48 protein-coding genes (1 of these 48 running past the window's edge) are annotated in these 57,671 nt (G+C 42.5%); 26 read left to right on the top strand and 22 right to left on the bottom strand.

Annotation, left to right across the window (positions count from 1 at the left end; genetic code table 11):
• The 3 genes from ACTQ9S_RS03285 to ACTQ9S_RS03275 all read left to right on the top strand — a co-directional run.
• A protein-coding gene (locus ACTQ9S_RS03285; protein WP_350656017.1) for a YbjN domain-containing protein crosses the window boundary here: on the top strand, positions 1–164 show its 3' portion. 787 nt of this gene lie to the left of the window's left edge; the window shows 164 of its 951 coding nt (coding positions 788–951); the start codon falls outside the window, past its left edge; it ends in the stop codon at positions 162–164.
• Positions 165–351: 187 nt separating this feature from the next.
• Complete coding sequence (locus tag ACTQ9S_RS03280) at positions 352–1,284, top strand: histone deacetylase family protein (protein ID WP_350656016.1); 933 nt, start codon at positions 352–354, stop codon at positions 1,282–1,284.
• A gap of 61 nt (positions 1,285–1,345) precedes the next feature.
• Positions 1,346–1,552, top strand: a complete 207-nt coding sequence (locus ACTQ9S_RS03275; RefSeq protein ID WP_350656015.1) for a DUF2905 domain-containing protein — start codon at positions 1,346–1,348, stop codon at positions 1,550–1,552.
• Positions 1,553–1,707: 155 nt separating this feature from the next.
• Here the strand turns inward: ACTQ9S_RS03275 and ACTQ9S_RS03270 are convergent, their stop codons facing one another.
• Positions 1,708–2,490: a TSUP family transporter gene (locus ACTQ9S_RS03270; RefSeq protein ID WP_440454028.1), complete on the bottom strand. Its 783-nt coding sequence runs from the start codon at positions 2,488–2,490 to the stop codon at positions 1,708–1,710.
• Between the two features lie 51 nt (positions 2,491–2,541).
• On the bottom strand, positions 2,542–3,978 hold the full coding sequence (gene coaBC / locus ACTQ9S_RS03265; protein ID WP_440453745.1) for a bifunctional phosphopantothenoylcysteine decarboxylase/phosphopantothenate--cysteine ligase CoaBC: 1,437 nt from the start codon (positions 3,976–3,978) through the stop codon (positions 2,542–2,544).
• A 139-nt stretch (positions 3,979–4,117) separates the two neighbouring features.
• Here coaBC and radC point away from each other — a divergent pair, with 139 nt between their 5' ends.
• The 4 genes from radC (at position 4,118) to ACTQ9S_RS03245 (ending at position 12,070) form a co-directional block, all read left to right on the top strand.
• On the top strand, positions 4,118–4,798 hold the full coding sequence (gene radC, locus ACTQ9S_RS03260) for a RadC family protein (protein ID WP_440453743.1): 681 nt from the start codon (positions 4,118–4,120) through the stop codon (positions 4,796–4,798).
• Between the two features lie 373 nt (positions 4,799–5,171).
• Positions 5,172–8,066, top strand: coding sequence for an acyl-CoA dehydrogenase (locus ACTQ9S_RS03255; RefSeq protein ID WP_440453741.1), 2,895 nt, complete (start codon positions 5,172–5,174; stop codon positions 8,064–8,066).
• A gap of 327 nt (positions 8,067–8,393) precedes the next feature.
• The gene (locus ACTQ9S_RS03250; RefSeq protein WP_440453739.1) at positions 8,394–10,223 is read left to right on the top strand and encodes an amidohydrolase; all 1,830 of its coding nucleotides are present in this window, start codon (positions 8,394–8,396) and stop codon (positions 10,221–10,223) included.
• Between the two features lie 470 nt (positions 10,224–10,693).
• Positions 10,694–12,070 (top strand): dicarboxylate/amino acid:cation symporter, encoded by a 1,377-nt coding sequence (locus tag ACTQ9S_RS03245; protein ID WP_440453737.1) that lies wholly within the window; start codon positions 10,694–10,696, stop codon positions 12,068–12,070.
• A gap of 96 nt (positions 12,071–12,166) precedes the next feature.
• On the opposite strand, the gene ACTQ9S_RS03240 is transcribed toward ACTQ9S_RS03245, so the two are convergent.
• Positions 12,167–12,922, bottom strand: a complete 756-nt coding sequence (locus ACTQ9S_RS03240) for a TSUP family transporter (protein ID WP_068329425.1) — start codon at positions 12,920–12,922, stop codon at positions 12,167–12,169.
• 637 nt (positions 12,923–13,559) lie between these two features.
• Here ACTQ9S_RS03240 and nhaA point away from each other — a divergent pair.
• Positions 13,560–14,759, top strand: coding sequence for a Na+/H+ antiporter NhaA (nhaA, locus tag ACTQ9S_RS03235; protein WP_068037834.1), 1,200 nt, complete (start codon positions 13,560–13,562; stop codon positions 14,757–14,759).
• A gap of 144 nt (positions 14,760–14,903) precedes the next feature.
• Complete coding sequence (locus ACTQ9S_RS03230) at positions 14,904–16,280, top strand: oxygenase MpaB family protein (protein ID WP_440453735.1); 1,377 nt, start codon at positions 14,904–14,906, stop codon at positions 16,278–16,280.
• Positions 16,281–16,456: 176 nt separating this feature from the next.
• Here the strand turns inward: ACTQ9S_RS03230 and ACTQ9S_RS03225 are convergent, their stop codons facing one another.
• The gene (locus ACTQ9S_RS03225; protein WP_068329431.1) at positions 16,457–17,194 is read right to left on the bottom strand and encodes an NUDIX hydrolase; all 738 of its coding nucleotides are present in this window, start codon (positions 17,192–17,194) and stop codon (positions 16,457–16,459) included.
• 155 nt (positions 17,195–17,349) lie between these two features.
• Between ACTQ9S_RS03225 and ACTQ9S_RS03220 the strand changes: the two genes are divergently transcribed.
• Positions 17,350–17,865, top strand: coding sequence for an HPP family protein (locus tag ACTQ9S_RS03220; protein ID WP_228138862.1), 516 nt, complete (start codon positions 17,350–17,352; stop codon positions 17,863–17,865).
• A 341-nt stretch (positions 17,866–18,206) separates the two neighbouring features.
• On the top strand, positions 18,207–18,770 hold the full coding sequence (locus ACTQ9S_RS03215; RefSeq protein WP_440453733.1) for an NUDIX hydrolase: 564 nt from the start codon (positions 18,207–18,209) through the stop codon (positions 18,768–18,770).
• Between the two features lie 74 nt (positions 18,771–18,844).
• Here the strand turns inward: ACTQ9S_RS03215 and ACTQ9S_RS03210 are convergent, their stop codons facing one another.
• Positions 18,845–21,922 (bottom strand): insulinase family protein, encoded by a 3,078-nt coding sequence (locus tag ACTQ9S_RS03210; RefSeq protein ID WP_440453732.1) that lies wholly within the window; start codon positions 21,920–21,922, stop codon positions 18,845–18,847.
• A gap of 447 nt (positions 21,923–22,369) precedes the next feature.
• On the opposite strand from ACTQ9S_RS03210, the gene ACTQ9S_RS03205 reads away from it, so the two are divergent.
• On the top strand, positions 22,370–22,831 hold the full coding sequence (locus ACTQ9S_RS03205; RefSeq protein WP_068037855.1) for a universal stress protein: 462 nt from the start codon (positions 22,370–22,372) through the stop codon (positions 22,829–22,831).
• A 196-nt stretch (positions 22,832–23,027) separates the two neighbouring features.
• Complete coding sequence (locus tag ACTQ9S_RS03200) at positions 23,028–23,495, top strand: universal stress protein (RefSeq protein ID WP_068037856.1); 468 nt, start codon at positions 23,028–23,030, stop codon at positions 23,493–23,495.
• A 123-nt stretch (positions 23,496–23,618) separates the two neighbouring features.
• On the opposite strand, the gene ACTQ9S_RS03195 is transcribed toward ACTQ9S_RS03200, so the two are convergent.
• The gene (locus tag ACTQ9S_RS03195; RefSeq protein ID WP_440453730.1) at positions 23,619–24,560 is read right to left on the bottom strand and encodes a LysR substrate-binding domain-containing protein; all 942 of its coding nucleotides are present in this window, start codon (positions 24,558–24,560) and stop codon (positions 23,619–23,621) included.
• A gap of 191 nt (positions 24,561–24,751) precedes the next feature.
• Between ACTQ9S_RS03195 and ACTQ9S_RS03190 the strand changes: the two genes are divergently transcribed.
• Positions 24,752–25,837, top strand: coding sequence for a YeiH family protein (locus ACTQ9S_RS03190; protein WP_440453728.1), 1,086 nt, complete (start codon positions 24,752–24,754; stop codon positions 25,835–25,837).
• Between the two features lie 414 nt (positions 25,838–26,251).
• Here the strand turns inward: ACTQ9S_RS03190 and ACTQ9S_RS03185 are convergent, their stop codons facing one another.
• The 4 genes from ACTQ9S_RS03185 to ACTQ9S_RS03170 form a co-directional block, all read right to left on the bottom strand.
• On the bottom strand, positions 26,252–26,461 hold the full coding sequence (locus tag ACTQ9S_RS03185) for a cold-shock protein (protein ID WP_010201661.1): 210 nt from the start codon (positions 26,459–26,461) through the stop codon (positions 26,252–26,254).
• 241 nt (positions 26,462–26,702) lie between these two features.
• Complete coding sequence (locus ACTQ9S_RS03180; RefSeq protein ID WP_068037862.1) at positions 26,703–27,128, bottom strand: YbaN family protein; 426 nt, start codon at positions 27,126–27,128, stop codon at positions 26,703–26,705.
• Positions 27,129–27,463: 335 nt separating this feature from the next.
• Positions 27,464–27,949, bottom strand: a complete 486-nt coding sequence (locus tag ACTQ9S_RS03175) for a hypothetical protein (protein WP_440453727.1) — start codon at positions 27,947–27,949, stop codon at positions 27,464–27,466.
• Between the two features lie 329 nt (positions 27,950–28,278).
• On the bottom strand, positions 28,279–28,632 hold the full coding sequence (locus ACTQ9S_RS03170) for a TerD family protein (protein WP_440453725.1): 354 nt from the start codon (positions 28,630–28,632) through the stop codon (positions 28,279–28,281).
• Between the two features lie 391 nt (positions 28,633–29,023).
• On the opposite strand from ACTQ9S_RS03170, the gene ACTQ9S_RS03165 reads away from it, so the two are divergent.
• Positions 29,024–29,380 (top strand): IS630 transposase-related protein, encoded by a 357-nt coding sequence (locus tag ACTQ9S_RS03165; RefSeq protein ID WP_440453723.1) that lies wholly within the window; start codon positions 29,024–29,026, stop codon positions 29,378–29,380.
• Positions 29,349–29,873: an IS630 family transposase gene (locus ACTQ9S_RS03160; protein ID WP_149031835.1), complete on the top strand. Its 525-nt coding sequence runs from the start codon at positions 29,349–29,351 to the stop codon at positions 29,871–29,873. Before ACTQ9S_RS03165 ends, ACTQ9S_RS03160 begins: the two co-directional genes overlap by 32 nt.
• 190 nt (positions 29,874–30,063) lie before the next feature.
• Here the strand turns inward: ACTQ9S_RS03160 and ACTQ9S_RS03155 are convergent, their stop codons facing one another.
• Positions 30,064–33,009, bottom strand: coding sequence for a valine--tRNA ligase (locus tag ACTQ9S_RS03155; RefSeq protein WP_440453722.1), 2,946 nt, complete (start codon positions 33,007–33,009; stop codon positions 30,064–30,066).
• A 410-nt stretch (positions 33,010–33,419) separates the two neighbouring features.
• Here ACTQ9S_RS03155 and ACTQ9S_RS03150 point away from each other — a divergent pair, with 410 nt between their 5' ends.
• Positions 33,420–34,448 (top strand): formate/nitrite transporter family protein, encoded by a 1,029-nt coding sequence (locus ACTQ9S_RS03150; protein ID WP_440453721.1) that lies wholly within the window; start codon positions 33,420–33,422, stop codon positions 34,446–34,448.
• Here ACTQ9S_RS03150 and ACTQ9S_RS03145 read toward each other — a convergent pair.
• The 5 genes from ACTQ9S_RS03145 to ACTQ9S_RS03125 all read right to left on the bottom strand — a co-directional run bounded on the left by ACTQ9S_RS03145 (position 34,445) and on the right by ACTQ9S_RS03125 (position 38,307).
• Positions 34,445–34,924 carry a YbjQ family protein gene (locus ACTQ9S_RS03145; protein WP_350655998.1) on the bottom strand — a complete coding sequence of 160 codons (480 nt, stop codon included), beginning with the start codon at positions 34,922–34,924 and terminating at the stop codon, positions 34,445–34,447. The two genes, ACTQ9S_RS03150 and ACTQ9S_RS03145, sit on opposite strands and share 4 nt — an antisense overlap.
• 64 nt (positions 34,925–34,988) lie before the next feature.
• Positions 34,989–35,432, bottom strand: a complete 444-nt coding sequence (locus ACTQ9S_RS03140; RefSeq protein WP_343286423.1) for a YbjQ family protein — start codon at positions 35,430–35,432, stop codon at positions 34,989–34,991.
• A gap of 112 nt (positions 35,433–35,544) precedes the next feature.
• Entirely contained in the window at positions 35,545–36,102 is a 558-nt protein-coding gene (locus ACTQ9S_RS03135; protein ID WP_068037883.1) for a UPF0149 family protein, read from the bottom strand.
• Between the two features lie 231 nt (positions 36,103–36,333).
• A complete protein-coding gene (locus ACTQ9S_RS03130; RefSeq protein WP_068037886.1) occupies positions 36,334–36,579 on the bottom strand; it encodes a hypothetical protein in 246 nt (81 codons plus the stop codon).
• A 189-nt stretch (positions 36,580–36,768) separates the two neighbouring features.
• Positions 36,769–38,307, bottom strand: a complete 1,539-nt coding sequence (locus tag ACTQ9S_RS03125) for a hypothetical protein (RefSeq protein ID WP_440453719.1) — start codon at positions 38,305–38,307, stop codon at positions 36,769–36,771.
• Positions 38,308–38,654: 347 nt separating this feature from the next.
• Here ACTQ9S_RS03125 and serB point away from each other — a divergent pair, with 347 nt between their 5' ends.
• The 6 genes from serB (at position 38,655) to hemJ (ending at position 44,507) form a co-directional block, all read left to right on the top strand.
• Positions 38,655–39,875, top strand: coding sequence for a phosphoserine phosphatase SerB (gene serB / locus ACTQ9S_RS03120; RefSeq protein WP_440453717.1), 1,221 nt, complete (start codon positions 38,655–38,657; stop codon positions 39,873–39,875).
• A gap of 202 nt (positions 39,876–40,077) precedes the next feature.
• On the top strand, positions 40,078–41,091 hold the full coding sequence (locus ACTQ9S_RS03115) for a DUF368 domain-containing protein (RefSeq protein ID WP_068037894.1): 1,014 nt from the start codon (positions 40,078–40,080) through the stop codon (positions 41,089–41,091).
• Positions 41,092–41,326: 235 nt separating this feature from the next.
• Positions 41,327–41,716: an AciT family ciprofloxacin tolerance protein gene (gene aciT, locus ACTQ9S_RS03110; protein WP_440453715.1), complete on the top strand. Its 390-nt coding sequence runs from the start codon at positions 41,327–41,329 to the stop codon at positions 41,714–41,716.
• A 368-nt stretch (positions 41,717–42,084) separates the two neighbouring features.
• Positions 42,085–42,591 carry an SCP2 sterol-binding domain-containing protein gene (locus ACTQ9S_RS03105; protein ID WP_440453713.1) on the top strand — a complete coding sequence of 169 codons (507 nt, stop codon included), beginning with the start codon at positions 42,085–42,087 and terminating at the stop codon, positions 42,589–42,591.
• A gap of 204 nt (positions 42,592–42,795) precedes the next feature.
• Complete coding sequence (gene bioB, locus ACTQ9S_RS03100) at positions 42,796–43,968, top strand: biotin synthase BioB (RefSeq protein WP_440453711.1); 1,173 nt, start codon at positions 42,796–42,798, stop codon at positions 43,966–43,968.
• Positions 43,969–44,072: 104 nt separating this feature from the next.
• The gene (hemJ, locus tag ACTQ9S_RS03095) at positions 44,073–44,507 is read left to right on the top strand and encodes a protoporphyrinogen oxidase HemJ (RefSeq protein ID WP_068037901.1); all 435 of its coding nucleotides are present in this window, start codon (positions 44,073–44,075) and stop codon (positions 44,505–44,507) included.
• A 198-nt stretch (positions 44,508–44,705) separates the two neighbouring features.
• Here the strand turns inward: hemJ and ACTQ9S_RS03090 are convergent, their stop codons facing one another.
• The 5 genes from ACTQ9S_RS03090 to ACTQ9S_RS03070 form a co-directional block, all read right to left on the bottom strand.
• A complete protein-coding gene (locus ACTQ9S_RS03090; RefSeq protein WP_440453710.1) occupies positions 44,706–45,611 on the bottom strand; it encodes a hypothetical protein in 906 nt (301 codons plus the stop codon).
• A 275-nt stretch (positions 45,612–45,886) separates the two neighbouring features.
• Positions 45,887–46,378 (bottom strand): hypothetical protein, encoded by a 492-nt coding sequence (locus ACTQ9S_RS03085; RefSeq protein WP_068037903.1) that lies wholly within the window; start codon positions 46,376–46,378, stop codon positions 45,887–45,889.
• Positions 46,379–46,474: 96 nt separating this feature from the next.
• Positions 46,475–47,191: a ribonuclease PH gene (gene rph / locus ACTQ9S_RS03080; RefSeq protein ID WP_068037906.1), complete on the bottom strand. Its 717-nt coding sequence runs from the start codon at positions 47,189–47,191 to the stop codon at positions 46,475–46,477.
• A gap of 349 nt (positions 47,192–47,540) precedes the next feature.
• Positions 47,541–49,265, bottom strand: coding sequence for an AMP-binding protein (locus ACTQ9S_RS03075; RefSeq protein ID WP_440454026.1), 1,725 nt, complete (start codon positions 49,263–49,265; stop codon positions 47,541–47,543).
• 924 nt (positions 49,266–50,189) lie between these two features.
• Positions 50,190–51,920: an AMP-binding protein gene (locus tag ACTQ9S_RS03070; protein ID WP_068329465.1), complete on the bottom strand. Its 1,731-nt coding sequence runs from the start codon at positions 51,918–51,920 to the stop codon at positions 50,190–50,192.
• A gap of 589 nt (positions 51,921–52,509) precedes the next feature.
• Between ACTQ9S_RS03070 and parC the strand changes: the two genes are divergently transcribed.
• Positions 52,510–54,816 (top strand): DNA topoisomerase IV subunit A, encoded by a 2,307-nt coding sequence (gene parC, locus ACTQ9S_RS03065; protein WP_440453708.1) that lies wholly within the window; start codon positions 52,510–52,512, stop codon positions 54,814–54,816.
• An 11-nt stretch (positions 54,817–54,827) separates the two neighbouring features.
• Positions 54,828–55,694: a hypothetical protein gene (locus ACTQ9S_RS03060; RefSeq protein WP_440453707.1), complete on the top strand. Its 867-nt coding sequence runs from the start codon at positions 54,828–54,830 to the stop codon at positions 55,692–55,694.
• 53 nt (positions 55,695–55,747) lie between these two features.
• On the opposite strand, the gene ACTQ9S_RS03055 is transcribed toward ACTQ9S_RS03060, so the two are convergent.
• Positions 55,748–56,377 carry a hemerythrin domain-containing protein gene (locus tag ACTQ9S_RS03055; RefSeq protein ID WP_440453705.1) on the bottom strand — a complete coding sequence of 210 codons (630 nt, stop codon included), beginning with the start codon at positions 56,375–56,377 and terminating at the stop codon, positions 55,748–55,750.
• 394 nt (positions 56,378–56,771) lie between these two features.
• On the opposite strand from ACTQ9S_RS03055, the gene ACTQ9S_RS03050 reads away from it, so the two are divergent.
• Positions 56,772–57,602 carry a Cof-type HAD-IIB family hydrolase gene (locus tag ACTQ9S_RS03050; protein WP_440453703.1) on the top strand — a complete coding sequence of 277 codons (831 nt, stop codon included), beginning with the start codon at positions 56,772–56,774 and terminating at the stop codon, positions 57,600–57,602.
• The last annotated feature ends 69 nt before the right edge of the window (positions 57,603–57,671 follow it).

The raw sequence follows: 57,671 nt of genomic DNA, 5'->3' as shown, positions 1-57,671 counted from the left end.
ATTTGTTGCAAAGCGTAATTGCCATGACTACAGTTGCTTACGAGATATTTGATGATTTAATCAACACTCAAGACCCTGCTGAAGATATGCAAACGTTACTTATAGAGCTACGTCAGCAATCCGACTCAAGAACCTTCTTTCTTCCGACTCAGTTTGTTCAATAAAGAGGCTTAATTTAAAAAGTCTTTTAGTTTAGACAGTTTCTTAATTCACAAAAATCTCTTAATTTAAAAAAACTTAGTAAAATACAAGTCAGTAGCTCTCATATCTTCTAATCCTTTATTACTCTTAATAACAAGTTCTTTCAAAAATTCATTATCACCCTTTCAAACAACGACACAATTAAAAATTATGCTAAAAATTGCTTACTCTGAAGTTTTTCGTTATTCCGTACCTGACAAGCATCGTTTTCCCATGCAAAAATATACGATGATTCCTGAGCGCTTGCTTAGCGAAGGGACCATCACTACCGATAATTTTTTTGCACCCAAGCGTCTGACAGAAGACGAAATATTAACTACCCATACTGAGGACTATTGGCATAAGCTTAAAACCCAAACCTTGCCGCGCAAAGAAGCGCGCCCTATTGGTTTTGAAATGACCGAAGCGTTAGTGGATCGTGGTCGCCATATTGCCCACGCCACTTATGAATGTGCGTTATATGCCCAGCAGCACGGTGTGGCAATGAATGTCGCGGGTGGGACGCATCATGCATTTGCCGATCATGGCGAGGGATTTTGCGTGTTTAATGATGTGTGTATCGCCAGTAATTTATTACTCAATCGTGGACAGGCGCAAAAGATTTTAATCGTTGATTTGGATGTTCATCAAGGCAATGGCAACGCCAGCATTATGGCGGATGAGCCACGCGTTTTTGTGTTTAGTATGCACGGCGCCAAGAACTATCCGTTTCGTAAAGAAATATCCGACTTAGATATTGAGCTGGATAACGATACGGGTGATGCAGAATATTTACAGATTTTGAGGGATACGCTGCCGCGCTTAATTAGCGACGTCGCACCCGATATGATTTTTTATCAGTCTGCGGTCGATGTGCTCGCGACCGATAAACTGGGTAAACTTGGCTTAACGCAAGGGGGTTGCAAGGCACGTGATGAGTATGTGTTGCAGCAAGCAAAAGCCGCTAACATTCCAGTCGCTATCGTGATGGGCGGTGGTTATTCAGAAGATATTGAAGATGTGGTTGAAGCGCACTGTAATACCTTTCGGGTTGCCCAGCAGCTGTATTTTGGTGAGATGGTTGGCTCATGTGCAGCGCATTAATAGTCGACACGAAACCATTTAGTTAAGACGATATAAAATCAGAGCATTTGCGAGGCTTTATATGGCAAAAATATTGATAGGTATAGGCATTGTGTTGGTTATCATCGGCGTTATTTGGCTGCTGTTTCCAAGCGCGTTTTCGTGGATAGGTAATCTGCCAGGCGATATCAAACACACTTCAGGCAATACACGGGTTTATTTTCCAGTGATCACTATGATAGTCATCAGTGTCATCGCTACTATCGTATTAAATTTATTCAATCGCTAACCTGAAAAGCACTCCGTATAGTCAACTCACTTTAAAACCGAGTCAGTGCTACTGGGATGAATTTTGCGCAGCCTCTTTATCAGCAGCACGCAAGGAAAATTTATACCAGTAGCACGTAATTATTGATGGTTCGATTCTATTTGGTACTGACTATACTACAAAAATGCCGTAATTCCCTGCCAGCCTACGCGTATACCAAGTAGCGTGAGAATCAATAAAATAAGCTGACGAAAGCGTGCTTGCGGTAAGTAACGACGCAGGCGGATACCGACTAAAAGGGAGGCAATAGACAGAACACTCAGCAGAGTAATCAGCTGCCACTCACTACCGCTCAGTGCCATAATAGGCTCACGCAATACGATAATTTGGGCAATTTTACCCAAGAAATAACACATGTTGCCGACTTTAGCGATGGTGTTTTTATCGTTACTTGCAGACAATAAGTACATTATTAGTATGGTCGACATCGCATTGGTCGCGCCGCCAATGACTCCTGCACTAAAACCAACGATAATCAGCACAGGCTTAGTATCAGGCAGACGTATTTGCTTACCGAGTAGTGCACTTATAACGTAAAAGCCGATGACAGCCGCTAATACTAATAAAATGTAAGCACTATCTACCCACAGCAGTAGCTTTGCACCCAAAATACTACCGAGTAAGCTGGTTAACGCGAGCAGCCAATAGCGTCTACCATAATAGATAAAGTTTTGCCAAATACTACGCCCGCCACCTGCCAGCCATGTCATCGCATTTAGCAATAATGACGGGAATATCACCAAGACAATGGCGTGTGGCAACGGATACATGCTGGCAAGCGCAGTAGTAGTCACCAACGTTACACCCAGCCCACTAATACCATGCAGCAGTGATGCTAGTGCAAAAATCACAATCAGCAATAACGTCTGGGTGCTATCGCTATCAGCCATGTCCGTCATAGTAGCTCTAACAGACATATCATTTGCGGCTTAATGCTAATAACTAAATAATTAACCATTAAGACGTTGCATCAGGGTCTCGCCGATAATAGTAGCAAGCTGATCGGCAATTTTATCCTTGCTCGCTTTCTCTAATGTCACCGTATCATTTGCATAGCGCTGAGAGAAAAACACTTGCATCGCATTGTCATCGCTAGCGAAACCAATGTCTGAGCGTGAGACGTCATTACAAGCAATCAAGTCCAAATCTTTGGATGCCAGCTTACCGCGGGCATAGTGCTCTACATCTTGGGTCTCTGCCGCAAAACCGACGACAAACATATCCGGATAGGCATGTGAAATAGTCGCTAAGATGTCAGGGTTTTTGACCAGATTTAGCGTCATGGCATCTTGGGTTTTTTTGATTTTTTGCGGGGCAGCTTCTTCAGTACGATAATCGGCAACAGCAGCAGTGGCGATAAAGATGTCAGCATGGCGCAAGTTATCTAAGGGCAATGTATCTAAGCGCACTGTATCCAAATTACTGTTTAACGTTATACTTCCTAACGACATACTTTGCTGCTCTATCTGATCGTCCGGCTCATGGCAGTCACAGTCGCCATGTTCGTGTTCATGGCTATGCGTATGGTAGTGCTCATGACCATCGTTTTGTTCATTTTCAGCCAAAGCCAGTAAAGCAGGATGCGTACCAGCCACACATTGCTGAGCAGTCGTTAGCATCTCTGCGGCAGACAATACATCAATACGAGTGACCCCAAGCGGCGTTGGTAGCGCGACCTTACCACCAGCGATTAACGTAACTTGTGCGCCCGCCTCTACACAGGCCTGTGCCAATGCAAAACCCATTTTTCCTGAAGAATGATTCGATAAATAGCGCACCGGATCGATCGCTTCAACAGTAGGTCCTGCGGTAATAACGACTGTTTTACCAAATAGATGCTGTGGAATAGTTTGCTGCGCGTTAAATAAGCGCACTTCTGCTAATAACTGCTCAGGCTCAGGCAAGCGCCCTGCCCCTACATCACCACACGCTTGCTCACCGCTTGCAGGGTTAATAATATGATAATTCATATCGGCTAGCGTCTGCACATTTAGACTCACCGCTGGATGCGCCCACATTTGCTGGTTCATCGCTGGTGCAATCAATACTGGTGCGGTAGTTGCAAGACATACTGTGGTTAGTAAGTCATCAGCCATTCCCATTGCCAATCGAGCTAAGGTATTGGCCGAAGCTGGGGCAATGACTATCAAGTCTGCCCACTTGGCAAGCTCAATATGACCCATGCCAGCCTCAGCACGCTCATCAAGCAATGAGATATGTACCTCATTACCAGTCAAGGCTTGTAGAGTAAGCGGTGTGATAAACGCTTGCGCGCCTGTCGTCATAATGACGCGCACCTCGAACCCCGCTTTAATCAGTAAGCGGGCAAAAACAGCGGATTTATAAGCGGCAATACCGCCAGTAATAGCGAGCACAACATTTGACATAGGCGTGGCATCAATAAAAAGTTAGAAGATAAAATTGCGTTTATAGTAACAATTATGCGATAAATTGGGGAAAGTTTTCTCTCCCAATCTTATTTACTCTCTCATTTATTTAGTATTAACCCATTTTTAAGGAAAAATAGTGGCTATAAAAGACTGGCATGAAGACGATAGACCGCGTGAAAAGCTGCTGAAATTTGGCGCAGCGCATCTTACCGACGCAGAGATTTTAGCAATATTTTTACGTACTGGTACTCAATCACAGTCAGCTATCGAGCTTGCTCGTCATTTGATTGAGCAGTTCGGTAGCCTAGCAGAACTTTTAGCGGCGCCGCAAGAGTCTGTCCTTGCCTGTCATGGTATCGGCCCTGCCAAATATACACAGATATTAGCTTCGCTTGAGATGGGCACACGCTATTTAGATAGTCAACTTAAGACTGGTCAAGCGCTTGGGCGTTCACAGGCGGTCAAAGACTATATTAGTACGCAATTGCGCGGCGAGCATCGTGAGGTCTTTGCCGTACTCTGTCTGGATAATGCTCTAAATCTATTAAACTTTGAGATACTTTTTACTGGAGGTATCTCTTCTTGTTCAGTATGCATCAAGCACGTCCTTCGCCACGCTTTGAGCCATGCTGCCAGTCAGCTAATCGTCGCACACAATCACCCTCATACTGATGCCCAGCCTTCAACGGCTGATAACCTATTGACCTATGAGCTTAAAAAGGCCTGTGATTTACTTGATATCACTTTTATTGATCACATTATCGTTGGCCGTAACGACACTTTGTCTTATGCTGAAAACTGCCTAGCACCATTTTAGTTTATACTGTCTAACAAATGCTTTGTTTTATATGAAATGACTCAGTGAGATTGATACATATTATCGACATAGCGTAGCATTTTCGCTCTTGATAGTTTTTAAGAACTATTTCATATTGGTAGATAACTTTATTTACAATCTGTACCTTTATCGTTTATATCAGTAGTTACTTTATATTTAATGCAGTCAATACTTATCAAATGTATTAATTACTTACTATTTTAAACCAGATAAGCGATAACACTTAAAGACAGTATAAAAAATAATATTTAAAATAGTTTGTCTAACATTGGCTTTGATCATTAAATTATTACCAACTTAGCGTTTTTTATATTTCCCAATTCCCTATTCATATTTTGCCAAGGAGACAGTCATGGCGATTGGCTTATTTATTTTAGCAGTAATCATTCAGTTAGCCGTCGTCTTGGCCATATTTTTACTGTCCTTATCGCGTGTCAGCGGTAGTATCGTTGCTATCATCACCGTAATAGTTACCGCTTTTATCAGTCCATGGTCACTGATTTTAGGTATTCCGATAGTTCTGCTGTGTTTAGTACTGTTGGTCGCCCCGATGCGCCAAGCACTTATTACCAAGCCAGTCTATAAAGCACTAGGCGGTGCAATGCCAAGTATGAGTGATACTGAGCGTGAAGCACTGGACGCTGGTACTAGCTGGTGGGAAAAAGAGCTGTTTATGGGTGCGCCAAATTGGGATACCTTTGCCAACTACCCTTACCCAGAGCTGTCTGAACGCGAACAAAGTTTCATTGATAATGAAGTTGAGACCCTATGTGCAATGCTCGATGAATGGGAAATTACTCAAGATTATAAAGATCTAACGCCCCAAGCTTGGCAATTTATCAAGGCTAACGGCTTTTTGGGTTTAATTATCCCTGAAGAGTATGGTGGTTTAGATTTCAGCTCTTATGCTCAAAGTCGTGTTATGAGTAAGATTGCTTCGCGCTCGTCAACGGCTGCGGTTAGCTGCATGGTCCCAAACTCGCTCGGCCCTGGTGAGCTTTTGATGCACTATGGTACAGACGAGCAGAAGCAACGCTGGTTACCAGGACTTGCTAAAGGTGAAGAAGTTCCTTGTTTTGGTTTGACGGGTCCTGAGGCGGGCTCTGATGCAGGCGCTATCCCCGATACAGGGATAGTCTGCTACGGTATTCACGATGGCGAGTACACGCTCGGTCTGCGCATGAACTTCTCTAAACGCTGGATTACGCTTGCTCCTATCGCAACTGTCGTAGGACTGGCGTTTAAAATGCATGATCCAGAAGGCTTGCTTGGTGATCCTATCAAGACTGATTATGGTATTACTTGCGCTTTAATACCTGCTGATCACGAGGGCGTGATTATAGGCCCACGCCACTATCCTAGTGGCTCACCATTTATGAATGGTACGGTTGATGGCACTGATGTTTTTATTCCGCTAGATTATATTATCGGCGGGGTCGAGAACGCCGGTCGCGGTTGGCGGATGCTGATGGAATGTCTTGGAGTTGGACGTGGTATCTCTTTACCAGCGCTTTCAACTTCAGCGAGCGAGATGAGTTATTTATCAGTTAGTGCCTTTTCCAAAGTCCGTGAGCAATTTAAAATCTCTGTCGGTAAATTTGAAGGTGTACAAGATGCAACCAGTCGCATCGCTAGCCAAACTTATATGCTAGAGGCATTTCGTCACTTAGTTACTTGCGGATTAAATCAAGGTGGTACGCCATCAGTCATGACTGCAATGGCAAAATATTATGCGACTGAAACTATGCGTGGAGTGGTCAATGATGCTATGGATGTCGTTGGAGGCCGCGCTATCCAAATGGGCCCACGTAACTTTTTGGCGGCTCCCTATCAAGCTATTCCAGTCTCTATTACGGTTGAAGGCGCAAATATCTTGACGCGCTCACTGATGATCTTTGGTCAAGGGGCGATGCGCTGTCATCCATACCTATTTGACGAGTTGCAACTATTACAAAGTGAGGATAAAGAAGGCGCGTTAAAGCAATTTGATAACTTATTCTTTAAGCATTTAGGTTATACCTTTAATCGCGGTGCGAAAGCCTTTGTCGCAGGTTACGTTGGCGGCAGCAGCAATGCGCCAAGCTTTGCAGATAGCTTTACCCGTCCCTACTACAAGCATATTAACCGTTTAAGTGCTAGCTTTGCGCTCACTGCAGATATGGCATTAGGGTTGCTTGCTGGTGACTTAAAACGTAAAGAGATGCTCTCTGGACGCTTAGCTGACATTCATGGTCATTTATTTATTGCGACTGCTATTTTGCAATTTTATGAGCATGGCAGTAAGTCAGAAGCAGAACGTTTACATGCAGAGGTCGCCCTACAAGATAGCCTGTGTGCTATTCAAGAAGCTTTCGTCTCGTTCTTTGCAAACTTTCCTCATCGGATGGCAGCCAATGTCGTTAGCTTTGTGACGTTCCCTAGTGGACGTATCTTTACGCCAGCAAGTGATGAGCTCAAGACCAGATTGGGTGATACCTTTATGGATGATCATGAAGCCAACCCATTCCGCGACTATCTCAAAACAATGGTGTACTACAACACAGATCCTGATGATGTTACGGGCCGTATGGAACATGCTTATCAGACGCTGCTTGAAGTTGAACCATTATGGCAGAAGTTCAAAAAAGCAGAGCATGACGATAGTTTTGAAGGTTTAACCTTTGAAGATCATGTGGTGTATGCGAGTCAAAACGGTGATATTAGTGAAAGCGAGGCTGAGCAGCTCATTAAATACAATGCATTGCGCTTTGATTCTCTCCTCACCGATGTATTCGACGAGCATCTATTGCACGCACAAGAGCGTTTTAATCCACACAGTTTAGAAAATGCGGTACACCAGCTTACTGATTATGCGCAACTGAAAAACGATGCCCAAGCCAGAAACGGTATATCAGCTGATAATACTCCAACCGAAGATACTGAGCCTACTGGCGATGACAATCCAGACCACGGTTATGAGGCAGATGGCGATGTAAAAATGGTCGATGAGCAAGATACAGCTAAAGAAATCAGTGCCCAAACTGACTTTGATGAGTCGCATCCTGAAGAAGAATCTCTTGATCACCGTAGCCGTGATGCGGAGTCAACGCTTAGCGAACGTATGGGCTACAATCATAGCAAAGGTATTGATAAACAATCAGATTCAGTGGAAAGCAAACCAGTTGACAGTGATAAGGTAGAAACTGACTCTACAGAGGGTTCTAAGTGGCAAGATGGATTACGTCGCGAAGAAGATGACAAAGCATAACGATTATGCTTAAAGCCCTTTTATAAACTTTAACACGTTATCCCTAATCGACTCATAGCCTATTAATACTATCGCAAACAAGACTATCGAAAGCAAGATTACCTTATAATGGTAGTCTTGCTTTTTTTATGGCTCTTTATAAGGTAGTTAGTTGAATTATAGAATCATTATTGAAAACGATCCATTTGAAAGCAAACTGTCATACGAAACCAAATCCAAGCCTTTGTTTTTTTATTGTAAAATTCATTAATGAAAGTTAATAGATGACTGATAACGTTAAGATAATATGATAAATTAAAATTCTTAGTCAATGGTAAAGGAATTCTAATGATGAAAAATATGATTTTGCTTGCTGGTGCAGCGAGCGTCTTAACCGCATGCGCGGTACAAAACCCACCAGCAAGCGTGAGCGCGCCTAAAGCGTTGGTGGCTGACATGATCGTTACCAATGCCAAAGTAGCGGTGATGGATGATGAGAGAAGTACTGCCGAGGCGATTGCGGTAAAAGATGGCAAAGTATTACGTACAGGTAGCGATGAAGATATCCTACGTTTACGTAGTAAGGACACGCAAGTTATTGATGCGAATGGTAGAACGTTGATTCCGGGTCTTAATGACTCACATCTGCATGTGACGCGTGGTGGTCGTTTTTATAACACTGAGCTACGTTGGGACGGTGTTAAATCATTGAAAGAAGCTTTGCGAATGTTAAAAGAGCAAGCGGATAGAACGCCTGAGGGTCAGTGGGTACGTGTGATTGGTGGCTGGTCACCGCATCAGTTTGAAGAAAAACGCATGCCAACTATTGAAGAGATTAACGAAGCGACGGGTGATACCCCTACCTTTGTCTTGTATTTATACAGTCGCGGCTGGCTGAATGAAGCAGGTCTAAAAGCTTTAGATATCGATGAAAATACTAAGCCACCCAACGATCAAAGCCGTTATGAAAAAGATAAAAACGGTAAGCTGACGGGTGTACTTTTGGCTGAACCCAATGCCATGATTTTGTATAAAGTGATCGGTGCATTGCCAGCTTTATCTAAAGAAGAGATGATCAACTCGACCAAGCACTTCAATCACGAGCTCAACCGTTTTGGTCTCACTAGTGCGATTGATGCAGGCGGCGGTGGCCATACGTTCCCTGAAGACTATGAAGCTTCTAAAGCCCTAGCAACCAGTGGTGATTCATCATTGCGCATCTCATACTATTTATTCCCACAAAAAGCGGGCGAAGAGCGCGCTGCCTTTGAGAAGTGGATGGCGAACAACGAAGCCTCTGTCAATGAAGATATAGCACATGAGCACGGTTATGAATTAAAAGGTGGCGGCGAGTATATGACGTGGGCAGCCGGTGACTTTGAGAACTTTCTAGCACCCAAACCATTTATTAAAGACAATGAAGACTGGCGCGCGCAAACCAAAGAAATCATTCAAATGCATGTGAATGAAGGCTGGCCGTTTAGACAGCATTCAACCTATGGTGAAAACACTAAACTCATCGTTGACTTGGTAGATGAGATTGACCGTGAAAACAACGGCAAAATCCGTAACGATATGCGCTGGGTCATTGATCACGCAGAGACTGTGAACGATGAGACGTTGAAAGAAATTAAACGTTTAAATGGCGGAATCTCTGTTCAAAACCGGATGTCGTATGCTGGTGAATACTTCGTCGAGCGTTATGGCAAAGAAGCGGCTAGTACTGCGCCACCATTCAAAAAGATTTTTGATATGGGTATCCCGCTAGGTGCTGGTACGGATGGTACGCGAGTATCAAGCTATAACCCTTGGATTGCTTTATATTGGCTGAGCACAGGTAAGACTGTTGGGGGCACCCAGTTGTATGGCAAGGACAATGTATTATCAAGAGCAGATGCTTTGCAAGTGTATACCAAAGGCAGTGCATGGTTCTCCAATGAAGAAAAAGTAAAAGGCACGCTAGAACCTGGCATGTATGCAGACTTTGTATTGCTATCTGATGACTACTTCACCGTACCTGAAGAAAAAATCAAAGGTATCGAATCCGTATTAACGATTGTAGATGGTAAGCCAGTTTATGGTGCTAAAGAATATAAAAAGTTTGATCCAAAATTGCCTGCTGTTATCCCAAGCTGGTCACCAGTGAAGTATTACGGTGGCTTTCAAAACGCGAAATAAGTTGTTGAGGTAAATAATTTTGTCTTATGTAGAAATCGGTCTGTGCGCAGGCCGTTTTTTTTGTTTGAAACTTCCTTATTAATATATTAATCCCTACCTTATAAATATGAAGTCAGTAAAATTGAATGCAATCCACGCTGGATCGTCACTCTCATAACGTCATCTACATGGCCTAAAAGCCATTCATAAAAATTTTGTTTCATATCAGAAACAAACCGTTTAGAATAAATAATAGCTATTTTCTGGGCACATAGCTTTTATAAGCTGTCATGTCGATAGATAAATATGACTTGAATGATAAAAAAATCTTGCAGTGCCCCTAACAATTCTTTTATATTGTCCCCCAAAACATGAGACTAGAAAGAATTTAATAGGCGTAACAGGGCTCGTGATGAGAGCAGTGGTTATAATCATATTGATTTGAATACCCAGCTTATTACTGAGAGTTACGTACACCAAGGATGTAAGTTATGTGGAAAAATATGGGACTGACGGGCAAGATTATCGTTGCCATGGTGCTCGGTATTATACTGGGTTTATTTATAAATTATTCCGGACTAAACGCTGAAGGCGGCTTTGTTAATACGTATATTACCAATGGCTTCCTTGCTATCATCGGTAAGCTATTCGTTAACTCACTCAAAATGCTAGTTGTACCTTTAGTATTAATCTCTCTTATTTGCGGGGTTTGCGGTATTGGTGACATCCGCTTGCTTGGCCGCATTGGTACCAAGACTTTTCTCATCTATATGATGACGACAGCATTAGCTATTGCGACGGCCATTGGACTGGGTATCGTGTTTGGCATTGGTAAAGGCATGAACGTCGAGACCGCAGCAGAATTTGAAGCGGCCTCAGCGCCACCACTGCTTGATGTATTCTCCAATATTATCCCATCCAACCCTATCAGTGCGATGGCAAATGGCGATATGTTATCCATCATTTTCTTTGCCGTTCTAATCGGTATCAGTATCTTGATGGTTGGCAAGCCCGCTAAAGGTTTGGTACAGAGCTTGGAATTAATCAATGAAGTCATCTTAAAGATGGTGACCATCATTATGAACCTTGCTCCTTATGGTGTATTTGCACTGTTGACCAAAGCCATGGCAGAGCTGGGTTTAGATCTTATTTGGTCATTATTGGGTTATGTTGCCGTACTGGTTGGCTCACTGGCTTTCCATTTCTTTATTACGATGATGATCGTGCTCAAGCTATTCTCAGGTTTATCAATCAAGACCTTTTTGGCAAAAATGCGCGAAGTTCAGATTTTTGCATTTAGTACTTCAAGCTCGAATGCCACCATTCCGATTACCTTGCGTACAGTCACCAAGCGTATGGGTGTTAATAACTCAGTCGCTTCGTTTACCGTTCCTTTTGGTGCAACCATCAACATGGATGGTACGGCTATCATGCAAGGGACAGCGACCATTTTCATTGCCAATATTTACGGTATTGATTTGGGCGTGACCGAATATCTGACTGTTATCTTAATGTCGGTATTGGCCTCTATCGGTACTGCTGGTGTACCGGGCGTTGGCTTGATTATGCTATCTATGGTATTTGCCCAAGTCGGCTTACCTATTGAAGGTATTGGCCTTATCTTAGGTGTGGATCGTATCTTAGATATGTTACGTACCGCAGTAAACGTTGGTGGCGATGCAGCAGTGACCGCTATTGTGGCAAAATCAGAAAATAAAATGGACGTTGCTATCTATAACGATCCTAATGCTGGTGCCAAAGACGTATTTGATGGTCATATCGATGAAGACAACGAGCGTGAGTTCTCTGAAGTCTTTAGCGATGGCTTGATGGGTAGTGAATATGATGATGTTGATCGTCGTCGCTAACCCTTAACATTGAATAGATATAAAAAACCTCAGTCAAATTGGCTGAGGTTTTTTGTTGGGATAATCCACATAAAGATGTTGTACATTATGGGAAGATTAGCCAAGCATGTACTTAGTCAGCATGGCTAAGCATACCAGCACAATCATCGGACGAATTAGCCTACTGCCACCCTTGACCACCATATGTGAGCCAAAATAAGCCCCTATCGTTTGTCCAACCATCATTGCCAGACCTACTTTCCACAAGACATTACCGCCCAAAATGAAGAAAATCAGCGAGCCAATATTGGTAGATAAGTTCAAGACCTTTGCCGCACCTGTCGCTTCGATAATCTGACGACCACGTAGAGCGACATTACCAAGCGCAAAGAACATACCAGTTCCCGGGCCAATATAACCATCATAAAAACCAATTAAAGGCGCAACGACTTTTTGCCATTTACCTTCTGAGATGCGCGGTGCTGCTTCTACTTCACCAAGCCTAGGTGCAAATAAGGTATAAATACCAATAGCAGCAATCAAGAAAGGAATCAGCTTTTCGAGCAAGTCAGGCGGAGACATCTGCACGGCGATAGTACCGATAACAGAACCGATGAACGCGGCAATAATAGCGACCTTGATACGCTGAGGCTTGACGACACCTTTTCTAATCATCGTAATAGAGGCAGCAAGCGCGCCTGAGGCTGCTTGTAGCTTATTAGTACCAAGTGTCAGCACTGGCGGGATATTGGCCAGTAGCATAGCTGGTATGGTCAACAGTCCACCGCCACCCGCGATAGCATCAATAAAGCCAGCAAGCGCGGCTACCGCAGTGAGCATCAAAATAATTTCTAGGGATAACGATAAGTCCATGAAACTGACCTTGTAATAATATTCTAATAAAAACAACAGTAAGCGCTAGACTATTAGCCTAGAGCTCATTAACATCAACATGAATATCAAAATAGAATAAAGAGTAAGTTGAGAGTTTTATTGAAAAGCAGTTAATTCACAAATAGATGCGGCCCATTATAGAGTTAAAACTATAAAAAAAACCAAAACGTAACAAAGTCTGCTAGATTTACTAGTTAGTATCCGCCTACTGAGCGGTAAACACTATCTGTCTATGGGCACTATCATGTCACGGCATTATATTTTATGATGGCGGTCGCAAAACTATCTAGAAAAATAGCTAGACTGTCATATCCTAATAATGGCTGTTGCGAGTATCTATAGCAAAACATAGAATACCTTATAGCAATAAAAAAACTTCAAGGAAGAAGTCTTTAGGCCAAAGATATTTAACTGGTCGTAGTAGCGCTATCAATCATATTATTGTCTTTATATCGCCTGTCATGACCTTGCGCGGTAGACTGATATATATTGTTTAACGCATTTTATTGTTTATATTGATGAAATTATGAGAAACTGAAGCGAGCTATCCGTAATATTACGTAGTTGATAGATAGGCGTTTGAGTTTACTGTACGTATTTAGCAAATGAGGATGATATGGCAATACGAAGGGTTAAAGCGTTTTTTGAATTTGAGGCAGCAGGCGGTATTGTCTTAGCGTTGGCGGCTATTGCTGCAATGATTATTGCCAACTCCCCCCTTAGTGTTTGGTATCAAGGTTTTATTCATGCACCCGTCGCCATTCAAATTGGCGACTTTGCAATTGCCAAAGACGCTCATCATTGGATAAATGATGGTCTCATGGCGATTTTCTTTTTCTTAGTCGGACTTGAGCTCAAACGCGAAGTGCTCATTGGCGAGTTATCTAACGTTAAGCAGATTATATTACCTGCTGGTGCTGCATTAGGCGGCATGATTATGCCAGCCATTGTCTATCTAATGTTCAACTATAGTGAGCCTGAGTTTTGGAAAGGCTGGGCAATTCCAGCAGCAACTGATATTGCGTTTGCTCTCGGTATTTTGAGTCTTTTAGGTAACCGCGTACCCAACTCATTAAAAGTGTTTTTAGTATCAATTGCTATCTTTGATGATATTGGGGCGATTTTAATCATCGCTTTGTTTTATACCAATGACTTATCACTAGAGTCATTAGCGGTCGCGGGCTTGTGTTTGCCTTTCTTATATTTACTTAATCGTCGCAACGTCACCAGCATTACGCCTTATCTGCTCATCGGTGTCATTATGTGGATTGCGGTACTCAAATCCGGTATTCATGCGACTTTAGCAGGGGTGGTTTTAGCACTATTTATTCCTATGTTCGACCGTACTGATCCTGAACACTCACCGCTTGAAGAGCTAGAACATGATTTACATAATACCGTTGCCTTTGGTATTCTGCCATTATTTGCCTTTGCCAACTCCGGTATATCGCTAAAAGGTGCAGGTCTTGCTGAGCTATTCCATTCAGTGCCACTTGGTATTGCCGCAGGTCTATTCATCGGTAAGCAGATAGGCGTTATGGTCATGTGCTGGTTGATCTTTAAACTTGGTATCTCAACCATGCCAAGAGGTATGAATTACAAGCAAATCTATGGTGCCGCTTTACTGTGCGGTGTTGGCTTTACTATGAGCTTATTTATCGGTGGCTTGGCATTTGCTGGCGATACCACGCTATTCGATGAACGTTTAGGCATCATTATGGGCTCGATCGTATCTGGTATTGCTGGTTACATCATGCTAAAACTAAGCTTAAAAGATAGTGTCAGCGGGACATCAGTGGATTTAACTCGTCATTGATATTTGTACCAAAGGTTTGGATATAGGCAGTAACTATTATGAGTCTTATGATATAAATTGAGCTTCATAATGCGCTAACAGTTTATAACAACTGTTAGCGCATTTGATTATCAGTAGCGCCAGCTATGATGGTACATTATAAATATGAAACCCAAAACTCCTTCTAAAAGTGATACCGACATCTCTAATGAGCAGCTTATACAGCATAAAAAATCTGTAGCGAGCTATCAGCGTCATGGGCGTACTACTGCCATTACAGATCATAGTGATCTACAAGTCCTACGCCGTATCAGGCGTTACTTGCTACCTAAAGACTTCACTATCTCGCAAGATTTATTAGAGGAGATAGTAGCTGGTTACGATATTGGTGATCCGCTGGCGGATGCGTTGACGGCTGATGGGATTCGCTTTGGCCGTCCGCTACAGAATTTGATAGTCGATGGTAACGTAAATCCTAGTATCAATATTGACCTTACTACTAACCCATCATTTAGCTCATTAACTGAGCAATTTAGCAGTCACCCTGATTGGTTTAATCCCAAGCTTGCGCAAATTGGTGCGGTCGCCTATCGCCGTTATCCGCTGATGCTCATTTGGCTACTGCGTAACGTTGCACTAATGGCAGGCTACAGCATCCCTGCTCTCTCGCTACCGCTCATTCAGACCGGTGCCTTGATGCATGACGCTCTACCACGCTTGATGCGTACCTACGCTTATATCCTAGCGGTATCTGAACACCCACAACTAGACCCTAGCGCGCATCATCACAATAATAAACGAAAGCCAATTGACCAAGTATTAGCGATCGGCTCTGAGGGCTGGCGCCAGTCAATCAATGTACGTCAGATTCATACACTAGTACGCCAAAACTTGCTTAAAGGTAAAGGCAATGCTGCCGCAGGCGTCATACCAAATGCCGATCAACATCATAATCCTGATGGTACTTGGAATACGGCCTATTGGGGTATCCCCATTAATCAGACAGATATGATTGCGACTCACTTGCAGTTTTCACTATTAATTATGCGTGGATTGCAGCTGCTGGGAGCACGGATTAGCACAGAAGAAGCTGAGGGCATCTTGCATCTGTGGAATCTTGCCAGCTACTGGATGGGTGTTGATTTGCAGCGTTTGCCAAAAGGTGAAGCCGCCTGCTGGGAATGGCTTTATACCTATTTATCCATTCAGCAGCTTGACTTTAAAATGGGCAGACCGCTTGCCAAAGCCTTGCACGATTTGCCACGCCAGCTAATGGGTGAGGACAATCGACGTGGACGCTTCGTTGAGATGGTTAATGCTAGTGTGACACGCACCATAGTCGGTGATGATGTTGGTGATGGACTACAATTGCCCAAATCAAAGATACGTTTTGGGGTACTGTCATCAGTGCCTATCTTGTTCGCTCTTGATACGGCTCGCCAACACAATAGCGCCGTTGCTGACAAGCTTGAGCAGTTCCGCGCTAAGCGCCAAGATAATATGAACTGGTGGCTTAAGAAAAACGATGACTACTATAAATAAAAAACATAGCTCAAGAATATTATTAGTAGTAAATAGAATATCCTGAACCATTATCAATAGCGTCGACAATAACTATAATAAATCCACAAAAAGCGTGTTTGGTGATGCTCTGTGTTAAAGGGTTCTACGTCAAATAAGTGTGTATTAAACGGTTAGACGCTATAAGACTATAACCTTCACAGCCTTGTGTTTTGTATACGATAATACCATTCAAGCTGCCGATCAAACCCAGTTTCTAGTAGGCTGGCAATGACGCGTCCCGTCAGACCCCACACTGTTTCACCCTCCACTTGCCAGCTGGGTGTGAGTATGGTCGAGGTTTCATCCTGCATCGTGTACTCTACCGAATATTCTACGGTTGGCTGCGTGAGTAACGTTTCAAAATCTGCCCAAAAGATGCGCGATATCTCCCCCATCTCAGGCACCAACACTAAGCCTGGAGCAATGAGAGCTACGATTGGGCGCACACTCATGCCACTTTTAGAGGTTTGAATAGGTAATTGACCGAGCAGCTGTACTTTATTTGGCGGTAGTGCAGTCTCCTCACAAGCTTCACGTAAGGCGGTGACGACATTATTGCCATCGCCTATTTCATACTTACCACCAGCGCATGACACTTCCCCGGCGTGACTATTCATGTGTGCAGCGCGGCGCGTTAGTAGCAGCTTTGGATGGCGCTCATGGGTGATGGCGACCAGTATCGAGGCATCAGCAATCGGTGTCTGATATAGACTGTCTAAAATTCGAGCACTTTGAGAGGTATTGTAAGAGCTATACATCGCTGGACTGGTGACTGCATTTAAGGTCTCATGCTGCACCCGCTCAGCCAACTTTCTGAGTGTAGGTTGACGAATCAACGTTGGTACAACGACTGACAGTTCATCAAAACTTGCAGACTGCGGATGTATTAACATTATAATCGGCCTATATTTTTATCAGTATTAAGTGTCGTTAAGAAGTTTTATTAAGAAGTGTCACTAAGTTAGGTTATCCATAAAAAAGTCTCAAAAAGAAGACTTATCATGAATCAAGTAGCTAAATTTATCAGTATATTATTTAGGAAACGCTAGTGAATAAGATTTTTTCATTAAATAAGATGCAAGGCAAAATCGATGACTGCCCCCAACGATTACCCTTATTTATTATTGGGCTTGCTTGGCTAGGCGGTACGCTGGCAACAGCAGCACTGGCCTTAATTGGTAGTTGGCAAAATGTCGCCATGATTTTGGGCTCATTTGGCGCTAGCTGTCTGCTTATTTTTGCTTATCCAGAAAGCCCGTTTGCTCAACCTAGAAACATCGTTGGTGGTCATTTTATTACCACTTTCACTGGTTTATCTTTTATGTCTATATTCGGTATTGAGTGGTGGAGCTTGGCACTCGCTGTCGGTACTGCTATTGCCCTCATGCTACTGTTTCGAGTACCGCACCCGCCAGCAGGTTCAAACCCATTAATCGTCATGCTTGGCGGTGTTAAGTGGCACTTTTTAATTACACCAACTTTGATAGGTGCACTCGCCTTAGTAGTCGTTGCCTTGATTTATAACAACATCGGCAGAGGCAGGCATTATCCTAGGTATTGGTAGTTTCGCTAAGCTATATACTAGCTTTTATCATAGCCTAAATTAGCGCTGTCTAGTCACCACTACGTAAGCTTTACGTGACTGGCTGTTCTTAAACAGGGCAGTCATACCCTAGTATATTAACGACTTTTAATTTAAGGCATGTTTGCTCTATTGCTGATAAATGACGTGTTCATGTTACCAACATTCAGCACCGCGCTGTTTTATGCTATCTTAAGATAAAGTTTAGAACTAGAATTATATCTTGTGGTTATACTTATAAAAGCACCACACCGATAAACATATTCAAAAAATCAAAAAACCACTTATCTCTCTTGTTATTTCATCAAAATAAGGCAGTTGATATGCGCTATTGTCTAGAATGCGGTCATGAAGCAGAACGCAAAATACCAGCTACTGATAATATACCGCGCTTGGTATGCCCAAATTGTGGTTATATTCATTACGAAAACCCAAAAGTAATTTGTGGCTCCTTGGTAGTGTATAAAGACAGAGTACTGCTATGCCGCCGCGCTATCGAACCTCAATATGGTTTATGGACCATACCGGCCGGCTTTATGGAAAACGGCGAAACGATGGCTGAAGGCGCAGCACGCGAGAGCTTTGAAGAAGCTGATGCGGTGGTAATCAATCCGAATTTATACTGCATTTATGATATTCCAGATATTGGTCAAATCTACAGTATATATTTGACCGATCTAAAGGATGGTGCCTACGGTATCGGCTCTGAAAGCCTTGATTGTGCATTATTTAGTGAAGAAGACATTCCATGGGATACCATTGCTTTTGAAGCAGTACGTCGCACCTTGACAAGCTATTTTGCTGATCGTAAGCAGTTTAATGAGCTGTCCGACTTCCCTATTCATCAAGATCTTATCGGTAAGGATCAAAGTATTAAACGCTATTAAATTGTATACGAAATAGCAAAAGCCAAGCATTACGCTTGGCTTTTTTTGCATTAGCTCTTCTGTAATAAAGCCTCTTAGCTTTTAATTTTGCAAACCTTAAAGTCTAAGTTTTTGATCTCATCTTCTTTATCATATGGCGCGAGTACCGCACGCACATGTTTTTGCCCTTGCAAGTATTGCTTGGCCACGCGCTGCAAGTCATCGACCGTCACTGCCAAAATCGATGCACGCATTTTACGTTGCCAGTCTGCACCGCGATTATGCAGGTCAGCAAAACAAGCTTTAACAGCTTCGCCTGCTGGAGAGCCTGGCTTATCCATACCTGAGATAATCCCTAAGATAGCTTCTTCTAACTGCTCATCTGTTTGTGGCTCATTCAGTAACCATTCGATACTGGCATCGAAATGTGCAAAAGTTTCGGCACAATACGGATCACGATAGCTAAAAAACTTAAACGAGCAAGCATTGGCATCGTAACCAGCACCGCCACCATAAGCACCACCGCGCTCACGGATAGCACTGTGCAGATAACCATTACGCAGATAAGGCGCTAACACCATTAGTGCTGCCGTATCTGGATGGTCAGCAGCTGGAACGGTATAGGCACTAGCATTATGATAGACGTTGGTCGGAACTAGCCAAGCCAAATCTTCAACATCGACAGTAGTACCACTTTCTAGTGCTCTGACCGCGTCTTTTTCACCATTCAAAGCTGAATCTAATTTTAAATCCGCAAACTCGCTTGGGATATTATCTTCAATACCAGCATCAGAACCTTTCAGCTTTTCAGCCAGCTCTGGTGCACGGCTGTCTTTCCAGCTATCGATAATCAAGTTGCTTAAGCGTTCGGTTTGCTCCGCTTCACAAATGATAACGGCATGTTTGGGTAAGCTAATTAAACGCTGATGTAAGTCCATCAAACTAGTTGCCAGCTGATCCCATTGCGCATCATCTTGACTGGCATGCGTCAAAAACTCTTTAAGCGCATTAAGTGCCGGCAAGCCACTGCGTACATACTCTAGCTGCGCTTGACGACTCATACCGCGACTGGCAGTTTGCATCGCATAAGCATGTCCTGAGCCCGCAAGGTTTGACTGCCAGCCTGCTTGACGCTGCTGCAAGATCTCTTTGATACGATCATGCTCAGTAAAGACGCTATGCTCCATCACTTCTTTGAGTAAATCAATGGCTTCAGGTTTACGATTAAGCGCGCGCGTTGCTACTACAAAGTAGCTGCTAATTGATTGGCTATCATCAATGTCCGTGCGCTGGCTGATACGCGCCGTCACCCCTGATGAATGCGCTGCTTGCTTAGCTTGCAGCTCATGAGCACTCAAAGAGTCCGTACCTAGCTCAGACAGCAAGCTTAAATATATAGGCAATAGCGGATGATTAATGACTTCATTAACTGGTAACTCACTTGTATCCTCATGACCAATCGCATTCGTCAACGGCACAATCACTTGATAATAATATAAGCCATTGGTGCCCGCTTCATATTCAAATAAAGTACTGTCTTGCCCGCTTAAACGCACTTGTTTTTGCGTGCCTTGCTTAAAGCTGATATCCGTCGGTACGTCTTCCAAACCAACTTTTGGTAATAAACTTAAATCATCCGGTGCAGTTTGACGCGCTGCTAAATCCAACGCCTGTTTATGCAGGATATCTTTATCATCAGCCGTCAGATCCATCGCGATAGTATCGAGACGGGTCTGCTCAGCTGCTACAAGACGAGCTGATTTTTCACTATCCGGCGTGAGCGTCACGCGTACTCGGTGATTATTATCGAGTAGATGCTGTTTAATTAAATTAGGCAACCACTGCTCATCTTTTACCTGTTCACGCAGCCATTGTAGATGCTCGTCCACTTCCCACACATCGATAGGATTGCCATCATGTATCGCTGTACTAAAGCCTTCTAACATCAAATTCAGACCATAAGGCATGCTATCACCGCCGATATGACGTTGATCAATCTCAATCTGATGTAGGATGGTTTCAATAGTTTCATCATCGATTGGTGTACTAGCAACTTTAGCCAGCAAGTCCATAATGCCCTGCTCTACCGCATCGGCATGCTCAGGGTTTGAACCACGTAATCCAGTATAAAAGACCATCTCATAATGGCTGTCGTCCAGTCCTAATAACGGACTTGGCGAGGTTCCTAGCGGATGACTATCCAGATACGCACGCAACGGCGAACCAGAATGCTCAATCAACACCCCTTCTAACAAACGTAATGCAAGGCGCTGTTTGGGATCGGTAATCGACGGTAGTAACCATGCAACCACATGATGGGTTTGATCAGGGCCAGCTTCGTCAGCAGTATAAGTATCTGTGGCACTAATCGGCGCAGACAAACGCTGCTCCGGACGCGAGACGTGTTTTTTACCTGCTTCAAACTGAATCAAAGCATCTTCATGTATTTTTGCTTGAGTCTCAGCAACCGGAATATTACCAAAGCTCATGATGATACTGTTCGATGGATGATAATGGCTTTGATGAAACTCAACCAACTCATGATGCGTCAGATCAGGAATATCAGCAGGATCGCCACCTGAATTATAGTGATACGTCGTCGTTGGGAATAAATGATGAGCGACCGCATGATAGAGCTGATCAATCTCACCGCTCATGGCACCTTTCATCTCATTAAAGACGATACCTTTAAACTGCGGCTTATCATTTTCGTCTAATTCTACGCGAATACCTTCTTGAGCAAAGTCGAGCGGGTGAATATTGGGGAAAAATGACGCATCAAGATACACGGCAAGCAAGTTAAAGTAATCGTTTTCGTTTTGGGTGGCATACGGATACGCTGTCCAATCGGCAGCGGTCATCGCATTCATAAAAGTATTGAGCGAGCGCTTAATCATTGAAAAGAATGGATCACGTACTGGGAACTTCTCAGAACCACATAAAGCAACATGCTCTAAAATATGTGCCTCGCCTTTTGAATCCATTGGCTGGGTACGAAAGCCGACCAAAAAGGCATTTTCATCACTTGCATGCGCCAAATGATAGTGCATCGCTCCCGTTTTGACATGCTGACTGATCAGCACATCCATTGATAGCGCCTCAATATGGCGATGCTCAATCAGCTCAAATGCTGGATGCAAAGTTAAGTCAGCGGTAAATGGCGTGTCAGTCATAGTTGTCCTTAAAGCTCATAATGTAAATAATACCCTTACGAGCAGGGTAAATAGATTGATAAAAATTGTCGTTATAAAAAATGTTGTACAGTGGTTATAAGTTATACAGTGTTTATAAATAGTCAGCTCTTATAAAAGAGTTGAACCTCAAAATTATTCTGGGAATTTTTTAAATTTAATCATTTAAAATAATTGGCCTAGCGCTAATAGATGGGGCTCGCACATTGATAAGTCAAGTCAGCAGGAGACAAACTATGACTATGAGCAGTTTAACGAAGGCTTGATGAACATTTATTAATTGTGCAACAACTACTTAACAACGACCACCTCATTCATAACCATCCTCACAACCGAACCCACACAATTACCACAACTAAAATATGGATTTAACCTTAACAAAGATGTTCAGCACTGTTACTATGAAGTTACTATTAATAGGAGCGCATTATGAGCTACCAACATATTTTACTGGTTACCGACTTGCTATCTGATGCCGATATAGTTGCTCAAAGAGCCAAACGTATCCTCGCAGGCTCCCCTGAAGCTAAGTTATCGGTACTGCATATCGTTGAAGATGACATGGTGCGCTTTGGCTATGAGCTAGTACCCGCATCTAGCCTCTCAGGTGATGTCGATGGCAAACATTGGCAAGAAGCACGGGCTAAACTCGCACAGTTCCTTGCACGTAATAATTTACGAGCAGTCAATTCTGAGGTCACTGCTGCCATCTCTAACGATGAAGGTATTGTTAATTACTGTCGTAAAAAGGACGTTGACTTACTTATTATCGGACGTCATGAGCGCCACGGTATCGCTGCATGGTTAATCGGTGCAACCGCAGATAATATCTTGCCCAATGCTCCTTGCGATAGCCTAGTCGTCAAACTTGATCAGCCAGTACCCCAATAAGTTTGGCATGGCTGTCTATCCATTTGGCTGCATCAGTTTGGTTCTATAAGTTTGGCTGCAAAATTAGACATGTCTAAATCCTACCGAGAAGCATAGCGGACTATTTGCCAGTACATATTTAAAAGCCACAATCCATTACTTAACAGCAGTCAATAGTAGTGCTATAGTTAAGACTACTTGCTACGAGGAGATCCTCATGACTTACCAACATATTTTACTGGTTACTGACCTATTATCCGACGCCGACATAGTTGCTCAAAAAGCTAAACGCATCGTTGATAATCGTCCTGGTTCCAAGCTATCGGTACTACATATTGTCAAAGATACTATGGTAGGCTTTGGTTATGAGTTGGTACCTGCCTCGAGCTTATACGATGAGATTGATGATGAGCGCTGCCAAGAAGCGCGCGCAAAGCTGGCAAAGTTTTTAGAGCGCAACGAATTAAATGCGGTAAATTCTGAAGTAACCACCGCCATCTCTAACAGTGAAGGTATCGTTAATTATTGTCATAAGCATGACGTTGATTTACTGGTCATCGGACGCCACGAGCGTCACGGTATTGCTGCATGGCTAAGCGGAGCAACGGCGGATAATATCTTGCCAAATGTGCCCTGTGATAGTTTAGTAGTCAGACTTGATAAACCAGTGTCAAAACGCAGCTAATTTATTGGGCGTAGATAGCACTTAGTATCAAACGCACAGTATCAAATACATAGTATTAGACACAAGAAAGCGCGCTGTAGACAGATATCTACGGCGCGCTTTTTTATGTTTAGTACTATATGTCTAACTGCCTTGTTCTTGAATAATATCTATAAAGGTTTGCCAAATCGGGCTTTGGTGACGGGCTTTATGCCAAACTAGCCACCATGTACGCGACAAATCAATGCCCGCTACTTTTACTTGTACTAGTTTTCCCGCCGCTAATTCTGTCTCAATAACATGTTGCGATAGGCAGCCAAGGCCAATATCTGCACTAACCATATGCTTGATGGCCTCCGACTGTTGAATCGCCATAATGACCTCGGCATCGGGTAGATGCTTGAGCAACTTCTCATCGATAATCTGCCGCGTGCCCGAACCTGCTTCACGCACTAGTAGCGGTAATTTGGCTAACTGCGCTATCGTAATATTATAAATATTCTCATTTTCTTGATAATCAGCCAAACCTACCAACCATTTGCTATCGCGTTTAGCAAAGATCATCAAAGTATCTGTCCGCCATTCTCGCTGTTCAATGGCTTTCATATCTGTCGGACGCGGCATACCTTCTACTAAGGCAATATCAATATTTAACTGCTCGACTTCGCTAACCACTTCTTGGGTATTAGCAATATACATATCGACATTGGCATCCGGCAGCGCCTCGTATAGCTTGGCAAGCAGCGGCGGCAATACATAGTTGCCGATAGTGGTACTCGCCCCAATATGAATCTGCCCTGCTTGATACTTATGATAATGCTCAAGCGTTAGTGACTGCCCCAAGATTGCTTGCGCTTGTACATAAACGGGATGGGCATTAGGGTGCTGATTGAGCCTGCGCCCTACCCGCTCAAATAATGGCATCTGCAATCTTGCTTCTAGTTCAGTCAGCGCGCTACTGACTGCCGACTGTGATAGGTGCAACTCCTCACTAGCACGACTGGTGCTACCCGTCTGATAAATACTAACAAATACCGCCAATTGTTTTAGCGTAATCTTCGGTAGCGTCTGCATCGCTTTTTTCATTATTAAATTACACCTTATGCCAGCCTCTCAATATCATTTATTGATATTAACTCCTTAATAATACCTTACTAACCTAAAATTTCGATAATTTATATCTTATTAATCTGTTTTTATTATAAATCAGGTTGGCTTATACTGTCTATTCATAAGCTTATGCTTATTTTGATTTTCTATAATAGGATGCGTCCGTCATGCACGCTTTTGCCCAATCAGTGAATCATTATTTTCCAACTAACCGTCACTTAGCAGGGCTGGTTGTGGTTCTGATCGGTAGCCTATTTTGTTTATGGCTTAATACCAGTTTAGACACTTGGTCGAACGGCCGTATCGTTGGACTATCATCCTTAACATTAGCAATTTTGCTCGGTATGCTATTGGGCAATACGGTTTATCCTAATTTCGCTGAACGCTTAAATGCTGGGGTATGCTTTGCTAAAGGGCAGATTTTACGCCTAGCCATTATGTTTTACGGCTTTAAGCTGACAATGACCCAGGTCGCCAGCGTTGGTATGCCAGCGATTATGACTGATGCGCTAGTATTGACTTCAACCTTTTTATTAACCTACTGGCTGGGTACTAAGTGGCTAAAAGTCGATAGAAAAACAACTTTATTAATTGGTTCAGGCGCTAGTATTTGCGGTGCAGCAGCGGTAATTGCAGCAGAGCCAGTGGTCAAAGCTGAAGCGCATAAAGTTACTATCGCTGTAGCAACGGTTGTGGTGTTTGGCACTATTGCTATGCTCCTCTACCCTTTTTTATATCATCTCGGCTGGTTACAGCCTTGGCTAAACGCCCAACAGTACGGTATTTATACAGGCTCGACCATCCATGAGGTAGCGCAAGTCGTGGTCGCAGGTAATGCTATTAATCCTGAGGTTGGGAATACGGCTGTCGTGACCAAAATGATACGAGTCATGATGCTTGCGCCATTTTTACTTATCTTATCCTTTGCTTTAACCAAGGGCGACAATGAAAATAACGATGAGAAGTTGTCGTTTATAGCGCGTGTCAAACAAGTCAACGTACCGTGGTTTGCCTTTATTTTTATTCTTATCGTCATACTGCATACATGGGTGCCAATGTCTGAGGGCTTTGAGCAGAGTATGGTTATGCTAGATGACGTCTTGCTAACGATGGCGATGTTTGCACTGGGTTTAACGACCCATTTGAGCGCGATTAAGCAAGCTGGCGTTAAGCCGCTCATCTTAGGCGCTATTATGTTTGGTTGGCTGATCGTTGGCGGTGGTCTGATTAATATTAGCATTAGCTCTATCTAACTGATTCAATTACTTAATATAGTCAGTCCTAAATAAAAGAAGTACGAAAATTATAACGCGCTACTGGGATAATTTTTCCTTGCTTGCTGTGCCTACGCAGACAGAGGCTGCGCAACCTATATTTAGAAGAAAGTATCCTAGTAGTGCTGTATTTATCTTATAGTGGATCGACTATACCTATCGCTCAACATTCATCACATTTTCCAAAATCAAAAATGCCTACGACTATCGCAATAGTACGTAGGCATTTTTAATTCTATACTTTGACTTCAAACCATTTGGCATAAAGCTAAAGTTATAGATATTAAGCTTTCAACATTAAATAGCTTACACTAAATCGCAAACGAAAAAAAACGAACCCGAAGGTTCGCTTTTTTATTCATCTTGCTCTAACTATTATCTATAAAAGATAAATTAGATAGCAACGATGTTATGGGCTTGTGGGCCTTTTTGACCTTGAGTTACAGTGAACTCAACTTCTTGGCCTTCAGCCAAAGTTTTGAAACCTGAACCAGTGATTTCGCTGTAATGAGCAAAAACGTCTGCGCCAGTTTCTGGAGCGATAAAACCAAAGCCTTTAGCTTCGTTGAACCACTTAACTGTACCTTTTTGAGTATCTGACATACTAATAATCCTACTTTTTAATTTATTTGTGGCCTAGTGACCGGTAACGCTTGCAAATAGCTACTGAACGATAAATATTAAAACGAAGGATTATAACTAATACTACGAGGTAATGATTTGGTGCAGAACTGCTCTTAAGCTTGAGCGTATTATAAGACGCTAATCCCATTAGCGCAAGCTTTATCTGAAATTTCATGTAAACGAATATATAAAATCGTGCTTTTTATCCGCTATTTGGTGTTTATTTAGCGTTTGGAAGGCGGAACAAATACACCGCTACCCCACTACATACAACGGCTACCACCCATGCCATCCACATCATATCTGCTGGTATTTTATAAAACAACATAGCTGTAGATAATGCCATCATAATAGTCGCAAGCCACTTAGCGTAGCGCGGTACGGCATGATTATCTTCCCAATCACGGACAAACTTGCCAAAAAACTTATGATTGATCAGCCAAAAGTGAAAGCGTCTTGAACTACGCGCCCAGCAACCTGCTGCCAATAATATAAATGGCGCTGTCGGCATTACGGGCAACAACACCCCAACAATACCTAAAACAAAGAATATCCAACCCATGATAAGAAAAGTCCAACGCACCGTAGGGTTAGCGGACTGGTTGGTCTTTGGTCGGTAATAAAAGGCATTTTTCTTTTCAGTCATGAAAGTGATATCGGTTGGCAATAGAAAGTAGATAGCTATGGATGAGTTTAAGATATGAGATTATAGCTACCTATATAAGTGTGTAAGCATGCAATATCACAGAAAATTGCGCAAGATTATTTTTGCGACATTTTGCTATTAATAGGTATGTTTAATTGGGGCTTGAGTAAATAGGAAGATTTAAGTGAAAGATAAAATATTATCAAGATGCTAGGGCGTGTCCTCAATCTGAACGAGTGAACCTCAAATGGATAAATTCAGCGGAACAAAAAAACCGCTCACAGTTGAAGCTGTAAGCGGTTTGCATCCTATAAAGCACTCTCGACAAATAGCCTCTAAACCAATATCAACGCGATGATCGGAAATATCAAAAAATAACCAAAGACGGCCAAAATCGCGTACTTGGTCTCGATGTCTTTGCCATTAAACTTTATTCTAGCCAGCGTATCGCCGAGTTTCAAAATTGAGATGCTATAGAAGTAAAAGGCGAATAGAAGAAGCACAATACTAATAGTGAATATCGCAAGGGAAGAAAGTGCGCCAAAGAAGACAACCGTTCCAGGGAATAAAATTTCACCTTTTATAATTAAAACCAGTAGAACGATAGCGGCACCGGACGCAGACGCATGAAAAAATATAATGTCATGCAAGGTGGCATCAGATCTATAAAAGCTGGTCTCGATATCCAGCTTATCGCTACTCAGCGCTCTTGGCATAGCGTCTCTATCGATGATGGATTTATACCCTTTTATATTACTCACGGTAACGAGGAAGGTAAAGAACGTCAGGGCGACCCAAAAGACTACGTGTATATTTATCATAGTAATTATCCCTAAATCTATGGAAACATCACTTAAAAATATTTTTATACCAATACATCTCAAACATAATGGTTTCTGTGTATATAGAACTTATTCTTAAGAAAGTGAGTGCTCTTGTATTTATATTATCAGCCCTATCACGTTGATTTGTAATAAAATGTCTAATGCATAGCTTTGCTGTAGCGATGCTAGTCGATGTTGCACTTGCTGCTAGTGTGTCCGGTGAATCGTATGTGTGTAGTATCTGATTTGGTTTTGTTTTTGGCGTAAAAAAAACCGCTCACAGTTTTTTGGGCGGTTTTATTTTTGACGATAGTATTCTGACTTACTTATTCTAACGATTGAATTTGATTCAATGGAGTGTCGGCTGATAACACAAAAAATAGGCTGTCTATATCCGCAGCCAGTTTGGATAAATTAACTTCAAACTCAGCTTGGATGCCTTTATTTACCGTTGGCCGCGACTCATAATGGGTGATCTTGGTTTGCCCGCAAGGTGAGGTTGGCTGATTGTAAGACACCATGTAATCATCATTGATCAGTTTGCCTGCTGCGTCTAAAGCAAAGCAGCTGATGTCCATCTCTATCGTGCTTTGGCGGGTGAACTTGAGCGTGATGGGTGCGGTATCGTCAATAGCAAGGTTGCTTAGAGGCGCACGTTGTCCTACGGTGAGATAGTTCATGGTGTTCCTTAACGTTGAGTATGTCTTTTAACTGCCACAATTATCTGCCATGTTAGTACAGCGAATAAAATATAAAATAATAAACTTATAAACTCAATTCCGCTTCTACCTACTAGAAACCTACTAAGCGGTAAGAAATTTTTTGCGAAGTTGTTAGCTTTAATTGATAAGTTGTCGAAACCAGAGTTCCAAAAATATTTATTTTCAATAAAAAATGAGCTATGCCAGTCAATTATTTCTGAAAATATAAAAATACTAGCTACCAACCAGCCAATAGGCAGCATATAATTACTACCAAAACTTGAAATCCATCTATTCAAAAATAATATAGCCAAACCCATTTAAAAGTGTTATAAACTAATTATTAAACCCAATTGTTATCATAAAGACCATGACTTACTCACTAGATTTTCGCAAACAAGTACTAAAAAGCTTAGACGAGGGTATGACCATTGCCGGGGCGGCTGAGTTCTATAATCTCAGCCCAACCACCATACAAAACTGGAAGAGACGTGTTCATAGCAAAACAATCAGGCAAACCAAACCCTATAAAATACCAGATGACGTGCTACTTAATGATGTCAAAGAACATCCTGATGATTACCAGTATGAGCGAGCACGTCGTTTAAATTGTAGTAAAACAGGCATTTATCATGCCCTAAAGCGCCTAGGCATCAGTCAAAAAAAAGACCTTAGAGCATCCAAAAGCTTGCCCAATAAAAAGAGCGGCGTATCAGGGAAAGCTTGATAGCTTTACGCAGCAAGGCTATCCCATTGTCTATATGGATGAAAGCGGCTTTGAGCACGAGACCATCCGCTCTCATGGCTATGCGCCGATCGGTAAGCCTTGTATCGATAGCTACAACTGGCAAGGTAAAAAGCGAACCAACGTTATTGGTGCTCTGTATGAAAAGATGCTGTTTGCGCTTGATTACTTTGAGACAAACATCAACAGCATCGTCTTCTATCACTGGTGCAAACACAAGCTAATCCCAAGTCTTAAAACCAAATGCGTGATTGTGATGGATAACGCCAGATTTCATAAGAGCAAACGCATTCAAAAGCTACTAAACAGGCACGGGCATCGTATTCTTTGGTTGCCGCCGTACAGCCCAGACCTAAACCCTATCGAAAAGAAATGGGCTCAAGTGAAGTTTCTACGCCAAGGTTGGATGCAAAATGACTTATCCAAATTGTTTTATGATATTTGTCCAAGGCATAACATTTTTATTTTGAACTGACTATACTTAAAATATTACATAAGAGATAAAAAAGCCACCATAAAATGGTGGCTTATCTATTATGCTTACTTTTGCGCGAGGAACGAGCGCCGAGCGAATCTTTTAAAAAACACCGAGCCATGACCCGCATATTTACCCCCTATTAAAGGACTCTAATGCTGAGGCCATGCTTTTTAAGCTTTTGCTTTATTTACAACGCTTTCAACTGCTCCATCTGCTCCGCCATAGCTTTCAACTGCCCTTCTAACTCAGCCAGTTTTGCCTTCTCAGCATCGACCACTTCCGCAGGCGCTTTACTGACAAAGCCTTCATTACCCAGCTTACGCGCGATACCGTCGGCCTGCTTTTGTAGCTTTTCATGCGCCTTGTCAAGACGTGCTAGCTCAGCCGTTGGGTCAATCAGACCTTTCATCGGTACGAGTACACGTAGCTGCCCAACCATACTTGATGACGATAGTGGCACCTCATCGCCTTCTTTTAGTATCTCTAAGCTTTCAACTTTGGCAAGCGCCTTAAACTGATTTTTGATACGTGATAGACGCGCATCTTCATCAGCAGAGATATTTTGTAGCAGCACTGGCAGACGTACCGCATTACCCAGCTTCATTTCACCACGAATGTTACGGACGCTAGCGATCAACTCTTGTAGCCACGCCATATCAGCTTCGACTTGCTCACTGATTTGAGCGTTATCGGTTTGTGGGTAGTCAGCGATGACGATGCTATCGGTATTTTTACGATCTAATAGCGGTGCAACCGTCTGCCAGATTTGCTCAGTCAGATACGGCATGATTGGATGGCTAAAGCGTAGCGCAGTCTCTAGCACGTGCAGTAGCACATAGCGAATTTGCGCTTTACGCTCGTCCGATACCGAGTCATCATTGAGGCTGGCTTTGGCAAGCTCTACGTACCAATCACAGTATTCATTCCAGATAAACTCATAGATATCTTGGCTGACCATATCAAGGCGATACTGAGCAAAATGCTGATGAATGTCTTTGATGCTGGAGTTCAGACGGCTCATAATCCACTTTTCTGGTAATTCCCAAACGTCAGGATTTGCGCTTTGGTCGATAGGCTTGGCATTGCCTTCTCTATCAACGCAGTTCATCAGTACAAAGCGGCTGGCGTTCCAGATTTTATTACAGAAATTACGATAGCCCTCGACACGTTTGAGATCAAAGTTGATATCGCGACCAGTACTGGCAAGCGAGGTAAAAGTAAAGCGCAGTGCATCGGTACCGTAAGCTGGGATGCCTTCTGGGAATTCTTTACGCGTTTGCTTCTCAATTTTGGCCGCGTCTTTTGGATTCATCATATTGCTAGTGCGTTTTTCTACCAGCGCTTCAAGGTCGATACCGTCGATGAGGTCGATAGGATCTAAGACGTTGCCCTTAGATTTGGACATCTTTTGTCCATTGCCATCACGCACCAGACCATGGACATAGACGGTCTTAAACGGTACTTGTGGCGTGCCATCTTCGTTCTTAACAAAGTGCAGGGTCATCATAATCATGCGCGCGACCCAGAAGAAAATAATGTCAAAACCAGTCACCAACACGCTGGTCGGGTGAAAGGTTTCAAGCACGCGCGGATCAGCGTTAGGATCTGCCCAGTCCAACGTACTAAACGTCCACAGACCTGAGCTAAACCACGTATCAAGCACGTCATCATCTTGGCGCAGTTTCACATCAGCGCTTAGACTATATTTACTGCGTACTTCGGCTTCATCACGAGCGACATAAATCTCACCAGTCGCGTCGTCATACCATGCTGGGATACGATGTCCCCACCAGAGCTGGCGGCTGATACACCAGTCTTGCAGATTGTTCATCCACGCCATATACATGTTTTTATATTGCGCAGGGACGAACTCGATGCTGCCATCTTCGACCGCATCAATCGCAGGGCCAGCCAGCTTATTAACAGCGACATACCATTGATCGGTCAGCCATGGCTCAACGATGGTACCGCCGCGCTCAGCGCGCGGAGCTTTAAGGGCGTAGTCTTCAACTTCTTCTAGCCAGCCCTGCTCGCCTGCTTGCTCCACAAGGAATTTACGTGCGGCAAAACGCTCAAGTCCTGCGTACTCGCTTGGCGTAGTTTCTAACGTTGGCTCGCGCGTTTGCAAATCAATATAGACTTCCATTGCAGGTAAGATATTGGCGCGCTCATCGAGGATATTAATCAGCGGTAAGCTATGACGACGACCTAATTCATAATCGTTAAAGTCATGTGCTGGGGTAATTTTTACGCAGCCAGTCCCAAAGTCTTTTTCGACATAATCATCGGCAACGATAGGCACGACGCGACCAGTAATTGGCAAGGTAATGGTTTTACCGACTAAATGAGAATAACGCTCGTCGCTTGGGTTAACGGCAACTGCGGTATCACCGAGTAAAGTTTCAGGACGTGTAGTGGCAACGACTAGATAGTTTTTACCATCTTGGGTGGTCAGGTCTTTGTCAGTGAAATGATAGCGGAAATGCCACAAGCTACCCTTTTCATCATGGTTTTCAACTTCTAAATCAGACAGTGCTGTTTGGAATTTAGGATCCCAGTTGACCAAACGCTTACCGCGATAAATGAGACCATCATCGAATAGACGAACGAATACTTCTTTTACCGCATTGGATAAGCTATCATCCATGGTAAAGCGCTCACGTGACCAATCCACCGAGCTGCCAAGCCGGCGAATCTGACGGGTAATATTGTCACCCGACTCTTCCTTCCATTCCCACACTTTATCGATAAAGTCTTCACGTTTCATATCACGGCGCTTAATACCTTGCGCTTCTAGACGACGCTCAACGACCATTTGGGTGGCGATACCAGCATGATCCGTACCCGGTTGCCACAGCGTGTTGTCGCCATCCATGCGGTGATAACGCGTCAAGGCATCCATAATGGCATTATTAAAGCCATGACCCATATGCAACGAGCCAGTGACGTTTGGCGGCGGCAAGGCGATAGAGAACGACTCGTCTTTATCAAAGCTCGGCTTAAAATAACCACTGTCTTCCCAGCCTTGGTACATGCCTGCCTCGACCTGTGCAGGATTATAGGCATTCTCTAATTGACTTAAAGCGGCTTGGATAGATTTGGTCAAATGATTGTTGCTATCAGGATTACTCATAAGGCTCTCAGACTAAAACGTAAATGGATTAAATAGAATGGCTTAAATAGATATTTATAATATGACGCACAAGCAAAGCTATCGCTGAATTCATACAATTAACCAACGCAAGCAGGGTTAAAAAATACTGCCAACGATAGATAATAATAGAACAGGTGCGTAAATAAAAAGTTAGTGCGATGATTTTATCTTATATGAGCAAATTTTGTTAGCATCTGATGCTTTTTCCTTACTTGCAATGCTTTTCCATATGTCACTAGTGATCAAATTGATTTAGTTATTTGTCATCTCAGCTTTATTTAGGTTATGTTACTGGCGAGTTTTCTTTGCCGTAATTCCTATCTGCACCATCTCTGCACACTGCAAATGGAAAGCTGTCTACACTCATAATCTTATATAAGCTTATCCTTATGTCTAACATTACCAGCAAACCTGATAAAGAACCTGCTCCTAGCAACAAGCTTGATAATAGCGATGATGTCGAAGAAGATAACGAGACGCAAGCGATCGAAAAATTAAAGGACGAAGATTTTCCTAAAGAGTTTAGTGATGAAGATAAAGAAACCATTAAGGAAGTCGCCAGTGACAGCAATCTTAGTGAGCCCAAAAGCTATGCCAGTATCCTAGTCGAACAAGTCATCGATGCCAAGGAAACTTTTAATCGCTCGCTTGGCTCATTGTTTACCAGCGCTTTTACTGCTGGGCTAGAGATTGGTATCAGTTTATTTGTCATTCTTTCTGCTTTTGCGCTACTTAACGAAGTAATCCCTAGTCACTATGCAATAGTGTTGGCTTCGCTACTTTATCCAATAGGCTTTATTATCGTGGTTATTGGTCAGTCGCTATTATTCACTGAGCAGACCTCACTGTTGAGCCTACCCGTGTTAAACAAGATAGAACCACTACATAAGCTTCTGCGTCTATGGGGCATTGTCATTGCCGGAAATATCGTTGGTGGTTGTATATTTGCCGCCTTGATGATTGGTCTGGGCTTGAATATGGATCTGTTTAGTGTCAGCGATATTGATGCTTATGCTGAGCATGTTTTGGGGTTTAAATGGTGGGTTATCTTTGGTAGTGCGGTATTGGCAGGCTGGATGATGGGCGTTGCAGCTTGGCTTGTGACCTCGGCACGCGATACGATTAGCCGCATTGTATTGGTCACTCTCATTACTGGTAGCATTGGGTTTTTGGGCTTACATCACAGTATCGTTGGCAACATCGAGGTCTTCTCAGCATTACTATATGGTAATACGGTTAGTTTATGGCGTTATTTGATATTTTTAGTGGTGGTATTAGTTGGTAATACAGTGGGCGGCGTGGTGTTCGTCGCGGTATTAAAAAACCGTACCTTCTTATTCGATGTGGCGAAGGTAAAGCAGCAAAATAAAGAGGATAAAAATGACAGAATAGCACGGATGAATGGACGGCAGCGTTAACGCGTTTTAGGGTTTTCGGTACTGATAACCGCAGTGCCGTAAGCAATGGCTTCCACCATACTACCCAGCTGATTGATATTACTGACTTCTAGACGTAAGCCATAAATGTGGTTGTAGCCTTTTTCTTGTGCTTGGGTACGCATACGCACTAAGGCTTCACGGCGCGAACGATCTAGCAAGGTTTCATAGGTGGTTAGGTTTTTGCCAAATAAGCTTAAGACCCGAGCAATCACCATTTTGAAATAATCTTGCGCAATAACGACGCTACCCAGTACCAGCTCACCTTCACTATTAGCGGCAAGGTTGGCTCGATAAAAACGCTCGCTGGATACGATAATATGAGCCAGCTCTTTTTCTGCCACTGTCAGCTGTGCTAAATGCTGACGTTCATGACGCATACCAAAAAACCAACCGACTGCGAATAATAAAACAAACGGCCCATAGTTAATGAGTATTTGAGTCATAGAATCATTCATGGCACGTCTCTTATCTTAAAAGCGAAAGTGAAGTTGCAACAGCTTTGCAGTCGGTTCACTATCATTAGCCAAAGGGATTAAAACGTGGTAACTCATCAACTGGGGTTTGCGCTGGGCTTGGTTGTTGTTGATTAGACTGATAATCACCGGGTGGGTTGTACGGTGGCTGCGGTGACATAGGTTGTTGTTGCATACGTACGGCTTTAACAGCAGTACCATAAACAAACAGCTCTGAGGCTCCTTGTGCAATGCTAGAGGTCGAAAAACGCAGACCGACCACTGCATCAGCGCCTAATGCTTCCGCCTTGACAACCATGCGATCTATCGCTTCTTGGCGTGACTCTTCTAACAGCTCTGTATATGCCGTTAGTTCGCCGCCAACGATATTTTTGAGTCCGGCAAATAAGTCTTTACCGACATGCTTTGAGCGCACAGTACTGCCGTATACCACATCCAAGCGTTCGGTGATTTGATAGTTAGGCAAGTGCTCAAGATTAGAGAGTTGCACAGTCATGGTATTACCTTATCAGTGACTTGTCGTATAAATCAGTGAAGATGAATCAATGAAAATAAATCAGTGACAGCATTTATCTATAAATAAATGCTGTCTACGGACAAATCTAGTCATTGGTATGGAACAATAAAAACAATTCAGTCAAATTGCCTTCAATGCTGTTTGCCATCTGTGCCATCTTGTCTTCATCAGCACGCATCTGTGCAAGTTCTGGGTCTTCATCATCAATACCGCTGAGCAGAATCATTGGTAAGGTCAATACGGCGACATCTTCAGCAGTATCTTCAGATTCAAACCAGTCGCTAGCTTCATCACCATACATAGCATCTACAAAGCCAATCGACCAAGCTACGATATCTGACTCATCTGAAAAGTCGACAGCGACTTCTTCATTGCCAGCATCTTCACCAAAAGGCAGCTCAATAGGCGTCTCATTTTTCAGTTCAGCCATGATAGAGGCGCGCCAGCGATGAATGCCGTCGATGACGTTTTCTGGAAGCTCACTAACATGACCTTCAAACAATGCATCTATCCAGTTTGGCAGTGGACGTCCGATAACCGTGGCGGTCAAAAAGCCATGGGTGGCGACACTATCGAGCACAAACTGGCTCTCTTGGTTGTCTAAAAATTCCATTAATTCATCGAAGCTTAATTGGTTGCTCATGGGGTACTTATCCTTGGGTCGATAGATAGCATAATAACTAATAGTAAAAACCAACTTGATTAGCTACTAACACCCTATCTATTAAATACATTATCAAATGCTATAAATAAAATTCACGATTATCATAAAAATAGAGTGAATGTCATCAGTTTAGCTTAGCATAATTGGGTATCGATAAGCTGTTACGTCCTATTATATAACCCAATCGCTAACTGACTTCCGACCAAAGGCTTAAATATCGTCGTCATCATCCCAATCTGCATCGAAGTCATCATCGTCGTCATCACCTAAATCGTCTAGCTCGTCTTTTAGTGCTTTGGCAAGACGTTTTTCTTCTAGTAAATTATCAATCAAACGACGTTTTTCAAGGCTACTTAAACGTGTGCGTACACTGGTCTCTGCCTCTTCAACCATCTTCGCATCATCATCATCGGCAAACTCACCATCAAAATCATCATCGATATCAGTATCACTCATGACTAACTCCTATTATTTGGGCAATAAATACAAAATACATTGATATACTTATGCCTTATAAAGTCTCAGTCGCACCTTGTCAATCCTTTTTACGCATATCACTACTTTATTATTATTTATAGTTGCGCTTTTTTAGATACTTATCAGGGTCGCCCACTATCTAATCACAGACATTGGTTGGCTATAAAATTAATTGGCTATCTCTTGTTCTTCATCTTCAGTTCCGGTCATCAGCACTGCATTACGAACAGTGGCTAAGCGTTGTATCATGGCATCATTAACGCCATCAAAGACAGCGCATTCACGTTCATATACTGTCGTCGGACGCTTTAAACTCTTCACTTGTACATGACTGCCAATTTGCTTAAGCCCAGAATTAGGCAATAAGATCAGCATTTGTTCTTTTCTACCGACACTCTTTAATAGCTGCGTCATTGCTTGCGTTTGCGCCTCATCACTCACTCCAGCTTTTGCTGGCAGCGCGAAACGTGATAGCTCAATATGCTTTTCATGAATGATTTTATTGAGCATGAGATACAACTTGCCCAACATGACACCAGCCAGTGCAGCTTTTGCATGACTATTATCAGCTTTGAGCACTGCACAGGCACCAACTTCATCAAAACGTGGCTCATTGACAACACTGACACCAAGCAATAGCGGCTGCTTAAGTAGCTCAGTTATTGCCTGATTTAGCAGTTGCGTACATAACGCGAGATAAGGCATACGCATTTCAGGCGCAAGACGCTCTAGCATGTCATATTCATCATGAAACATAATCTGCACACTTACGGTATCGAAAGCGCGGTTAGCAGACAGTTTTGAGGCACTACTAGTAAATTTATGGGCACTACTACTATCGATTCCTGCACTAGCCTGAGCATCAGTTGAGCTATTAACAGTGCTAGTTGAACGACTACTCTGTGTCACATCGGTTGAGGTACTAGAGCTTGTTTGACTATCAGAGCTATTGGTTTGCTGCGATTTTAAATAAGCATTAAGCTCATCATGGATTCCAGCCGCACTGACTTTGTTGGTTTTACCAGTTTCGTCACTAGGTGTAGCAGTGTCATTGTTCACATTATTGTTAACGGTACTATTTAGAGTATCATTCGAGCCAGTAGCACTGTCTCTCTCTTCGGTATAATTTTCATTAGGCGCGCGGCCATAACTCAATTGACCAGATTGCACATATTGCTCACGATGCAAGTCTTGAATATCTCGGCTTAGAGCATTGATTTGCTCTTTGGTTGGACGTGCGACATAGCCATATAGCAGCCATAAGAACAGATGAAAAATCAGCGAGCCAATAACGAACGGCCATTGCATCGCGATAATTTCGCCCTTACTGATGTCTTTTAAGGTCAATGCGACACTACCGATAACCGCATCGCCTTTGGTTGCCATCTGGCTAATGGTATCGCCTTGCTGCATAGGTGCATTACCTACTGGCACCAAAATCTCATCATTGCTATCTTTAATCACTATTCGTGCGACATCCTGCTCGCTCGTATAACGATTGGCAATGACACTCAGACTCACGCGGTCTTTGTTTTCTAAAGACAGACGCGCCTCATCGATAAGCTGGGCGACCATTTGCTCGCCTTTTTGCTCACGACTTTTAGTCAACTGCTGATCAGTGCTGATTACCAGCAATAAAGTCTGTAAACAAAAACTGACTAGAATGATAATGGCAAACAACCCTTGCCGCGGCGCTAAATACGTCATGATATGTTAAACTTTTTTGGATAAAGGAAATTAAAAAAACGAGACTGTTGCTCATTTTTTGGAAGAGTATGCTACTAATTGTTCTCATTTAAACGAACTTAATCTAACTGTATTACTAGCCGCGATATGAGCAATTGGCCAGTTAATATTATCTACTATATCATCATAGTGGTCATCATAGATTTAGCTGCCAGTATACATTTAATTATCTGCAAAGTTCGGTCATTATACTAGAGGTGATACCATTATTATTCAACTGTTGTACTTTGCGCTTCATGTATAGGCGATACACAGTAAAACTGTTATTATTCCTAATCTTAACTGCGCATACAAGGGACAATTGAGACATGCCAAAAAATACGCCTTACTCGTTACCAAAAGACAGCAAAGCATGGCAACAAGCCGTTGATTCTGTAGCAGCATTGTTGCCTGCAGATACCAATCTGTTAGACTTTGATACGCTTCAATCTTTACCTGTATTTGCACTTATTGTAGTATTGCCTGCGCGTGTACATGCGCTTGATATTCATCAATATGTGCAGTCTTGGGTTGATGAACAGCCAAACTGGCATCTGGTAACAGTAGCAGAAGATACTGAGGCGAGCTTTGTAGATATTACGATACCGGAAGCGGCTACTGATACAGTTTCTGTCTCCAGCACTGATAATAGCACCAAACAGCCGTTTGTCCCTGCGCAAGTGTTCCGCTACTTATTGGTTCCTGTTACCGATACTCTCATGCATCCTGGTAAAAAAACAGCGGCAGCTCACATTATTGATGACCAGCTAACTACTCGTCTGCGTCATGATTTGGCGGAGAACTACCTAGCGAAAGGCAATAATGGTACACAAAGCCTGAGTATCGACAGCATGAATGTGGTCGATTGTCACATTCTATCTATCGGTCATATGTTGCGTACTCATAAGCTTGTTTGCTTCGATATGGATTCTACTCTAATCGAACAAGAGGTCATCGTTGAGCTAGCAAAGACTGCGGGTATCGGTGAGCAAGTTGAGATAATCACGGAAGCAGCGATGCGCGGTGAGATTGATTTCGATGAGTCTTTTGTTCAGCGGGTATCATTACTAGAAGGCATTCCTACTACTGTACTTGATGAGATTTGTGCGCGCCTTACCCTATCAACAGGCGCTCGTACTACTGTTAGCGCCTTTAAAGCACTAGGCTATCACACAGTACTGGTCTCTGGTGGCTTCACTTATTTTGCCCGTTATATCGCTGAGCAGTTAGGTATCGATGAAGTCCATGCTAATAACTTAGATATCGAAGATGGCGAAGTGACTGGTCATGTACAAATGCCTATCGTTAATGGGGCTAAAAAAGCCTCTATCGTTGCTCATATCGCTGAGCGCATAGGTATCGAGATGTCACAAGTAGTCTGTGTTGGTGATGGGGCAAATGACTTACCAATGATGGCCAACGCCGATTTAGGCGTGGCTTACCATGCCAAATCTATCGTACAAGCTCGCGCTGATGCGGCGGTAAATGTCACAGGTCTCGAAGGCGTTCTCTATGCGCTTGGCTATCCGGCACTTATCTCTGTATCTTAATTAATAACAATAACTACTCTATGCACTTTTTAGGCATAGAGTTTTGTGCGCCCTAAGCACATTATTTAGATGTTGAGTTAGATTGGTATCATTTGCTTTAATCTAGCTTAACGCCGTTAATTTAATTCTTGTAGCTAATGATTGTCTTTTCATACTTATCTCTTAATACTGATCTTTATTACTTTTTTAGAAAGGAATGTCCATGACGGCATCACCATCACCACGGCCAGACACGCCGTCATCAAGCGCGAAGACCGATGCAGCCTCATTATCAAATCTAGCAGCTGCCCCTTCAAAAGCAGATAATCCAAAGCAGTTACTGGCTGTCTATATCAAAGGGATGGCAATGGGCGCAGCTGATATCGTACCTGGCGTATCGGGTGGTACCATCGCACTGATTGCAGGTATTTATGAGCGGCTTATTAATGCGCTTGGTAGCATTGGTCCGAGCCTTTGGCAAGTATTTCGTCAACATGGTGGCATCAAAGGTCTACTTGCCGTGTGGCGACAGGTCGATGCGACGTTTCTATTATTCTTATTATTAGGTATTGCCACTAGCTTTGCTACTTTAGCAGGCCTTATCAAGAACTTACTAGACAATCAGCCATTGCTTATCTGGTCGTTTTTCTTTGGTTTAGTGGTCGCCACTGTCGTTATTTTATTGAGTGAGATTAAACGCTGGAATGCAGCGCGCGCAGGGCTATTTATCATTGGTATTGTGACAGCGGTAGTCATTAGTAACCTGCCGCTGCTTACCACTACTCCAAGCTTACCGTATTTATTCTTTGCAGGCGCCATTGCGATTTGTGCGATGATTCTACCGGGTATTTCTGGGTCATTCATCTTATTGTTGATGGGTGCTTATGATACGGTTTTAGAAGCGGTACATACTTTTAACCTTAGCGTCATCATCACCTTGATGGCAGGTATGGCAACGGGGCTATTATTATTTACGCGGATGCTCAAGTGGTTATTGGCACGCTATTATCAAGCAACTTTGGCACTACTAACTGGCTTTATCGCGGGCTCACTAGTTAAAGTATGGCCGTGGAAAGTAGACGCTTTGGGTACACTCAATAGTGATGCCATTAACAACGTTGCACCGTGGCAATACCCTGCTGGCGCGCAGTGGCTCACGACATTAGGGCTGATGTTACTCGGTGCAATCTTAGTATCGGCGCTATCTTGGTGGGGCAACCGTACCAATCGTGTATAACCTATTAGCTTATCATTCAAGTTATTGATATAAATGTATTTTTAAAATTATTTATTTACTATAAGCGCCCAGTATTGAGGCGCTTATTTTTATTGATTACTATCCTTTTTAATAAAATAACCGCTATAAACTAGACGACAACCGTTGTCGCAAAGTCGCCTCTCCCCCCTTCAGCTTTCCATGCTTAACTAGCATAATAGTCTTATTGAAATTCACCTTATGAATAGCGAGATGAATGATGTTTTTGACTATATTTTCTGTTGCTGGTGTAGAGATGTGGGGAGGTAGCGCGCTACTTGGCTACGGTTTACTGGCAAGCTTTATTATTGCCATAGCCTTATCCTCGCAGCGCTGGCTGCTTTGGTATGTACTTGGTGGTATGGTATATTGGCTGAGCGTTGAAGTGTTAGATAGTGCTTTAATGAATGGTTTTGGATTATCTGATTGGCATAGTTACGTAGTAGCTTTGGGTGTCAGCTGGTTGCCGCTAGCAGGTTGGGTTTTATATCGAGCGCTACGTTATGATGATGTTAGCCGGACAGTACAGCAAGAGCGCGAGCTGGCTGCTGCACGCTACGTTGAACATACTCCTATCTATGATGACCACTATCAGCCGCGCTTCTAGAAGCAATGTTTTATTAAATGTCATTTACTGTTAATAACTGCGCCTAATATTGGCGCATTTTTTGACGCTTATGTTTGATAGGAATGTTTGATGGCAATGTGACGATATTCACTACAGCATCTGAATTAGTACCATATTGTCCATTATGAAGTTAAATTGGCAAATCTACAGCTGTAACAGGAATGTAGTTGGTTCAAGGTGTTGTTACATGATGTCTAATAGCTCCTACGCAACTACTAAAGTGTTAAAGGTAGATGGTCGTTTATAATTTACGTATATGATTGTCGTGAAAATTAATATAAAGTGGCGTTTATTCAACATCTATATTCTACACACTTATTCTTATACTCATTTTTAGGAGCCTGACTATGTTTACTATTCCTGTGTTAGATATCAAATCTGATCCATTAGACGTGTTACTAGCTGTGGTTGGCTATCGCCTATCCATGCTTGCTGATAGCGATAATGAAGACATCAAAAAACTGTTCGCTGATCGTAAAGTTACTATCGAGCTTGCCAGTGTTGAGTCTAACATCGCACGTCATTTTAGCTTTGATAATGGGAAGTTTAGTCAACGTAGTGGTCACGCTGATGAGCCAGATCTGACTATCAACTTTAAAGATTCAATGACTGGTGTTAAGCTTTTATCTAAAGGTGATCTTCCTGCCTTTATGACTGCTGTTCAAGAAGGCAACCTAAGTATAGAAGGCGATTACAGCTTAATGATGTGGTTCAACAAGCTTGCTAAGCATATCGTGCCTACTATGCCAGAAGAGTGCAAACCATACATTCAAAAAGCGAAACCTTATGCATATAAAGCGCAAAAGTTAGCTCATCACTGGATTGGTGTCGCTAAGCATAAAATTGGCAAATAATGCTCGGTAGCGTTATATGCCTAGAGAGATAGAGTTTGCAAATATCATTACAAACACTATCTGACAGCATTTTTAACAGTGCTCTGATTTTATAAAAAGGTTGCGGTATACTACGGTTACCGTAACCTTTTTTATTGTTTTATTAGTCAGTAATTATTTTAGTTTATCTGATTTTTTTCATATTACCCTAAAAGGATTTAACTCATGGCAGGACTGCTTTCAATCAAAGAACCTAATCCACAAGCTGATGATAACTTCCAAGCTAGTAGTAACACTGATGTTAGCTCAGACTCTACCACCAGTTTTTTTTCTACGGATAGCTTAGCAACAGAAATCAAACCCTCACCGATTAAACACAGCCGTGAGCAGATTGCGCAGTTATTCGACTTACCGTTAATGGACTTATTATTACAAGCGCAAACGATTCATCGTCAAAACTTCACTGCCAATGAAGTACAGATTAGTACTTTGCTATCGATTAAGACAGGAAACTGTCCTGAAGACTGTGGTTACTGCTCGCAATCAGGTCATCACCGTGACAAAACCAAATTGCAGGCAGAAAAACGCTTAGAAGTTGATAAAGTTATCGCCGCAGCCAAACGCGCAAAAGCCAGCGGCTCATCGCGGTTCTGTATGGGTGCAGCATGGAAACATCCGAGCGCCAAAGACATGCCTTATGTGGTCGAGTTGGTTAAAGAAGTTAAGAGTTTGGGTCTTGAGACTTGTATGACGCTTGGTATGCTAAACCCTGATCAGGCAGCACAATTGGCCGATGCAGGGCTTGATTACTATAATCATAATCTAGATACCTCGCGTCGCTACTATGAGCAAGTAGTCAGCACGCGTAGCTATGACGAGCGTCTTGATACAATAACGAACGTACGCGACTCAGGGATTAATGTTTGTAGTGGCAATATCGTAGGTATGGGTGAAAGCCGTGACGACCGTATCGACTGGGTACATGAATTGCTTAAAATGCCCAAAGCACCCGAGTCTATTCCCGTTAACCTGCTCGTCCCTATTGCTGGTACACCAATCGGCGATAAAGTATTGGCAGATGGTGAGCTATCTGTGCTGGAATGGATTCGTACGATTGCAGTAACGCGTATTTGCTGTCCAAGCAGTTATGTGCGCCTATCTGCTGGACGCGAAAGCCTATCCGATGCCGAGCAGGCTTTGGCGTTTATGGCAGGTGCCAATTCATTCTTTTATGGTGATAAGCTTCTGACGACAGGTAATGCCAGCCAATCTAATGATAATAGGCTAATGCGCGAGCTGGGCTTGACTGCGCAATTCGCGGCACCAAGAGCACCCAAGCAACTGCCAGTTATAGATGCTATGAGCGGTCATCAATCGCAAGTAGTGTTGGCAGAATAGCTTAACGATGTGCTGCTACCATTATCAATTAATCTGCGCTAAGCTTGCCGACGTTTATATATTACGCATATAAGTATTAAGAGACGAGACAACAAGAGAAAACTATGGCAGATTATTTTAACTGGATTAAAGCGGCACATATTATTGCGGTGGTTTGCTGGTTTGCGGCGATCTTTTATCTACCGCGGCTTTTTGTCTATCATGCGATGAGTGACGATCTTATTAGTCAAGAGCGCTTCATTGTGATGGAGCGCAAGCTATATCGCGGTATCATGACTCCGTCAATGATAGCAACGTGGATTTTAGGTCTATGGATGGTAGGACTTGGCTGGGAAGTATATAAAACCCAAGGCTGGCTACATGTTAAGATTTTTCTAGTCATTTTGCTCTCAGCCTATCATGGCGCATGTGGATTTTATCGGAGAAAACTAATTGATAATCCACACTATAAAACCCATAAATTTTGGCGCTGGTTTAATGAAGTACCAGTCTTTGCCTTAGTCATTATCGTCATTTTAGTGGTCGTTAAGCCCTTCTAAAACTTATTTAGAAAACTTAGTTAAATTGACAGCAATTCATACTTTAACAATAAAAAGCGTCCGTTACTTTCATAAGTCACGGACGCTTTTTTATGGCTGTTTGCACGATAGCTTTTCTTGCAAAGAATGAATGAGAAGTAGTGATGAAAAAAATTAAATCCACTACCTAAATACTTTGCACTACCTAACTTGCCCTACCTAAACAGTTGGACGCATGATTTGGTATACATTACTCAAATCATAAACTCGATAACGCGCTGGCTCGCGGCGGTTTTCACCAGCATAGCTCAGTATAAGGGCTTGTTTAGCAGCTTCATCGACCCAGCCGACAAACAGGCCGCTATGCTCGACACCATTGTAGCCATGGTTGATATAATAGAGCCAGTCACCAACCTCAATCTCATTACTATTGGCATAAGGGCCTTGTCTATAAGCACCTTTATGTACCGTATCACGCGTTACTCCTGCCCGCTTAAACACCTCGTTTAGATAGTCCCAGCAGCCGCCTTGAATGATTGCACGCTCGTTGAGTGCCATCTTGCGTGCTGTACTTATCACCTCGCGTGCGGCCATACTACTTTGATTTTCAGCGTTACTAAGTAATGGTAGATACTCACTATCGACGTTATCATAACTGCCCGATAAAAATGCAGGCAAGACGGTGGGCGCTTGTCGCTGTACTTCAGGATAGCGATAAGATGCCTTCGATACAGGCGCAGTTTGAGGCTGCTGACTATAACCATACGCATTCGACGTGGGCTGAGTGTCAAAGCTATTGTTATTAGTGTTGTTAATCGTTGAATAGTTAGTACGGGTACGCTGGATAGTCGAGCGTGTATTGATTTTGGCGCCAGGTACTGCCAGCTCAGGTTGAGCTGTTTTTTGTGCGATAAGGGCACTCATACTATCAGCATGCACATAACTTGCACTACTCAAAAATATTAATAATGCTGTGATGAATGCCTTTTTTATGGAAATAAAATTTATAGAAACAGGCTTTGTAGAAGTGTTTTTTATAAAATTGGATGGGGTGGATAACGCCTTATGTAGTGGCGCTTTATATAATCGTACTTTATCTGAGGTAATAACCGACGATGGCGGCATAACCAGCTCCTTTCAAGACAGCAACAAAATTTGCGATAACTGTGAAATTACTAGTTTCTAGTTATAAACTATTTAGGCAGGATGCTGCAAGCTTTATTCATGATTTTCAGATGACAGAAGGTATAAAAATAAAGACGAAAGGTAAGTTAAAAATAGTGAGTAAAAATAAACAAAGAAAAAGCCATCTGTTTAAAGATGGCTTTATCTTTTAAAGATTGTAGTCTAAAAATCGTTATATAAATAATTTCGTTCTAAAAACTTACATTCTAAAAAATTTAGTCGCTATTCATTTTAATATTAACATGGCGCTTATTGAGCACTTGACCTTCTAATATAGCTTTAGTTGCCTGCGCTTCTTGGACAGTGTCAAAACCACTAATATGGTACTTGCGCACATTATCTGCATTAATAATCTGGAGCTGCTCACCAAAGAGAGTGACTTTATCGCCATCGCTCAGATTGATATGCTCGCGGCGACCGTTATTGTCATGTACCAGCTCGCCTACGCGTACCCATAAGACACCACTGTTAATGTTACCGCTCATGGCTTTTTTGCGCTGTTGCCGTTTTCGATTAAAGATAAAACTACCTACAATCAGCAGGGCAAGCGCCCCAATCGCTAGGCGCTCTGGCAATAGGCTCATTGCCAACGCCACTGCTACGGCACCAATTAACAACGCTGATCCAAACCAAAACAGACCATTATCACCTGCTGGAGGCTGGCCCTGTAAGGTAATCTTGGCTCCGTCATCAGTGAGCTTTAGCATGCATTCGTACCTTTGGTTGCGACCTATTGAGCGGCAAGTAAATCAAAAAGCTGTTCGTTGAGCAGCTCTTCGATGTCAGTGGATTCTTTCGTAAAACTACCAGCCAAGCGCAGTTTGTTGCATCTTAATAAGCTCAGCAATACCCTTTTCAGCAAGGATTAGCATGTCATCAGCTTGAGCGCGGGTAAATGGCTTTTCTTCAGCGGTACCCTGAAGCTCAATGAACTCACCTTTTTGCGTCATTACTACGTTCAGATCAGTATCACAGCTGGCATCTTCTTCATAGTTTAGATCTAGATAAGCTTCGCCATCTTTCATGCCGACAGAGACCGCAGCAACCAAACCAATCAATGGATCAGCTTTTAGTTTTTTGGTCTTTTGGATACTTTCAAGCGCATCGATTAAAGCAATAGCAGCACCAGTCACACTAGCCGTGCGCGTGCCACCATCGGCTTGCAAGACATCACAATCAAGATAAATGGTATTTTCACCAAGCTTACTAAGATCAATCATGGCGCGTAGGCTACGACCGATGAGGCGCTGAATCTCTTGGGTACGACCAGACTGCTTACCACGTGCCGCTTCACGCTGATTACGGGTATTGGTCGCGCGAGGTAGCATACCGTATTCAGCGGTAATCCAGCCTTTGCCTTTACCTTTTAGCCAGCGCGGAACACCTGACTCAACACTCGCTGTACACAATACTTTGGTATCGCCAAAGCTGACCAACACTGACCCTTCGGCATGCTTGGTATAGTGGCGCTCAAAGCTAATCGAACGAAGTTGGTTGAGCTCACGGTTATCAATACGCATAAAATTTCCTAGGACGATGTTGTAAAAGCAGTGGTATAAAATAGTGATATAAAATAAAAGTAATCGTCTGCCAATGACTTGTTAAGCGGTGGTTTTTAATTAGTCGCCAATTAAAAAGCCGTTAATAATTGAATATTATGAACGGTAGCAGACTTAAAATCTGAGATATCCTAACGTGACAGCCACGCAATAGCAATATAAGTCATTGTTATTACGTGGTGATTTTGATAAAAAACATAATCAGAGTAGAGCAAAATGAAGCTCAAATAAGGCAACCCAAAGCAACTTAACGATACTTAGACTTGTTCTATATTTTCAATGCAGGTCAGCATGTCAAATAGCAAGCACCTTATTCTAACCCTTCCATCTTACGTAACTCTTTACGCAATATTTTACCGACGTTTGATTTTGGTAGCTCATCGACGAACTGGATATGGCGTGGACGTTTATAACCAGTCAGTTGTTTCTTACCGAAGTCGAGCAGCTCTTTTTCCGTAACATCGCCTTTTTTGACCACAAACAACTTAGGATCTTCACCGCGCTCATCATTCGGTATACCAATCGCACCGCACTCTACGATTGCTGGATGCTCACTCATGGCTTCTTCAATTTCATTCGGATAGACGTTAAAGCCAGAAACGATAATCATGTCTTTTTTACGGTCAACAATTTTAATGAAGCCTTTTTCGTCCATGATGCCGATGTCACCCGTTTTTAGGTAACCGGTTGCGGTAAAGGTCTTGGCGGTCTCATCAGGACGATTTTGGTAGCCAATCATTACTTGCGGACCTTTAACACAGATCTCACCGCGCTCACCGATAGCAACTTCGTTTTCTTCATCGTCAATTAATACGATATCAGTACTTGATGCTGGAATACCAATCTTGCCAGTAAATTCTGCAATGGTCATTGGGTTAAAGGCAACCACTGGAGAAGTTTCAGACAGACCATAACCCTCTACAATAGGCAAACCGGTGATTTTATGCCATTCTTTGGCCACGCTTGGCAATACTGACATACCGCCGCCGATAGCCGCTTTGAGGTTTGAGAAATCCAATTTAGCAAAGCTATCTTTTTGTACCAAGCCATTAAACAAGGTATTCACTGCAGGAATAAATGATGGCTTATATTTATCCATCTCTTTAATGAGACCATCTAAATCACGTGGATTTGGAATCAATAAGCCTGCAAAGCCTTGATACATACCATACATACCGCAGACCATAAACGAGAACACATGATATAACGGTAAAGCCGTCAAAATCACATCGTCACTATTGATATCGTCTTCAAAAGCGCTGTTAATTAGTACGCTAATCTGTAGCATGTTGGCCACTAGGTTACCGTGAGACAGCATAGCGCCCTTGGCCACACCAGTCGTACCGCCAGTATATTGTAATAAAGCCACATCACTTAGCGACAAATCTGGACGCTGGTATTTACTTGCAGATACCGCGCCTAACGCCTGCTTAAAGCTAGTGCTATTTGGCAAATTATAAGATGGAATCATCTTTTTGATATGGCGTGCGACTAGATTGACCACTACTCCTTTGACTGAGCCCAGCATGTCGCCAATCTTACAGACAATCACATGCTCAACTTGGCCTTTATCTTCAGCGTCTTGATAAGTTTTGGCAAAGTTTTCGACGATAAATAATGCTTTTGCTCCGCTGTCATGCAGCTGATGTGATAGCTCACGGCTGGTATAGAGCGGATTGATGTTGACCAATACCATACCTGCGCGGATGATACCGAGCATGACGATAGGATACTGCAAAATATTGGGCATCATTACCCCAACTTTGTCACCTTTAACCAATCCTAATGATTGTAGGTAGCTGGCGATTTGACGGCTATATAAATCTAATTGCTTAAAGGTAATTGACGAGCCCATACAAATATAAGCAGTTTTTTGCCCGTAACGACGAAAATTGCGCTCAAATACTTCAAGCAAAGAGGTCTCATCATCAGGCATATCAATAGTCGCATCGATACCATAACGCTCATAAGCGTCAAGCCATGGTCTATCACTTGGGATAGTAGGCATGGTAGGAAACACAGTCATATCCGACATTATTTGTGCGTCTTTATGCGCATGGTTTTCACCACTGTTAGCAGGCGCTTGGTCTGGCGTGTTTTTATTAGTACCGCTGTTGTTGGCATTGTCAGTCATAACTTTTCCTAAGTACTACAATTAAAGACGTAGAATAATATAATGATGATACGAATACTGGATTTATGAATAATTATTTGTGAACATAAAGTCATTAGAATGCAGATAATAAATATAAATCACTGAAAATTTCTCATTGTTAAACATGAAAAATCGGATGTTAGAGATAGGTAACCTAAATAGTTATTAGTATCTACGAGCCTACATATTGCTTATAAATAACTTTATATGAATCTACTTAGTTACTCTAATAGGTGATAATAATAACTAATGTCTGCCCTGTTGCCTACGTCCGTACTATAACAGTTTTGCTAAAAAGTCTCCATAATTGCATGTAGATAGAACGCTGTACCCTCTTAATAGAATGCCTCTCATCACCCTAATTCATATTTATAGTAGACCTCTTGCATAAGTCATCGCTAGCCCTTGTAACTTCGTCAGTGAAAGTCAATGAACTGGTACTTTTGCAAGAGGTCTACTATAGTCGATACTAAATAAAATGGATACGTTATTCAATAACGCGAAACTGGTATAAATTTTTCTGGCTTGCTGTGCCTACGCTGACAGAGGCTGCAAAAAATTCATCCCAGTCCCACTGTATCTTTTTCATATTGGACTGACTATATAATCAAACCTCGCTGAAAATTGACCATAAAAAATGATAAGACCGTACTTAAACGGCCTCATCATTATTGGCATAAATAGTACTGCACTAATATAAGCTTTTAATCCATACTCTTTAACGCAAATGCTTTAACTTATATGCTCTAGCTAAAAGCCATTATCATAAAGCCAAACATTTAAGCACCATTCAAGACTTTAGTATTAAGAAGCGTGGTTTTTTTCTTCAAGCTTACGTAAGTCTTTATGCAAAATTTTACCAACGTTCGATTTTGGTAGCTCATCGATAAATTCAACATGACGTGGGCGTTTATAGCCAGTCAAATGCTCTTTAGCGTAGGCAAGAACATCCTCTTCAGTAAGACTGTTATCTTGACGTACAACGAATATTTTTGGAACCTCGCCACTCTTCTCATCTTCAACACCGATGACTCCGCACTCTAAAATCTTTGGATGACCAGCCATCACTTCTTCGACTTCATTGGGATAAACGTTAAAGCCTGAGACCAAAATCATATTCTTTTTACGATCAACGATAGTGACATAGCCTTCTTCATCCATAATCCCAATATCGCCCGTACGGAAAAACCCATCATCGGTCATGACTTCACGAGTAGCATCATCGCGATTCCAGTAGCCTTTCATTACTTGCGGACCACGGACACTAATCTCACCGCGCTCACCTAGCTCAAGCTCGTTACCGGCTTCATCTAAGATAGCAACGTCAGTATCTGGCATTGGTACGCCAATGTTGCCACTGAACGTAGCACTATTAAAGGGGTTAGCTGTTGCGACTGGTGAAGTCTCAGACAAACCGTAACCTTGGACGATGATATTGCCTGTTACCTGACGCCATTTTTCTGCCGTTGAGCTAAGGACTGCCATACCGCCACCCATCGACATGCGCAGCTTACTATGATCCATCGCCTTAAACTCTTCATTATTAGCAAGCGCATTGAATAAAGTGTTTACTGCTGGGAAAAACGCTGGTGGATTATTCTTATAAGCTTTTAATAAGCTATCAAGGTCACGCGGGTTGGGTACTAGGAGGCCGATACAACCGCGATAAATACCAAACATACCGCAGACAGTAAAGGAGAAAATATGATATAGCGGTAAAGCCGTCAGAATGACAGGCTGCTCGTTACTCTTATCAAACTCATCAAAAGCACTACCCAAAAAGGTATCAGACTGAATAAGGTTAGCAACGAGATTTTTGTGAGTCAGCATCGCACCTTTGGCAACCCCAGTGGTACCACCGGTATACTGTAAGACTGCCACATCACTAAGGCTGATATTGCTTGGGCGTTGGTATTTACTTGCCGGACTTTGCTTAAGCATGTTTTTGAATTCAACGCTGTTTGCAATCTTGTATTCTGGGACCAGTTTTTTGACGTGACGGACGACTGTATTGACCATAAAGCCTTTTAGCGTGCCCATCAAATCGCCCATACCTGTGATGACGACATGCTCTACGACTTTGCGACCAATATCTTGATAGGTCTTGGCAAAGTTTTCGACCAAGATAAGTGCTTTAGCATCAGAGTCAGTCAGCTGGTGTTCAAGCTCTTTGGTAGTATATAGTGGATTGACATTGACTAAGGTTAGACCTGCACGCAGTACGCCAATGACTGTAACCGGTAGCTGCAAAATATTAGGCATCATGACCGCGACTTTGTCGCCTTTTACCAGTCCAAGTGACTGCAAATAAGCAGCAACTTGACGGCTATATAAGTCTACTTCTTTAAAAGTAATTGAGGAGCCCATGCAGACGAATGCCGTTTTGTCACCATGTTTAACGAAGCTCTGCTCAAAAATATCGATCAGTGAGGTATCTTCGGCTGGCATGTCAATATCGTAAGTTAGCCCAAGCGCCTCATAGGTTTTCAGCCAGACCTTATCATTACGACGGGTTAAATTGACTTGATTATCCATAATCTTATTTCTCCTAATGAATTTGTGCAATCAGTGGTAAATACCCCTTTGTTCTTTAACATACACACTTTGTACACACTACTCAATATAAAAGATTGGCACTTGAGTTCGCAAAGTTACTTGACGCCTAACATTTACTTTATAATCAATTATATAGGTGATAAACACTAGCATTTTTCGTATTATTCCTCAGCATTAGATAGGCATCTATTAACTGCTATTGTTGCTTGTTTCTTTCTGTATAGAATCACGCCTTATTCTATTTATTGATAATTACTATTGACATCGGCTAATCGGTATTAACTACAAGCAGTCATCAAATCTATATTCACACGGCTTTTTTAAACGAACTTACTATCAGCCTATTAATGGCAGAATCATATATAGTATTTGCTGCTGTATCGGTACATATCAGCACGTCATGACCTGTCGTCTATTCTAGCTTACACCTTTTTTATTGACGCAATATCCTTTACGATAGCGCTATCTTATCTTTAAGTTAATTCCGCACCTTAAATGGAGCGCGGCACATAATATGCAGCACTATATACATCATACTAATTAAAAACTCAGAAGCGAAACCTATTCTATGTCCGATGTTATTGATAATACGATTACGCCCATTATCCCAAGTGAACCAATGGATACCCGCTCAGTCGCGGAGTTCACTGAACAAGCCTATCTCAATTACGCTATGTACGTCATTATGGATCGGGCGCTACCCAATATCGCTGATGGTCTAAAGCCCGTACAACGCCGTATCGTTTATGCCATGAGCGAGCTGGGACTAAAATCGACTGCGAAGGCGAAAAAGTCTGCGCGTACGGTCGGTGATGTGCTGGGTAAATATCATCCGCATGGTGATAGCGCCTGTTATGAAGCCATGGTACTGATGGCGCAGCCGTTTAGTTATCGCTATCCGCTCATCACGGGTCAAGGTAACTGGGGTAGCCCAGATGATCCAAAATCGTTTGCTGCAATGCGCTATACCGAAGCCAAAATGTCTGCTTATGCCAATACTTTGCTTGCAGAGCTAGGACAAGGCACGGTCGATTGGCAAGATAACTTCGATGGCACCATGCAAGAGCCAACCACTCTACCTGCCCGCCTGCCCAATATTTTATTGAATGGTACGACCGGTATTGCCGTTGGTATGGCAACCGATATCCCGCCGCATAACCTTAATGAAGTGGTACGTGCGGCTATTCGTCTGCTGAAAAATCCTGAGCTATCAGTTAAACAATTAACCCAATCGATACCAGCGCCTGATTTGCCAACCCCTGCTGAAATCATTACCAGTAAAAAAGATTTACAGGCGATGTATGAGAGTGGACGTGGTAGCTATAAAATGCGCGCCACCTATCATGTCGACCCAAAAGAGAAAAATCTCGTCATCATCGATGCGCTTCCTTATCAAGTGTCAGGCAATAAGATTCAAGAGCAAATCGCTAAGCTCATGACGGATAAAAAGTTGCCGTGGATTACTGATATTCATGATGAGTCAGATCATGAAAACGCTTGCCGTATCGTCTTAGAGCTAAAATCTACCCGCGTCGACGTGCAGCGAGTAATGAGCCATCTGTTTGCCAGTACTGATCTTGAAAGCAATTACCGCGTCAATATGAACATGATTGGCCTAAACGGTAAGCCGCAGGTCAAAAACCTCAAAGAAATTCTAGAAGAATGGCTCGTCTGTCGCCGTTCGGTAGTCACGCGCCGTTTGCAATATCGCCTCGATAAAATCGATAAGCGCTTGCATATCCTTGCAGGTTTGCTGATTGCTTATCTGAATATCGATGAAGTCATTCGTATTATTCGTGAAGAAGACGATCCAAAATTATCATTGATGCAAGACTATGACCTGACTGAGATACAAGCCAATGCTATCTTGGACATTCGTCTGCGTCAGCTGGCTAAACTAGAAGAGATTGAGCTTCGCCGCGAGCAAGATGAGCTGGCAGCCGAACGCGCCATCATTCAAGAGTACTTGGACAATCCAGACAGCCTGACCAATCTGATGATTGATGAGCTTACCGCCGATATGAAAGAACACGGTAACGAGCGCGTGGCACAATTGGCAGAACGCGAAGAAGCGCAAGCATTAAAAGAGTCTGACCTCGTACCAAGCGAGCCTGTCACTGCTATCCTATCGAAAGCAGGCTGGATTCGCGCCGCTAAAGGACATGACGTCGATGCTGCTGGCATGACCTATCGCTCAGGCGATAGCTATCAAGCCCACGTGCGCGGCAAATCCAATGAGAGAATCTACGTGCTCGATAGCACTGGACGCAGTTATAGTATCGATGCGCATAGCCTCGCATCCGCCCGTGGTCAAGGCGATCCGCTAACCAGCGTACTCAAACCACCCGCAGGTGCCAGCTTTGAGCAGCTATTAACGGGTGCTGACGATCAACGTATCATCCTTGCCAGCTCAGCAGGTTATGGCTTTATCAATACTATTGGCAATCTCGATAGCAATCAAAAAGCGGGCAAAAATATTATCAATCTAGCGGCTGATAGTCGCTTGCTCTCTGTTGCGCGTATCGATGCACCAGTGGAAACGATTGCTAATGCTGACGGTTCAGAAACCAATGCAAATGTAGCGCCTGACCATCTCGCTGTCGTGACCAATGCGGGATATCTATTGATATTTGCTCTTGATGATTTGCCTGAACAGGCTCGTGGTAAGGGTAATAAGCTGATTAAATTAAAAGACGGTGAAGAAGTGCTTGCCATCACGCCACTCAGTCAGCAAGACAGCCTAATCATTACCGCTGGTAAACGTCATGTGACGCTAAAACCCAATGATTTAGCCAATTATACGGGCAGTCGTGGTAATCGTGGTGGACAGTTGCCCAGAGGCTTTCAGAATGTGACGAGTGTTGAGGTTGGTTGATGAGTAGAAGTATGACCATGCCGGAATCTCTAAGCGCCCCATCTGATAAAATCATTTATCAGGTGGGTTTAAATGCTCTCCGATACCAAGAAATAGAAAGAATTGCTAAAAGACTCATCGAATTTTCGGATTACACTGTAACTTCTTCTGATATATCTAAAGATAGACCCACACCCATATCATGGTCTTTCAATCCTAGCGTAAATACTACAAAAAACACTATGGGGAGCTTAGTCAGCTTACTTTGTGATCTCCAGGATGTGGATGAGAATAAAGAATCTGATGATAAAGATGAGTTTAAAATCTCATTTAAAATGTCACATGGAGTGATAGATAGACAAAGAATTCAAAATCTATTTCAAAAAATAATAACTGATAGAAATAACTTCACTCATCATTTTGAAAATTATTATGTCGACCCAAACTCAAACTTTAAACAACCTCATGAGGTTGTTTTAAAACGTTTACAATTTGAATATAACGACGCTGGCTGTTTACTAGAAAAACTAAAAAGCGAACTTAAGATGAAAATAGATTTCATCATAGAACATATGAATCTCTTTTCAGAAGTAGTGACCATTAACCAAGTAGCTAATACCTTTGATGAAGCCTATCAGTCGTGCAAACGCAGTGACGGTTGGGCAGTATGGCAACAAGTAATGCATTATGTGTATAAAACACCTGATACTCAAACTAATATTGCAAAACTGAAAAAGAAGAAAAGCCTTAAAACGACTAAGAATATGCTTATGTGTGTATTCCCTAATTGGTTATTTACAGATGAGCCAACTGAAAATGGCACGCGGATTTTAGTTCAGGTGGACAATACGTTAGTAAATATAGATAGCAGCCTCCCTGAAATTATTATCTCGGACTAATATCTTTGTTATAAAACTGATCACTATCTATAATTTAATCTGTGTCTTCTACCCTAACCCTGCCGTAATCCCAAAATCGGAATGACCAAGTCTTCCTCATCGGTCAGATGTTGCGAAAGTAAATCGGTCGCATCCACCAAAGTCTGATGCAATTGCTCCGCCAGCGCTTTATCCTCAACCTCACTTCTTGCCAGCGTATCGTTTTGCACTTGTAGCTTATCGAGTAGCGCATCCAAGCGCACATGGTCGCGACCCAATATCTCAAACCCTGCCTGTAGCTGCGGATACATCCTAATAAACTCAGGGAAAAACCCCTCGTCCTCTACCCCATGATGTTGATGCAGTTTGAGCACATGCATATTGATACGCTTCAGTATCTGCGAGCGATACTCTGACCAGTCATACTCGCCAGATTGATAAGCCTCACTTATCTGTGTCAAGATACGCTGACGCTTGCGTATGTTAGTATGTACTTTTAGCCAGCCCGATATTTTGTAAGCATAATCTGTGCTAAACCATTGATCTGGTGGTAGCTTGTTAAATAAGAACAACCAGTCCATCTCAAGCCGACTATCGGGATGACGCGGTGACAGAGTAAACAAATCCTCATCTGCAACGGTTTTGATAGCACCATCTTTGACAGCAACATTCTTAATAGTAATGCTTTGAGGTGAGTTATCCATTGCCTTGCCCTTGTTAATTGCCTTTACCAGTTACGTTTGCTTAATTAGCTTTCTTATTATCAGGAAGGCTATTTATAGAAAAAAGTGAAATCTAAAAACAAATTACTTATTATTTAGAATTACTAAAATCATTCAAATAAATATGTAGAATATAAATATAGTCTAAAATTTAAAAATCAACGGCATACTTGAGTATGAAGGTCTTGAATATGCATATATAGCCACTATAAATAATAATCTAATCAATGTGTTACATAATTCAGTCAGAAGCCACGTACTGCTATACTACTTCCACTGTAAAATTAGACCCATAATGACAAACACCATCACGGAAGCAGTGCCGAGCGATATTTGGCCACCCTTCATAGTAGTGTTTAAAACATAAAGGATAATCATGTTTATTGTAGATAAAGCTGTGAATGCTAATATGCATAACAGAGTAGCCACCCCCAAAATTATATTCTTTGACATTGATGATACGCTAAGCCGTAACGGTATTATTGCTGAACATAATAAGGCGACCCTCGAGCAACTGGCTAAAACTGACATCAAGCTAGTGATTGCGACAGGGCGTTCTAAAGCCATTATTCCAGATGATATTTTGGCATTATTGGACGACAATATATTGGACGCCATTATCTGTATGAATGGACAATATAGCTTTAATAAAGACGGTCTTATCAGTCATTACCCTTTATCCGCTGAGCAAAATGACAAAATCGTCCAGCTATGCCAAACGAGCGAAATTATCCATAAATTCGACTCTGCGACCCATATCGCATGGTCAAACGAAAACGAGCGTCTGCGCGAATATAATGCCAGAACGCCAAACTCTATCGTTGATCCGGACTATTACAAATTAAACCCTGTCTATCAGTGCTCGGTATTCTTTAACAATCAAGAAGATAAAATGCAAGACGTCAACTTTGCCCAGTACGAGTTAAAACTGGTGCATTGGCATCAAATTGGCGCAGATATCTTGCCAGTAGAAGCATCCAAAGCACGAGGTATTAGAGATTTATGCGAGCATTATGCTATGGATGTGAACGAATGCATGGCGTTTGGCGATGGTATGAATGATTTGGAGATGTTTGATTTGGTTGGTTACGCGGTAGCCATGGGCGACTCTCAACCTGCCCTTATAGCGCGTGCGGACTTTGTCACTGGGACTATTGAAGAATATGGTATTCAAAAGGTACTTGAGCAATTTAAGATAGCGTCATAATTAGAATAGAGTTAAGCGAAACCGTTAAAAATTCTTTTCTTTATAGCCAACAAAAACCCTTGTCAGTAG

Origin of the sequence: Psychrobacter sp. ASPA161_9, assembly GCF_051970275.1 — a bacterium.
Taxonomy (GTDB): domain Bacteria; phylum Pseudomonadota; class Gammaproteobacteria; order Pseudomonadales; family Moraxellaceae; genus Psychrobacter.
The sequence above is the reverse complement of the archived record's forward strand: the minus strand, read 5'-3'. Positions and strand labels throughout refer to the sequence as shown.

What these genes read in the sequence shown, in the direction of transcription:
- ACTQ9S_RS03215 (WP_440453733.1), top strand. Translation starts at nt 18,207, where the DNA reads ATGCGCTATTGTCTAGAATGCGGTCATGAAGCAGAACGCAAAATACCA.
- ACTQ9S_RS03145 (WP_350655998.1), bottom strand. Translation starts at nt 34,924, where the DNA reads ATGAATGATTCTATGACTCAAATACTCATTAACTATGGGCCGTTTGTT.
- ACTQ9S_RS03050 (WP_440453703.1), top strand. Translation starts at nt 56,772, where the DNA reads ATGTTTATTGTAGATAAAGCTGTGAATGCTAATATGCATAACAGAGTA.
- ACTQ9S_RS03280 (WP_350656016.1), top strand. Translation starts at nt 352, where the DNA reads ATGCTAAAAATTGCTTACTCTGAAGTTTTTCGTTATTCCGTACCTGAC.
- ACTQ9S_RS03090 (WP_440453710.1), bottom strand. Translation starts at nt 45,611, where the DNA reads ATGCCGCCATCGTCGGTTATTACCTCAGATAAAGTACGATTATATAAA.
- ACTQ9S_RS03060 (WP_440453707.1), top strand. Translation starts at nt 54,828, where the DNA reads ATGACCATGCCGGAATCTCTAAGCGCCCCATCTGATAAAATCATTTAT.
- nhaA (WP_068037834.1), top strand. Translation starts at nt 13,560, where the DNA reads ATGGCAATACGAAGGGTTAAAGCGTTTTTTGAATTTGAGGCAGCAGGC.
- ACTQ9S_RS03125 (WP_440453719.1), bottom strand. Translation starts at nt 38,307, where the DNA reads ATGACGTATTTAGCGCCGCGGCAAGGGTTGTTTGCCATTATCATTCTA.
- serB (WP_440453717.1), top strand. Translation starts at nt 38,655, where the DNA reads ATGCCAAAAAATACGCCTTACTCGTTACCAAAAGACAGCAAAGCATGG.
- ACTQ9S_RS03170 (WP_440453725.1), bottom strand. Translation starts at nt 28,632, where the DNA reads ATGAACTATCTCACCGTAGGACAACGTGCGCCTCTAAGCAACCTTGCT.
- ACTQ9S_RS03075 (WP_440454026.1), bottom strand. Translation starts at nt 49,265, where the DNA reads ATGTCGGATATGACTGTGTTTCCTACCATGCCTACTATCCCAAGTGAT.
- bioB (WP_440453711.1), top strand. Translation starts at nt 42,796, where the DNA reads ATGGCAGGACTGCTTTCAATCAAAGAACCTAATCCACAAGCTGATGAT.
- ACTQ9S_RS03230 (WP_440453735.1), top strand. Translation starts at nt 14,904, where the DNA reads ATGAAACCCAAAACTCCTTCTAAAAGTGATACCGACATCTCTAATGAG.
- aciT (WP_440453715.1), top strand. Translation starts at nt 41,327, where the DNA reads ATGATGTTTTTGACTATATTTTCTGTTGCTGGTGTAGAGATGTGGGGA.
- coaBC (WP_440453745.1), bottom strand. Translation starts at nt 3,978, where the DNA reads ATGTCAAATGTTGTGCTCGCTATTACTGGCGGTATTGCCGCTTATAAA.
- ACTQ9S_RS03275 (WP_350656015.1), top strand. Translation starts at nt 1,346, where the DNA reads ATGGCAAAAATATTGATAGGTATAGGCATTGTGTTGGTTATCATCGGC.
- ACTQ9S_RS03270 (WP_440454028.1), bottom strand. Translation starts at nt 2,490, where the DNA reads ATGACGGACATGGCTGATAGCGATAGCACCCAGACGTTATTGCTGATT.
- ACTQ9S_RS03190 (WP_440453728.1), top strand. Translation starts at nt 24,752, where the DNA reads ATGCACGCTTTTGCCCAATCAGTGAATCATTATTTTCCAACTAACCGT.
- ACTQ9S_RS03135 (WP_068037883.1), bottom strand. Translation starts at nt 36,102, where the DNA reads ATGAGCAACCAATTAAGCTTCGATGAATTAATGGAATTTTTAGACAAC.
- hemJ (WP_068037901.1), top strand. Translation starts at nt 44,073, where the DNA reads ATGGCAGATTATTTTAACTGGATTAAAGCGGCACATATTATTGCGGTG.
- ACTQ9S_RS03165 (WP_440453723.1), top strand. Translation starts at nt 29,024, where the DNA reads ATGACTTACTCACTAGATTTTCGCAAACAAGTACTAAAAAGCTTAGAC.
- ACTQ9S_RS03250 (WP_440453739.1), top strand. Translation starts at nt 8,394, where the DNA reads ATGATGAAAAATATGATTTTGCTTGCTGGTGCAGCGAGCGTCTTAACC.
- ACTQ9S_RS03085 (WP_068037903.1), bottom strand. Translation starts at nt 46,378, where the DNA reads ATGCTAAAGCTCACTGATGACGGAGCCAAGATTACCTTACAGGGCCAG.
- ACTQ9S_RS03240 (WP_068329425.1), bottom strand. Translation starts at nt 12,922, where the DNA reads ATGGACTTATCGTTATCCCTAGAAATTATTTTGATGCTCACTGCGGTA.
- ACTQ9S_RS03115 (WP_068037894.1), top strand. Translation starts at nt 40,078, where the DNA reads ATGACGGCATCACCATCACCACGGCCAGACACGCCGTCATCAAGCGCG.
- ACTQ9S_RS03070 (WP_068329465.1), bottom strand. Translation starts at nt 51,920, where the DNA reads ATGGATAATCAAGTCAATTTAACCCGTCGTAATGATAAGGTCTGGCTG.
- ACTQ9S_RS03130 (WP_068037886.1), bottom strand. Translation starts at nt 36,579, where the DNA reads ATGAGTGATACTGATATCGATGATGATTTTGATGGTGAGTTTGCCGAT.
- ACTQ9S_RS03155 (WP_440453722.1), bottom strand. Translation starts at nt 33,009, where the DNA reads ATGAGTAATCCTGATAGCAACAATCATTTGACCAAATCTATCCAAGCC.
- ACTQ9S_RS03255 (WP_440453741.1), top strand. Translation starts at nt 5,172, where the DNA reads ATGGCGATTGGCTTATTTATTTTAGCAGTAATCATTCAGTTAGCCGTC.
- parC (WP_440453708.1), top strand. Translation starts at nt 52,510, where the DNA reads ATGTCCGATGTTATTGATAATACGATTACGCCCATTATCCCAAGTGAA.
- ACTQ9S_RS03225 (WP_068329431.1), bottom strand. Translation starts at nt 17,194, where the DNA reads ATGTTAATACATCCGCAGTCTGCAAGTTTTGATGAACTGTCAGTCGTT.
- ACTQ9S_RS03185 (WP_010201661.1), bottom strand. Translation starts at nt 26,461, where the DNA reads ATGTCAGATACTCAAAAAGGTACAGTTAAGTGGTTCAACGAAGCTAAA.
- ACTQ9S_RS03150 (WP_440453721.1), top strand. Translation starts at nt 33,420, where the DNA reads ATGTCTAACATTACCAGCAAACCTGATAAAGAACCTGCTCCTAGCAAC.
- ACTQ9S_RS03205 (WP_068037855.1), top strand. Translation starts at nt 22,370, where the DNA reads ATGAGCTACCAACATATTTTACTGGTTACCGACTTGCTATCTGATGCC.
- ACTQ9S_RS03245 (WP_440453737.1), top strand. Translation starts at nt 10,694, where the DNA reads ATGTGGAAAAATATGGGACTGACGGGCAAGATTATCGTTGCCATGGTG.
- rph (WP_068037906.1), bottom strand. Translation starts at nt 47,191, where the DNA reads ATGCGTATTGATAACCGTGAGCTCAACCAACTTCGTTCGATTAGCTTT.
- ACTQ9S_RS03210 (WP_440453732.1), bottom strand. Translation starts at nt 21,922, where the DNA reads ATGACTGACACGCCATTTACCGCTGACTTAACTTTGCATCCAGCATTT.
- ACTQ9S_RS03175 (WP_440453727.1), bottom strand. Translation starts at nt 27,949, where the DNA reads ATGATAAATATACACGTAGTCTTTTGGGTCGCCCTGACGTTCTTTACC.
- ACTQ9S_RS03105 (WP_440453713.1), top strand. Translation starts at nt 42,085, where the DNA reads ATGTTTACTATTCCTGTGTTAGATATCAAATCTGATCCATTAGACGTG.
- ACTQ9S_RS03180 (WP_068037862.1), bottom strand. Translation starts at nt 27,128, where the DNA reads ATGACTGAAAAGAAAAATGCCTTTTATTACCGACCAAAGACCAACCAG.
- ACTQ9S_RS03200 (WP_068037856.1), top strand. Translation starts at nt 23,028, where the DNA reads ATGACTTACCAACATATTTTACTGGTTACTGACCTATTATCCGACGCC.
- ACTQ9S_RS03195 (WP_440453730.1), bottom strand. Translation starts at nt 24,560, where the DNA reads ATGAAAAAAGCGATGCAGACGCTACCGAAGATTACGCTAAAACAATTG.
- ACTQ9S_RS03055 (WP_440453705.1), bottom strand. Translation starts at nt 56,377, where the DNA reads ATGGATAACTCACCTCAAAGCATTACTATTAAGAATGTTGCTGTCAAA.